55 protein-coding genes and 3 pseudogenes (2 of these 58 cut by a window edge) are annotated in these 57,671 nt (G+C 50.5%); 15 read left to right on the top strand and 43 right to left on the bottom strand.

From position 1 onward, the window contains the following. A protein-coding gene (locus ISX59_RS16235; protein ID WP_220576066.1) for a TonB-dependent receptor crosses the window boundary here: on the bottom strand, window positions 1–925 show its 5' portion. Its footprint begins 2,261 nt before the window's first position; 925 of the gene's 3,186 nt are visible here — the first part of the coding sequence; the start codon lies at window positions 923–925; the stop codon falls past the left edge of the window. A 466-nt stretch (window positions 926–1,391) separates the two neighbouring features. Between ISX59_RS16235 and ISX59_RS16230 the strand changes: the two genes are divergently transcribed. Next, window positions 1,392–1,652: a hypothetical protein gene (locus ISX59_RS16230; protein WP_220576065.1), complete on the top strand. Its 261-nt coding sequence runs from the start codon at window positions 1,392–1,394 to the stop codon at window positions 1,650–1,652. Window positions 1,653–1,706: 54 nt separating this feature from the next. On the opposite strand, the gene ISX59_RS16225 is transcribed toward ISX59_RS16230, so the two are convergent. After that, entirely contained in the window at window positions 1,707–4,328 is a 2,622-nt protein-coding gene (locus ISX59_RS16225; RefSeq protein WP_220576064.1) for a kelch repeat-containing protein, read from the bottom strand. A gap of 399 nt (window positions 4,329–4,727) precedes the next feature. After that, on the bottom strand, window positions 4,728–4,919 hold the full coding sequence (locus ISX59_RS16220; protein ID WP_014224645.1) for a hypothetical protein: 192 nt from the start codon (window positions 4,917–4,919) through the stop codon (window positions 4,728–4,730). A gap of 456 nt (window positions 4,920–5,375) precedes the next feature. On the opposite strand from ISX59_RS16220, the gene ISX59_RS16215 reads away from it, so the two are divergent. The 9 genes from ISX59_RS16215 to ISX59_RS16175 all read left to right on the top strand — a co-directional run bounded on the left by ISX59_RS16215 (window position 5,376) and on the right by ISX59_RS16175 (window position 9,023). Continuing rightward, window positions 5,376–5,591, top strand: coding sequence for a hypothetical protein (locus ISX59_RS16215; protein WP_007366490.1), 216 nt, complete (start codon window positions 5,376–5,378; stop codon window positions 5,589–5,591). A gap of 11 nt (window positions 5,592–5,602) precedes the next feature. Beyond that, window positions 5,603–5,824: a hypothetical protein gene (locus ISX59_RS16210; RefSeq protein WP_007366491.1), complete on the top strand. Its 222-nt coding sequence runs from the start codon at window positions 5,603–5,605 to the stop codon at window positions 5,822–5,824. A 13-nt stretch (window positions 5,825–5,837) separates the two neighbouring features. Next, a complete protein-coding gene (locus ISX59_RS16205; protein ID WP_007366492.1) occupies window positions 5,838–6,260 on the top strand; it encodes a PcfK-like family protein in 423 nt (140 codons plus the stop codon). 2 nt (window positions 6,261–6,262) lie between these two features. Beyond that, the gene (locus tag ISX59_RS16200; protein WP_014224642.1) at window positions 6,263–7,552 is read left to right on the top strand and encodes a PcfJ domain-containing protein; all 1,290 of its coding nucleotides are present in this window, start codon (window positions 6,263–6,265) and stop codon (window positions 7,550–7,552) included. 24 nt (window positions 7,553–7,576) lie between these two features. After that, a complete protein-coding gene (locus ISX59_RS16195) occupies window positions 7,577–7,834 on the top strand; it encodes a hypothetical protein (RefSeq protein WP_007366494.1) in 258 nt (85 codons plus the stop codon). 20 nt (window positions 7,835–7,854) lie between these two features. Beyond that, a complete protein-coding gene (locus ISX59_RS16190; RefSeq protein ID WP_007366495.1) occupies window positions 7,855–8,088 on the top strand; it encodes a DUF3873 domain-containing protein in 234 nt (77 codons plus the stop codon). Next, entirely contained in the window at window positions 8,085–8,330 is a 246-nt protein-coding gene (locus tag ISX59_RS16185) for a hypothetical protein (RefSeq protein ID WP_007366496.1), read from the top strand. Before ISX59_RS16190 ends, ISX59_RS16185 begins: the two co-directional genes overlap by 4 nt. A 45-nt stretch (window positions 8,331–8,375) precedes the next feature. Beyond that, the gene (locus tag ISX59_RS16180; RefSeq protein ID WP_007366497.1) at window positions 8,376–8,684 is read left to right on the top strand and encodes a hypothetical protein; all 309 of its coding nucleotides are present in this window, start codon (window positions 8,376–8,378) and stop codon (window positions 8,682–8,684) included. 117 nt (window positions 8,685–8,801) lie between these two features. Beyond that, complete coding sequence (locus ISX59_RS16175) at window positions 8,802–9,023, top strand: hypothetical protein (RefSeq protein ID WP_007366498.1); 222 nt, start codon at window positions 8,802–8,804, stop codon at window positions 9,021–9,023. A gap of 63 nt (window positions 9,024–9,086) precedes the next feature. On the opposite strand, the gene ISX59_RS16170 is transcribed toward ISX59_RS16175, so the two are convergent. From ISX59_RS16170 to ISX59_RS16115, 12 genes and pseudogenes are all read right to left on the bottom strand, one after another. Continuing rightward, entirely contained in the window at window positions 9,087–9,614 is a 528-nt protein-coding gene (locus ISX59_RS16170; protein WP_007366499.1) for a lysozyme, read from the bottom strand. Further along, window positions 9,611–10,114 (bottom strand): DUF3872 domain-containing protein, encoded by a 504-nt coding sequence (locus ISX59_RS16165; RefSeq protein ID WP_007366500.1) that lies wholly within the window; start codon window positions 10,112–10,114, stop codon window positions 9,611–9,613. Before ISX59_RS16165 ends, ISX59_RS16170 begins: the two co-directional genes overlap by 4 nt. A gap of 25 nt (window positions 10,115–10,139) precedes the next feature. Beyond that, the gene (locus tag ISX59_RS16160) at window positions 10,140–11,009 is read right to left on the bottom strand and encodes a toprim domain-containing protein (RefSeq protein WP_007366501.1); all 870 of its coding nucleotides are present in this window, start codon (window positions 11,007–11,009) and stop codon (window positions 10,140–10,142) included. Window positions 11,010–11,017: 8 nt separating this feature from the next. Continuing rightward, window positions 11,018–11,593 (bottom strand): conjugal transfer protein TraO, encoded by a 576-nt coding sequence (locus ISX59_RS16155; RefSeq protein WP_007366502.1) that lies wholly within the window; start codon window positions 11,591–11,593, stop codon window positions 11,018–11,020. A gap of 2 nt (window positions 11,594–11,595) precedes the next feature. Then, complete coding sequence (traN, locus tag ISX59_RS16150; protein ID WP_007366503.1) at window positions 11,596–12,582, bottom strand: conjugative transposon protein TraN; 987 nt, start codon at window positions 12,580–12,582, stop codon at window positions 11,596–11,598. A 55-nt stretch (window positions 12,583–12,637) separates the two neighbouring features. Then, a complete protein-coding gene (gene traM, locus ISX59_RS16145; protein ID WP_007366504.1) occupies window positions 12,638–13,987 on the bottom strand; it encodes a conjugative transposon protein TraM in 1,350 nt (449 codons plus the stop codon). Then, entirely contained in the window at window positions 13,968–14,276 is a 309-nt protein-coding gene (locus tag ISX59_RS16140) for a TraL conjugative transposon family protein (RefSeq protein ID WP_007366505.1), read from the bottom strand. Before ISX59_RS16140 ends, traM begins: the two co-directional genes overlap by 20 nt. A gap of 6 nt (window positions 14,277–14,282) precedes the next feature. Then, window positions 14,283–14,906 (bottom strand): conjugative transposon protein TraK, encoded by a 624-nt coding sequence (traK, locus tag ISX59_RS16135; protein ID WP_007366506.1) that lies wholly within the window; start codon window positions 14,904–14,906, stop codon window positions 14,283–14,285. A gap of 31 nt (window positions 14,907–14,937) precedes the next feature. Continuing rightward, on the bottom strand, window positions 14,938–15,942 hold the full coding sequence (gene traJ, locus ISX59_RS16130) for a conjugative transposon protein TraJ (protein ID WP_007366507.1): 1,005 nt from the start codon (window positions 15,940–15,942) through the stop codon (window positions 14,938–14,940). Window positions 15,943–15,945: 3 nt separating this feature from the next. After that, window positions 15,946–16,575, bottom strand: a complete 630-nt coding sequence (locus tag ISX59_RS16125; RefSeq protein ID WP_007366508.1) for a DUF4141 domain-containing protein — start codon at window positions 16,573–16,575, stop codon at window positions 15,946–15,948. Window positions 16,576–16,598: 23 nt separating this feature from the next. Next, window positions 16,599–16,979, bottom strand: a complete 381-nt coding sequence (locus ISX59_RS16120) for a DUF3876 domain-containing protein (RefSeq protein ID WP_007366509.1) — start codon at window positions 16,977–16,979, stop codon at window positions 16,599–16,601. 49 nt (window positions 16,980–17,028) lie between these two features. Further along, window positions 17,029–18,234 (bottom strand): annotated as a pseudogene (locus ISX59_RS16115) (TraG family conjugative transposon ATPase); the annotation flags it as partial. A 453-nt stretch (window positions 18,235–18,687) separates the two neighbouring features. Here ISX59_RS16115 and ISX59_RS16110 point away from each other — a divergent pair. Together ISX59_RS16110 and ISX59_RS16105 are read left to right on the top strand one after the other, a co-directional pair. Then, window positions 18,688–19,269 carry a Crp/Fnr family transcriptional regulator gene (locus tag ISX59_RS16110; RefSeq protein ID WP_007656457.1) on the top strand — a complete coding sequence of 194 codons (582 nt, stop codon included), beginning with the start codon at window positions 18,688–18,690 and terminating at the stop codon, window positions 19,267–19,269. Between the two features lie 154 nt (window positions 19,270–19,423). Continuing rightward, window positions 19,424–19,834, top strand: a complete 411-nt coding sequence (locus ISX59_RS16105) for a hypothetical protein (protein ID WP_007656455.1) — start codon at window positions 19,424–19,426, stop codon at window positions 19,832–19,834. A 794-nt stretch (window positions 19,835–20,628) separates the two neighbouring features. Here the strand turns inward: ISX59_RS16105 and ISX59_RS16100 are convergent. The 15 genes and pseudogenes from ISX59_RS16100 to ISX59_RS16035 all read right to left on the bottom strand — a co-directional run bounded on the left by ISX59_RS16100 (window position 20,629) and on the right by ISX59_RS16035 (window position 32,140). Then, window positions 20,629–21,348: a hypothetical protein gene (locus ISX59_RS16100; protein ID WP_007656452.1), complete on the bottom strand. Its 720-nt coding sequence runs from the start codon at window positions 21,346–21,348 to the stop codon at window positions 20,629–20,631. Between the two features lie 4 nt (window positions 21,349–21,352). Then, window positions 21,353–22,267 carry a relaxase/mobilization nuclease domain-containing protein gene (locus ISX59_RS16095; protein ID WP_007656451.1) on the bottom strand — a complete coding sequence of 305 codons (915 nt, stop codon included), beginning with the start codon at window positions 22,265–22,267 and terminating at the stop codon, window positions 21,353–21,355. Then, window positions 22,233–22,616, bottom strand: a complete 384-nt coding sequence (locus ISX59_RS16090; RefSeq protein WP_134988014.1) for a MobC family plasmid mobilization relaxosome protein — start codon at window positions 22,614–22,616, stop codon at window positions 22,233–22,235. Before ISX59_RS16090 ends, ISX59_RS16095 begins: the two co-directional genes overlap by 35 nt. 145 nt (window positions 22,617–22,761) lie before the next feature. After that, window positions 22,762–23,727: a toprim domain-containing protein gene (locus ISX59_RS16085; protein WP_007656447.1), complete on the bottom strand. Its 966-nt coding sequence runs from the start codon at window positions 23,725–23,727 to the stop codon at window positions 22,762–22,764. 162 nt (window positions 23,728–23,889) lie between these two features. Continuing rightward, on the bottom strand, window positions 23,890–24,963 hold the full coding sequence (locus ISX59_RS16080) for an AAA family ATPase (protein WP_007656440.1): 1,074 nt from the start codon (window positions 24,961–24,963) through the stop codon (window positions 23,890–23,892). Then, entirely contained in the window at window positions 24,953–25,306 is a 354-nt protein-coding gene (locus ISX59_RS16075) for a helix-turn-helix domain-containing protein (RefSeq protein WP_005856071.1), read from the bottom strand. The genes ISX59_RS16080 and ISX59_RS16075 overlap by 11 nt, the downstream gene beginning before the upstream one ends. A gap of 252 nt (window positions 25,307–25,558) precedes the next feature. Next, window positions 25,559–25,963, bottom strand: a complete 405-nt coding sequence (locus tag ISX59_RS16070) for a helix-turn-helix domain-containing protein (RefSeq protein WP_118421078.1) — start codon at window positions 25,961–25,963, stop codon at window positions 25,559–25,561. A 3-nt stretch (window positions 25,964–25,966) separates the two neighbouring features. After that, complete coding sequence (locus tag ISX59_RS16065) at window positions 25,967–27,196, bottom strand: site-specific integrase (protein ID WP_117678389.1); 1,230 nt, start codon at window positions 27,194–27,196, stop codon at window positions 25,967–25,969. Window positions 27,197–27,372: 176 nt separating this feature from the next. Beyond that, window positions 27,373–28,689 (bottom strand): annotated as a pseudogene (locus ISX59_RS16060) (TraG family conjugative transposon ATPase); the annotation flags it as partial. Continuing rightward, a complete protein-coding gene (locus ISX59_RS21275) occupies window positions 28,686–29,018 on the bottom strand; it encodes a DUF4133 domain-containing protein (protein WP_007366512.1) in 333 nt (110 codons plus the stop codon). The pseudogene ISX59_RS16060 and the gene ISX59_RS21275, both read right to left, overlap by 4 nt. Window positions 29,019–29,028: 10 nt before the next feature. After that, the gene (locus ISX59_RS16055) at window positions 29,029–29,340 is read right to left on the bottom strand and encodes a DUF4134 domain-containing protein (RefSeq protein WP_009016663.1); all 312 of its coding nucleotides are present in this window, start codon (window positions 29,338–29,340) and stop codon (window positions 29,029–29,031) included. Window positions 29,341–29,542: 202 nt separating this feature from the next. After that, a complete protein-coding gene (locus ISX59_RS16050; protein WP_007366514.1) occupies window positions 29,543–30,277 on the bottom strand; it encodes a hypothetical protein in 735 nt (244 codons plus the stop codon). 20 nt (window positions 30,278–30,297) lie between these two features. Then, window positions 30,298–30,645: a DUF3408 domain-containing protein gene (locus ISX59_RS16045; RefSeq protein WP_028899187.1), complete on the bottom strand. Its 348-nt coding sequence runs from the start codon at window positions 30,643–30,645 to the stop codon at window positions 30,298–30,300. A 2-nt stretch (window positions 30,646–30,647) separates the two neighbouring features. Then, window positions 30,648–31,088, bottom strand: a complete 441-nt coding sequence (locus ISX59_RS16040; protein WP_007366516.1) for a DUF3408 domain-containing protein — start codon at window positions 31,086–31,088, stop codon at window positions 30,648–30,650. Between the two features lie 2 nt (window positions 31,089–31,090). Beyond that, window positions 31,091–32,140: a ParA family protein gene (locus ISX59_RS16035; RefSeq protein ID WP_007366517.1), complete on the bottom strand. Its 1,050-nt coding sequence runs from the start codon at window positions 32,138–32,140 to the stop codon at window positions 31,091–31,093. 421 nt (window positions 32,141–32,561) lie between these two features. On the opposite strand from ISX59_RS16035, the gene mobA reads away from it, so the two are divergent. Genes mobA through mobC form a run of 3 tightly spaced genes read left to right on the top strand, consistent with a single transcriptional unit; the run spans window position 32,562 to window position 36,256 of the window. Next, window positions 32,562–32,990 carry a conjugal transfer protein MobA gene (gene mobA / locus ISX59_RS16030; RefSeq protein WP_005809224.1) on the top strand — a complete coding sequence of 143 codons (429 nt, stop codon included), beginning with the start codon at window positions 32,562–32,564 and terminating at the stop codon, window positions 32,988–32,990. Then, window positions 32,969–34,216: a conjugal transfer protein MobB gene (gene mobB / locus ISX59_RS16025; protein WP_032543188.1), complete on the top strand. Its 1,248-nt coding sequence runs from the start codon at window positions 32,969–32,971 to the stop codon at window positions 34,214–34,216. The genes mobA and mobB overlap by 22 nt, the downstream gene beginning before the upstream one ends. Window positions 34,217–34,246: 30 nt before the next feature. Beyond that, complete coding sequence (mobC, locus tag ISX59_RS16020; RefSeq protein WP_032543187.1) at window positions 34,247–36,256, top strand: conjugal transfer protein MobC; 2,010 nt, start codon at window positions 34,247–34,249, stop codon at window positions 36,254–36,256. A gap of 81 nt (window positions 36,257–36,337) precedes the next feature. Here the strand turns inward: mobC and ISX59_RS16015 are convergent, their stop codons facing one another. The 13 genes and pseudogenes from ISX59_RS16015 to ISX59_RS15955 form a co-directional block, all read right to left on the bottom strand. Further along, entirely contained in the window at window positions 36,338–36,943 is a 606-nt protein-coding gene (locus ISX59_RS16015) for an RteC domain-containing protein (RefSeq protein ID WP_032543186.1), read from the bottom strand. A gap of 238 nt (window positions 36,944–37,181) precedes the next feature. Next, window positions 37,182–37,604: a dihydrofolate reductase family protein gene (locus ISX59_RS16010; protein ID WP_004291474.1), complete on the bottom strand. Its 423-nt coding sequence runs from the start codon at window positions 37,602–37,604 to the stop codon at window positions 37,182–37,184. Between the two features lie 301 nt (window positions 37,605–37,905). Beyond that, on the bottom strand, window positions 37,906–38,157 hold the full coding sequence (locus ISX59_RS16005) for an efflux RND transporter periplasmic adaptor subunit (protein WP_005809234.1): 252 nt from the start codon (window positions 38,155–38,157) through the stop codon (window positions 37,906–37,908). Then, a complete protein-coding gene (locus ISX59_RS16000) occupies window positions 38,157–39,200 on the bottom strand; it encodes an ABC transporter permease (protein WP_005809236.1) in 1,044 nt (347 codons plus the stop codon). Before ISX59_RS16000 ends, ISX59_RS16005 begins: the two co-directional genes overlap by 1 nt. A gap of 2 nt (window positions 39,201–39,202) precedes the next feature. Beyond that, window positions 39,203–39,430: pseudogene (locus tag ISX59_RS15995) on the bottom strand (hypothetical protein); the annotation flags it as partial. A gap of 121 nt (window positions 39,431–39,551) precedes the next feature. Beyond that, on the bottom strand, window positions 39,552–40,910 hold the full coding sequence (locus ISX59_RS15990; protein WP_005809240.1) for an efflux transporter outer membrane subunit: 1,359 nt from the start codon (window positions 40,908–40,910) through the stop codon (window positions 39,552–39,554). Next, window positions 40,911–44,024 (bottom strand): efflux RND transporter permease subunit, encoded by a 3,114-nt coding sequence (locus tag ISX59_RS15985; RefSeq protein WP_220576063.1) that lies wholly within the window; start codon window positions 44,022–44,024, stop codon window positions 40,911–40,913. Beyond that, the gene (locus ISX59_RS15980) at window positions 44,021–45,142 is read right to left on the bottom strand and encodes an efflux RND transporter periplasmic adaptor subunit (RefSeq protein ID WP_005809248.1); all 1,122 of its coding nucleotides are present in this window, start codon (window positions 45,140–45,142) and stop codon (window positions 44,021–44,023) included. Before ISX59_RS15980 ends, ISX59_RS15985 begins: the two co-directional genes overlap by 4 nt. Continuing rightward, window positions 45,139–47,085, bottom strand: a complete 1,947-nt coding sequence (gene tet(Q), locus ISX59_RS15975) for a tetracycline resistance ribosomal protection protein Tet(Q) (protein WP_032595419.1) — start codon at window positions 47,083–47,085, stop codon at window positions 45,139–45,141. The genes ISX59_RS15980 and tet(Q) overlap by 4 nt, the downstream gene beginning before the upstream one ends. A 662-nt stretch (window positions 47,086–47,747) precedes the next feature. Beyond that, on the bottom strand, window positions 47,748–53,564 hold the full coding sequence (locus ISX59_RS15970; RefSeq protein ID WP_095231439.1) for an N-6 DNA methylase: 5,817 nt from the start codon (window positions 53,562–53,564) through the stop codon (window positions 47,748–47,750). Further along, on the bottom strand, window positions 53,554–54,006 hold the full coding sequence (locus tag ISX59_RS15965) for a DUF1896 domain-containing protein (protein ID WP_095231474.1): 453 nt from the start codon (window positions 54,004–54,006) through the stop codon (window positions 53,554–53,556). The genes ISX59_RS15970 and ISX59_RS15965 overlap by 11 nt, the downstream gene beginning before the upstream one ends. 164 nt (window positions 54,007–54,170) lie before the next feature. Further along, window positions 54,171–56,261: a type IA DNA topoisomerase gene (locus tag ISX59_RS15960; RefSeq protein ID WP_004371701.1), complete on the bottom strand. Its 2,091-nt coding sequence runs from the start codon at window positions 56,259–56,261 to the stop codon at window positions 54,171–54,173. Between the two features lie 60 nt (window positions 56,262–56,321). Next, a protein-coding gene (locus ISX59_RS15955; protein ID WP_004371700.1) for a DUF3945 domain-containing protein crosses the window boundary here: on the bottom strand, window positions 56,322–57,671 show its 3' portion. It continues 210 nt past the right edge of the window; the window shows 1,350 of its 1,560 coding nt (coding positions 211–1,560); its start codon lies beyond the right edge, outside the window; the stop codon is at window positions 56,322–56,324.

Below are 57,671 nucleotides of genomic sequence, written 5' to 3'. Positions count from 1 at the left end.
CATAGATATGATCCATGTAGTTCTTATCATAATAGTCGCCTCCGCCGGAGTTACGATTGGTCAGATTATGGAAATTGGCAAATGTCCACGAATCCATGTACTCCGGTTTGCGTGTGGGAGAATTGACCGACCAGTTGGACGAGAACGAGATCTTCGCTTTCTCGTCTTTACCCTTCTTGGTCGTAATCAGCACTACGCCATAGGCTGCCTGTGTTCCGTAGATAGAGGCGGAAGCCGCATCTTTCAATACCGAAACACTTTCCACATCGGCCGGGTTAATCATATTGGGATCCATCTGCACACCGTCGACCAACACCAAGGGGCCGGAAGAGTTGATGGAGGTAGTACCACGGACATTGAATCCGTATCCTTTGCCCGGTGCACCGTTATCGGCAGAAATATTCAGGTTACCGATCATACCCTGCAATCCCTGGCTGAGGTTCGTGATAGGACGGCTTTCGAGTGTCTCCGCCGAAACACTGGCTACGGCTCCGGTCAGATTCGCTTTCTTTTGCGTACCATAACCCACCACCACTACTTCGTCCAGTGTTTTGGTATCTTCTTTGAGGGTGATCTCCAGATGGGTCTTTCCGGTAACGGTTACGACCTGTGTTTCCATCCCGATAAAGGAGATTTCAAACTGTTCACCCTGATCTGCATCAATCGAGAAGTTACCTTCGATGTCGGTAATAGTTCCCCGACCGGGAGCACCTTTGATCTGCACAGAAGCTCCGGGCAGGGGGAAACCTGTGTCATCGAGAACACGGCCGGTTATTTTCTGTTTCTGTTGTGCTGCCTGCACCACTCCGGCAGGTTCTGCATTGTAGTTTTGAGAAGCAAGGCAAGGTTGAAGTCCCATACCCGAAAGAAGGACAAACATCCCCGAGGCCCTTACGGCTCTTTCTACTAATTTTCGTTTTCTCATAATAATAACAAGTTAAAATTAACATTAGGAATCAAGCAAGGCGTTGCTGACTCTTTTTATTTAAAGACGAAAGCAAATGTATCTCTATGGTCTTAAGAGAGGGATTAAATAAGGGTTAACGAAGCGATTAACCTCGTGTATTTCTTGTTAACCCCGCGCCACAGTGCTCCAGACACAGAATCCTCTAAGTTAAAATATGCACAAAGGTAGCATAAAGAGACACCAAGCTATCAGAAAGACAGTAAAAAGCCTTTTTCACTGACTGTATCCTTTACAGAAAAGGAGCAACCGGAAGAAACATGCAGGCAAAACCGGGCAAATGGAGGTGAAAAGCCGGGCTTTTTCTCCTCGATAGCCTTGATTGGGAGTGAAAAGAGCTGGGCTTTTCCGAAAAAGAAGTAAGCATTTGGTCGAAAAGAAGTAAGCATTCCCGGAAAATGCTTACTTCTTTTTCAAATATCTCTATATGTTTTGGCCGATAACATATATTGTTACGGAGACAGAGGGTCTGCGGGAACTATTTTACTTCTGGTTGGATGACCGGGAGAAGGCTTCACGAAGTATCGAAAGGACAGGTATTCCACCATTAAGTGGACAGGCGGTACGGGATGGCATCGCTTACGTTTCTCCACTGATTGAAAACAGGCAGAATTACTGCCGGAAAGATAAACAGACAAACGAAATGGCGGCGTTTTTTCCCCCCCGCCTTATCCAATGGCCGAAATAACGAAAACCGGGAGGCTTTCGTTAGCATTTTGACAAATTGGCAACGGGACAATACTTAAACTTTGATGTCGGCGAAAGCAATGCTGTATTCCTCGTTCATCATCCGCTTATAATCTTTTGTAAACGCGGCATAACGCCTGATGGCCTCCTCCGGGTTATTCTGTTTCCGAAGGGCGCAAACCGTGTAGGCAAGTGCCATATCCGACAAAGGATCGGCTATGAAAAGGATGTTACAAAGACGGATGACGATACTGAACCGGGCATCTTTGTAAGCAAGTTCCAGCTGTTCGGGCAGCAGAGAATGAATCAGAGATTCCACCTTTTGTTTATAATAATCGAAGAGATCGGATTCGACAGTAGATATGAACTTGCCCCGCAGAAGTATTTCCAACCATTCGGCACGGATGGCACCGGGACTCTCCTTCTTTTTCTTTTCGGGAGAAGTAAGAGCAATCAGACGGATATAATCGCAATAGAACTCTTCACCAAACACCAGGCAGAAGTATCCGTTGCGGAATACAAGCTCGATACCGTCTACATCCTGCAATATCTTTCTCAGATGATTCATGGCTACTCCCTTCAGGTTCTTCACGTTACTATCGGGTTTGTCCGGCCAGAATATCTTATTCATATCCGATGAAAGCACCCCTCTCTTCCCCACACTGTTCAACAGAATATATAAAAAGAGAACACGCAGCTTAGGACTGAGCATATAAGTTATATCACGCCCGGCATTGTCGAGTATGGTAAACATACCAAAAAGAAAAATCGCATTCTTATCGGGCGGCAATACAGCCGGCAACTCATCCCACTCAGAAGGTTCTTTTCCAAGTTCGGATTCCTCGATCTCGGGCAGCTCCATAACCGAAAGTTCCGGGGCACTCTGCCCTCTTTCGGGAAGAACCCCGGCAGATGTTTCCTCCGGGGATGCCGCATTCCGTTTCCGCCTGTAACGTATGATTCCCCATACACAGGCCATCAAGAGCAATACCCCGCCAACGATTCCCCCGGTCAGCCTGTTGTTCAGAGTGGTCCGCATCCGGCTGTAATATTCCACATCGGCCAGAGTCACCGGCGGAGCGGCCAGAGAATAGAGGCGGGTAGTCACCTGACCGTGCTTCTCGAACTCCTGAACAGAGCAGTAGAACTCGCCGAGTTCTTCATTGAAATAAAGATTGGCATTGGTGGCAATCTCTTCCGAAACAATGGGAATGCTGTCTCCCACCACTTCACACTCTCCGTCACGGACGGACAAACGGTACAGTTGCAAAGTGGAATTGGGCAGATATTCCGGATACCCCAACAGGAACAGGTATTTTTCATCGGCAGAGAGTATCATATTGCGGGGGACCACCCGGTTGACCGCCGGTGCTTTCACTTCCCAGAGTTTCCGTACCGAACGGGTGTCCATATCCACCCGGTAGAGATCGTACAGATAGTTGCGTCCCACATTCTGATCACCGGCTTCATTGCCCATGCCTCCATAAAGGTAAACCCGTTTGTAATCGCGGCTGACGGCCATACCGGAAAAATAGCGGGGAGTTACCCGGTCGCCTAAGAAAGTCAGTGTATCCCAGCGGCAAGTTTTCAGGTCGTATGCAAGAAACGTATTGCTATACCTGCGGCTTCCGTAACCGCCAAACAGAAAGAATTTCTTTTCGGCCGGATGAAAGAATCCGCTATGATGATGGAGTTGCTGACAAAGATAATCGGTACTGGCGGAACGCCACTCGTTGGTGGAAAGATCAAGTGCCGCCACCATGGCATCACCGTGCGAGTCGGCTACTTCGTAGGTATACAGTTCGCGGGAAGCCTCATCCAGGAAGTTCATACCCAGACGAAGCTGAACCGGCAAAGGATTCTTATAAGGCACCTGTGACAATTCGTGGGTATAGAGGTTGAACGTAGACAGAGAGTCCTGATTAAAGAAAAGAATCTCCTGATGTGTTTTGTCAAAGTTCAGACCGGAGGGTGTGGAAGAGTAATCCGTAAAAAGCTCTTTCCAATAGTAGGACTGATTGATAAGCCACATGGGGTTGGTAACCCGTCCCACAACATGTCCCCGGCTATCGTGTACATCTTCTCCGCTACTCTCGTTCAAAGGGAATATCATGATCTCTTCTCCGTCGGTAAGCGACAGGTTACGGATGGCATACGAAGCCACGTCCAGAATGTATTCACATTTACCGAAATAAATATGCGGAGAGAAGCCGCCTTTCTCCAATCCCAGATTAGAGATCTCTTTGCTTTGGTTGCCAACGGTTATCCGGGCCTGGTCTTTGTGTATGTCCAGCGCAATGGAGACGGGCAACCAACGATGGTCATAATCTTCTTTATTCAGTTCAAAAGTACAAAAGATACGTTTGCCGTCTTCGTTAAAAGAAAAAGAACAGCGGTCACCGGATTTATGAAGATAGGTGAAGCTATAGGTCTTTCCGGCATCCCGGTCTTCCAGATAAAGGATATAACCGGGACTCTCCACATTCCGTACCAGATAGTCAAAAGAGATGCAGAAGGTGTTGGTAAAGGTACGCTGATGTTCCTCGCGCAGGACAGAATAAGTGGCACGCTCACTGATCCGCTTCTCATTTCCATAGAAAAGAAGTCCCTGCGGGAAACAATCGGCTATACAAAGCCATATCATTCCGATAGCAAACAAACATCTCAACCTTCTCATATACTGTTCTTCGATAAATGCGTCATCCGTTCCATAGTGGCATGAAGTTACGAAAAGAGTGTAATTTATTGGAACTGAGCGTAGGTTAATTGCTCATGATAGTAATAGGTTACGATTTAGTTAGTTATCTACTGCATCATCCTTCTGCGCGTTGCGTAACCTTCAAAGAACTCTTCGTATGCAAAAGTAACAATAAAACGGGAGATTTTGAAATGAATCTCCCTAATTTTTTCTTCTCATACAAGTTTTTCCGTAAAAGCGGTTTTGTCCGTCGGCACACCATCGCCCAAAAGGATTTTGGTCGAACGTATGCCGACTACGCATAAGCGGAGAAAAGGGCTTTGCCTCACGCCTAAACAACAGTTTAGACTAATGATGCAAGGCCCATTTCTTTTGTGCTTATGCCAAAGAGGTGCTTTTACGGGTTTCTGACGATTTTTCTTTTTCCACTGTTCCTTTGAGCCGTAAGCGGAAAGCCGTGTCTGACCGCCCGATCCATAAATGGAACAAGCCGTCACACACGGCAGGCAAACCGGGAAGAATGATTTTATCCGTCCGACCGTACACGCTCGGCCAGACATATAAAATCATACTTCCTTGCCGGTGGTTTGCCCGGTTTCACGCCTCCGGCTATGTCCCTTTTCCTTTTGGCGTTTTCCCTTTTTTACGGATTTCTCTTTTGAAGTTTTCCTGTCCAATCTGCCTCCACTTCCGTTTACCTCCATTTTCGCGTCTTTCAGTGAGCCGCATCAGATAGTCATTTCCGTTCTGGGCGCAAAGGTAATTCCGGGATTGGACGGGAATGCAAGGTCAAGCCTCCTGTTTTCGGAAAAAATCTCCAGCCCTGCGGGTAGTATTTTTCCCGAAAAACCTTGCATTCCCTAATCCCTACCTTTTCAAGCACCCGAAACGAAAACGACCGATGCGACAGAAAGACGCATAAAAAAAATGTCGGATAAACGAGAGGCAGATAAGATAGTTTGAAACTCAACTCCCTCAGCTCTTGAATCCGCATTAAAAAACAAAAAAATCAAAAACAGCGAAGATATGACGGCAACGGCAAATTTCAGACAAATGGCGCAGTACATAGGGCTTGCGATATGCGGCTTGATGGTACGCACCGCCTTCGGGATGTTCGGCATCTTTTGGGGCATTATTAGAGAGATTGTAAACGGAGTGTTCCGAGTGGCGATAGGTGTAATCGTGGCTATCCTTTCCACTATTGCCTTCTTCGGCTTCATCCTTTGGTTATTCACCCTTTAACCCCTACTGACATGGCAAAGAGAAGCAGCAAAACGGCAGCGCAGCAGTGCAGATACTACGAGGTGGACAACATCTTCGTGTACATGGTGGAAACGTACATCAACGGCAACATATCCGTGTTCCGTGAACTCTACCGAGAACTGAACAAGGACGCACGGAGGGACTTTACAGACTTCCTTCTGAGCGAGGTAGAGCCGACCTATTGGAGAGAAATACTGAAACAGACAATCTAAAAAAGACAGCGATATGAAAGGAACAGAACATTTCAAGAGAACGATACAGATGTATCTGGAGCAGCGTGCAGCGGAAGATACGCTCTTTGCGAGGAACTACCGCAACCCTGCCAAGAACATAGACGATTGTGTCACCTACATTCTCAACTACGTGCAGCGGAGCGGTTGCAACGGCTTCACGGACGGGGAGATATTCGGGCAAGCCGTCCACTACTATGACGAGAACGAGATAGAGGTAGGCAAGCCCATTCAGTGCCAAGTGGCGGTGAACCACGTTGTGGAACTCACGGCAGAGGAAAAGGCGGAAGCACGGCAGAACGCAGTCCGCAGATACCAAGAGGAGGAACTCCGCAAGTTGCAGAACCGCAGCAAGCCGAGAACCGCCACCAAAGCGACCGCACAAGAAGTACAACAACCCAACCTATTCAATTTCTGATTATGAAACCGAGAACACCCATACAGCAGGAAGTCGCACGATTGAGCGAGCGACTGCCGAAATTGACCGCCACACAGAGGGCTTACGCTTTCCGCCATTGCTTCAAACATTACGCCATCAAGAGGGCGGACGGCACGAACATCTGCACCGAGTGCGGACATTCGTGGAGGAGTGAACACAACCTTGCGGACACCGTTTGCGGATGCACCTGCCCGCATTGCGGCATGGAGTTGGAAGCGTTGCGCACCCGAAAGAGCGTGTTCAGCGAGAACGAGTATTTCTGCATCATCACCACCTGCAAGCAGTACCAAGTGATACGCTTCTTCTTCGTCAAGTCCCAATACAAGGCAGGGCAGGCAGCCGGGTATTCCATTTATGAAGTGGTGCAAAGGTGGATTTCGCCCAAAGGCACAACCGTCACCATTGCCCGACTGCGTGGAATGTCCATACTTTACTACGACCTATGGGCGGAATACAGCGACATGGAGGTACGCAAGAACAACAAACTCCGTGCATACGATATAAACCCCGTCTGCACCTATCCCCGACAGCGTTTCATACCCGAACTGAAACGCAACGGCTTCAATGGCGAATACCACAACATACTGCCTTACGACCTTTTCACGGCTATCCTTTCCGACAGCCGAGCCGAAACGCTGTTGAAGGCAGGGCAATACCCCATGTTGCGCCACTATATCCGCAGTTCCTTTGACATAGAGAGGTATTGGGCATCCGTAAAGATATGTATCCGCAACGGCTACACCATTGCTGACGGCTCCATGTGGCGTGACACCATAGACCTCCTGCGGCATTTCGGCAAGGACACGAACAGCCCGAAGTACGTCTGTCCCTCCGACCTCAAAGCCGAACACGACAGACTTATGCACAAGCGCAACAAGGAGATAGAACGCAAGAAGTTGGAGGAACGCATCCGCCAAGCGAAGAAACACGAGAAGGCATACCGCAAACTCAAAGGCATATTCTTCGGCATCGCCTTCACGGACGGCACTTTGCAGGTGCGTGTGTTGGAGAGCGTTGCGGAGTTTGCAGCGGAAGGGACGGAACTGCACCATTGCGTGTTTTCCAACTCCTATTTCCTTGAAAAGAACTCTCTTATCCTATCCGCTACCATTGACGGCAAGCGCATAGAAACGGTGGAGGTTTCCTTGAAGACATTGGAAGTGGTGCAAAGTCGTGGCTTGCACAATTCCAATACCGAGTACCACGACCGCATTGTAAACCTTGTGAACAGCAACGTGAACCTTATCCGCCAGCGGATGGAAGCGGCATAGTATCAACCTATAATACCCAATAGTATGGAAGTAAAAATTGAAAGCATGGTTTGTCTGTGGGACGATAAAATCCCCACGATGTTCCTTGAATTTGTGAACCTCCTCACTCTTGCAACGAGTGAGGAGCAGTTAAGACGGAGTGTAAAGAACTTTGCCGAGAAGCACGGACTTGACAGGTTTTTCCTTTACGGCTTCGGTTCCCACCATTTCTACCTGCACCAACGCTACACGAGCGACCCCGAAATGGTGATGAAGAACAGAGTTTTGTCAGTACATTTTTAACCACCCTAAAATCAACGATTATGGCAACACGGATGACCATCAACGGAGTAAGCACCTGCACGGAAGCAGGTACGGAGAAATACGAGCGTTTCCAATTAGGTATCGGCAGACGCAAGCGGACACTTGTGCAGTACGACTACCGCCACCCCACAGACGGAGAGTTGTTCTCTTGTGTCAAACCCACATTGGACGAGTGCCGAGAAGCACGGGATGAGTGGCTCACGGCAAAGGAAGGAAAGGAGGACAGACGATGAACGCAGCCTATCAAACGCTGATAGTGAAGTTCAGTGAGCCTATCAAAGTATTGGACGGCATCTTTGACGATGCCGAAGCGTGGGGAGTTGATACCCTAAAAGGGTGGATAGACGACTACGAGAGCAGCAGGTTTACCGCCATCAACAGCCATACGGCAGTCATCACAAGCGAGTACAATATGGAGTGCCTGATGGAATGGTTGAAACGAAACACACCCATTGCCGAGATAACAGAATGTTAAACAAGTTGGCGGTGTCCGCACCGCCAACCTACAACCAAGAAAAGCATGATAGCGAAGACTATTTTACAGCAGATAGGCGGCAGACGCTTTGCCGCCATGACGGGAAGCAAGGACTTTATAGATATGGGTAACGGACTGCGCATGAGCCTTGCGAGGAACAAGACGAGTGCCAACCGCCTTGACATCATCTACGATGCCGGCTTAGACCTCTACAATATGCGTTTCTACCGCAGGACGTTCAGCAAAAAGACATTCGAGTGCAAGACGAAGGACATCGAAACACACGATGGCATATATTGCGATATGCTGGAAGAAATGTTCACGATGGTAACAGGACTCTACACCCATTTTTGAGTGGCGGCGGACAAAGCCGCCCTACTTTCTTTCGGTGAGCATGACGGCGGACAAAGAAAGTAGCAAAGAAACCGCTGTCCCAATCTACGATAGTATTCACAAAAACAAGTTTCAATCATGGAAGAAATCAGACAGAACGGAAAAATCATCCTGCACAGCGATGACGGAACAAGCATAAGGATGATTTTCAAAAACCTCACGGGCAGGATTTTTCAAGGTCAGGAATATGTGGAGTATATCCGGCATATCGCAATCGGGGAGATGGGATTTTCGCCCGGCATCATAGAGCATTGCAGGGACGGTGAAGTAATCGGCAAAGGAAAAATCCCGAATGTATGAAAAGCGGAAACTCCGATGAAGTTGCGGCTTCATCGGAGTTTCATTTGTCAGGCATTTGCCATGTTACGGAATGTACAGCAGCGCAAACTCCGCCTTTCTCCGTTTGAGCAGCATGGCGTGCCGTTTCCCCTTGTAGTTGCAGAAAGCGATATATTCCCGGTAAATGTTCCTGTCGCCCGCCTCCAATTTTCGGATCAGCGTGCTTTTGGGTATCTTCCCGCTCCCCAAAAGCCGGTATGGACCGACATTGTAGGCGAGCGTGGCAAGGAGCAGACTGTCACGCCCGAACTTACGGAACATGGCGCAGAACTTACGCAAGTCTTTCCGCAGGAGTGCGTCCGCCTGCCGCTTCGTCATGGTGCGTGCCGAATACCTTTCCCCCGGCTGCACCTGATGACCCCAGCCCACGTATGGGTGGTGTTTCTCCGAGTGCCAGCCTTCAAAATACTTCGTACAGCGAACCGCCCGCTCAAAAGGCGGCAGGCGGTAGATTGCCGCCTGCCTGTCCGTCCCCTTCCGACGGCTGTCCCGTGCGGACACGGAGCAGACCGCCAGCAGCGAACAGAGGATAGCCATGAATACACGCATCATCTTGGCAGAGGTTTGTAATTGCCTATGGGGATGACGGTCTGAATGTCGTCCTTCACGTTCCGGTTGTTGAAGTCAAATTCCAATTCGTAGGAATTTTTGAAATTGTCCTCCACCACCACGATGAAGTTGTGCGCCTCGTCGCCCTCAGCCGTATAGTACAGCCGGAACTTCTCGTTTTCGAGCAGGTAGCGGTCATTGGGCAGAAAAGTAATGCCGCCCGCCATTTTCAGCGTGCCTTCCCCTTCGAACTGGAAATACCGGATGGTGTAGAGCGTGTTGGCGTAATCGCCCGTCCTTTTCAGTTCACAGCGGATTTCCACCGTCTGCCCCTTTGTGACCTTGTTCGGTACGGGCATCGTTTCCACCGTGAACGGATAGGATTGCTGGATGTCCATGTCATCGTCACACGATGCGAGCGTGAGCGACACGGCGGCGAACAGGCAGAGTGCCAACGCCTTGAAGATGGATATTCTCTTGTTCTTGTTGTTCAGTATGTTCATTGTCCTTTGATTTTTAAGTTATTGTTCATTTCTTTTTTGCTGTCAGTTGCAGATACTCGTTCAAGTCCTTGCAACCGTCATAGAGTGCGGAACAGTTACAGACACGTCCGCCGTAGTGTCCTTTGAGGGCTTCCAGCGTCCTCCGCCCGGCTTCGTCACGGTCGAGGAAGCAGTCGATGCGCCCGTACCCGTCTAAGTGTTTTACCGCCTTACCCACGTTGGCGACGGAGTTCAGCACAAGGCTGTCGCCTGTTTCCAATCCAAGCGTGGCAGCGGAAAGGAAGTCCATAAATCCTTCAAATAAACTGCACACGCCAGTCGGAGAACTTTCCATTTTGACCAGCGACACATCCTTCGGCGGCACGCAACCCTTGAAATAACGGCTCCGGATTTCATAGCCGCCAACCACGTTCTGGAAACCGATTGCGAAATACCGTTTTCCACGCACGCCGTAGTTCAAGCGGCAGCAGTGACGGGATGCAACGGCATAAGGGATGCCCCGTTCCGCCAGATACTCTGTTAATGGTGAGCGGAGCAGTGGGACGGCTTCCACCCCCTCAAAGGCAGGTTCGGACGGTTCCGGCAGGTACAACGGCTTTTCCGATGCGACAAACGGCATACGGGCGGTTTCCGCTATGAATCTTGCCTGCGCCATGAAGTCACCGCTTCGGGCAAACTCCCCGGCAAGCGTGAAGATGTCACCGCCCTTGCCCAAACCGAAGTCGTACCAGAGCCGTTTCGCCACGTTCACACGGAAAGAGGGCGTGCGCTCACTGCGGTACGGCGCACGATACCAAAGTTCGTTTCCGCTCCTTCGGACAGGCTCATGCCCCAACCGCGCGAGAAAGTCCGCGAGGGATATTTGCCTCATGGTGTCTATATCCGTCCGTTCCATGCCGCGTGTCAGTTGATGACGAACTTGATGCCCACCCCGAATTGGGTATGGAACTTCTTCGTGTCGCCACCCCACAGGCAACGCTCCCGGAGGTTGGCGAGCAGGGCGATACGGTCAGCCACGTAAAACTCTACATCGAGCGTCAGCGCACCGCCGTAGATGAAGGCGTCCCGGTCGTGCAGTGTCGAACCGTCATGCAGCACTTTTTCGCCCCAATTCACCGATTCATACCCGGCGAGAGCCGAAGCCCCCGCATAGACGAACACGATTTTACGGGCATCGGAAAGTATCTTGAAATAGTAGCCGCCTTCCGCCGTGAACTGCGCCACAGGTATGGCGGTGTCCTTGTACGGGTTGTTTTTCAGGAGATACTCACCTCCGAACACCCATTTGTTCCCCTTCTTCGTGTAGGTGGAGAGAGCCGCCCCGAAACTGTACCCGCCGTCGTTGCCGCCGGGTTTGAAGCCGTCCGCCAGATTCGCCCTGACCTCGATGCCCTGCATCTTCGGCAGGCATCGCTGGGCGTGCGCCTGCCCCGTGAACAGGGCAAGCGACGCGATGATTATTGCGATGTACTTTCTCATGGTCAGCGCACTTGAAGTTCGTTGATGGTATTGGCGCGCACCAAGTCCTCGTTCTCGATCACGAAGGACTGGTGACGGCCGCCGTTCTTCTCGTTCAGCTCCACCACGAGGCACTTGCCGTCGGGTATGGTGAACTTCGCCATCGTGAAGACCGTGCGTTCGCTTTTTTTGCCCGGCACGAGCGTGGCGTAGTTCTGCGCGCGGAGCGGCAGGATGATACGCTCCTGCACGGCGGTACGCTTCGCCACCTTCTTGTCCACGATTTTCCATGTGATGTAGTCCACATCGAAAGGCACGTTGCTCTGGTTCTTGATTTCCGTGTGGAAATACAGAAGCCCGTTGTGCGTGTAGATGCCTTTCAGAAGGTACTGGATGCCGAAACGCTTGCAGCCGATATGCTTCACCTCACGTTTGTTCTGCTTGTGGATGGACTTCATGATAAGGCGCACCAGCATCGGACTTTCGCTGCCTAATTCTTTCAGGTAGATTTCCTGCGCGTTGTTCGGACGGTTCACCGCCTCGCCGTCATGGATGAAGTCGCACATCTCCACGTTGAGCAGCAGCGGTTCGGCGGCGTATTTCACGTTGAAGGTGTAGAAACTCCCGTCCTCCGTGATGACGGACATGTTGGTTTCGTTCGGGAAATTCCTCACGGTAGCCTTCACACGGATGACGTTCTCCGCTCCGTCGGCTTTGCCCGCAATCAGGTCGGGCGAGCCTAAATCGACATAGCGCACCTCCGCCGGGAAGATGACATGCACGGTCTTGTCGTAGGTCACTTCCAAGCCGTGCGGGGGAACCATGCGGTCAAAGCCCAGCTTTCTCGTCAGACCGTGATACAGGTCGCCGTCCGCCTCCTTCTGCGGATAGACCTCTTTTGTCAAGGTCAGTTCTTCACTTCCGTTGGTCGTTTCAACGGTTACGTTTTCCTGCGCGTTGGCAGTTGCGATGCCCATAGCGAGGGCAAACATCATGATTACTTTTCTCATTTTACTTTGAATTTAGTGGGTTGTTGTTATTGATTGGATTTCTTATGATTATACATCAGTTCTTCTCCTGATAGAGCATGACCCTGTACCCGGCTTTCAGATGCACTTTGACGGTGCGCATCTTCTTGGCAATGTACTGGCTCGTGCCTTGTATCAGCCCCTTGCCCAAGTCGGAGGCGAGCTGCGCCCCGGCATTGGTGGAGATGTTGATGCTACTGCCGAGCGAACCGCCCATGTTGGCGGCAACCTCCCTGACGGCGTTCATCTCCATCGAGTTGGGGATGAATATGCCGGGCTGCCCGTCCGTGTCATAGACCTCCAACTCCACCGGGATAACCGTACCGTCGTGTTCCAGCGAGGTGATTTCGATGCCGAGCCGTTCACCCTGAATCTTGGCTGCGCCGACCACCACCGCATTACGGGGGATGATCCGGTCTGCTACCGCCATCGGCTCCAACAGCCGCAACCTGACCGCCTGCCCGTCCGTCACGCTCTGCGCCCCATAGACGCATGCCGGTATGGTGTTCCTGTCCGGTACGGTTGTAACGCCCACCGCCGTGTTGAAACTGCGGTTGCGTTCCTGCGAGAAGGAAGCGACAAATTCGGCATTGCTCATGGGCTGTCCGAGCGAGGACACCACCTGATGCGTCACTTGCCTGACGGGTTTTGCCGTGTTCTTTCCGGTTTTCTGCACGGGGGACGGCTCTGCGGTCTGTCCCGCTGCCGCCTGCGTGCCGTTCTGACCGCCCATGTACTTCGCCGCCAGTTCGTAGGATTTTTCCATGAGTGCCACCTGCTCGTCCATCGTGGAGCTTCTCTCTTTTCCGCTTTCCAGTTCGGATTCGAGGGTGGCGATGCGTTCCAGCAGCTCGTCCATCTCCGCATTGTCGTTCTTCGGCTGCTCGTAGAAGTTGCCGAGCGTGGCATTGAGGTCACGGTAGGCGGCTGCCGAGGACTGGATGGTCTTCGGTGCTGGCTTCACCGCCTCTTCCGTTCCGCCGGGATTGGCAAGGTCGAAGTCGCTGTCCCCATCCGCTTCCACCGTTTCGCGGTCGAACAGGTCGCCCAACTGCTGCATGGCGCGGCTGCGGTTCTCCTGCCGTTCCTCCATTGCCCCCTGCTCGTAGGCTTTCGCCTTGTCACCGATAATCCGGCGGTTCTCCTTGTCCGCATCGGGCATCTCGATGTTGTAGCCGCTTGTTCCCGGCTCCTGCTCCTTGCCGGAGGACGGGGCGAATATCAGCCACATAGCCCCGATGAATACCAGCACCATAGCGGGAAGCACTATCATTTTCTGGCGTTTCAGCCGTTGGGCTTCGGTCAGCGGCTTGCGCTCCTTTTTCGGCTTGTCGTTGCCGGGAGCCGCCTTGTTTTCGTTCTTGGGTTCATTCTTCGTCTGTTCCATATAAATAAGGTATTACATTGTGATTGTTATCCGGCTTCACGGACAGTTCCACCTGTCCGGCATGGTCTATCTCCATCCGGCTGCCGTCATTCCTGCCGATGTCATAGACGGCTTTACCGAAGGTGTAGAGGGCAAGTGCGGCGAATGCGATGAGCATCGCCAGCACGATGCGCCTGCGTGTCTTCGGCGGCAAGCCGTCCAGATACCCTTTGAGCCGTTCCACCAGCATTTTCTTTTTGTCGTGGAGTTTCCAGTACGCACTCCACAGTGATTTCTTGATTTTCTTCATGTCCGTTTACCTTTTGATGGTTTGTAAATCTTTGTTCTCGATGATGGTGAATCCCTCGATGGTGAACCCGTTGGGGTTGTCGTCCGAACGGGACGAGTTCAAGAGGCGGCACGTGGTCACGAGGCTGCGCTCTGTGACGTTGCTCTGCCGGATGATTTTCTGCGTGGCGTAGGTCACGGTGCGGTAGGGATAGCCGTTGAAGTCGCACACCACGCTGTCCACCTTCAGCACTTGGTTGATGTTACCGGCGATGATGCGGTTGTAGTACCCCTTCTCGGCGAAGTCCGAATAGTAGTTGTACACGCTCTTGTCTGCCAGCAGCAACGCACGCTTCACGTTGTGTTCTATCGCGCTCTTTTCGGGCGAGAGCGTGAAGAACAGCTCGTGGAAGCGGCGCACATGCTCCCTCGCTTCCGCCGGACGGTTCTGCGAGAGGTCCTGCGAGAGTGCCAGCATCAGCGACTTGCCGTTGTCCAGCACATAGATCTTTTCCCGCTGCCGCTCCGCGAAGCGGTAGGAACTCCACACGCTCCATACCGTTATCACTGCGCACAGCGAGAGGAAGACGATACCGAACAGGCGTATCTGCCTGAACGATGATTCGATGTTTTTGAGTGACTTGAATTCCATTTTACTTTTTCCGTTTATAATTCCACATTGATTATTTCAGCAGTTTCCCGGCACGTCCGACCATGTTGCCTGCGGTAGCACCCGCCACGCTTCCCGCCATGCCTCCGGCGCGTCCCGCCATCTGGTTCACGTTGCGCCCGTAGCCGCCCATGCCCCCGGCTTGGATGATCCAGCCCGCCACCGTCGGAATGGTGAAGTAGCCGATGATGCCGATTATCATGAACACGATATACACCCCGTCGCTGGAATCCAGCGAGAAGTTGGGGTCGGTCTGCATGCGCTCGATGTCGCTCTGGAGCATCAACACCTGAATCTTGGCGAGTATGGTGCTGAATATGTCCGACACGGGCAGCCACAGATAGACCTGAATGTAGCGGCATATCCACTGCGTGAGCGTGCTTTGGAAGCCGTCCCACACCGATATGGCGAAGGCTATCGGACCGAGTATCGCCAGCACCACGAGGAAGAAGGTGCGGATGGTGTCTATCACGAGGGCGGCGGCTTGGAACATCAGTTCCAGTATCTCGCGGAAGAAGTCGCGGATGCCCTTCTTCATCTTGTACATCCCCCGGTCGATATACATCCCCGCCATCGTCACCATGTCGGAGGGCGACCAGCCCAATTCCTCCAGTTGCTTGTCAAACTCCTCGTTGGACACGAGGTAGGCGGTTTCGGGGTTGCGCACCATCGCCTCGTATTCCAGCCTGTCCTTCTGCTCCCGGTACTTGTTCATGTCCAAAGTCTGCGTTTCGAGCAGTTTCGCCGTACCCTGCACGACGGGCGAGAGGACGCTGTTTATCGTGCCAAGCACCACCGTAGGGAAGAACATGATGCACAGACCGACGGCAAAGGGACGGAGCATCGGGAAGACGTCTATCGGTTCGGCTCTCGCCAACGACTGCCATACCCGGTAGGCGACATAGAAGAGCGCGCCCAGCCCGGCGATGCCTTTCGCCACGCCCGCCATGTCGGCGCACAGCGGCATCATCTGCTCGTAGAGCGAGCGGAGAATCTGGTGAAGGTTGTCGAACTCCATAGGCTACCAGTATCTTTCGTTCATGCTCCCGTACAGCCCCATGATGCGGTCAAGGTCGTTTTTCTTCTTCGCACGCAGGTAGCTCACGCTGATATTCTTGTTGGTGTAGTAGCTCACGAGGTTGCGGTAACGCTTCATCTTGGAGTGGCAGCGTTCCACCACGTCCATGCGCTCCTTGTCCGTCATGGAGAGCGTGGTGATGTTCACCACGTTCTTCAACTCCGTAAGCACGTCATTGGATTCCTCCAGCAGCTTCGTGTACCCGAAGGCGATGGCTCCGAGTTCCTCCACCGTGAAGTTGTCGTCGCGCAGCATCTTCTGGAAGCTGGTCACGTAGATGTCCGTGATGTCGCCTACCATCAGTATGGTCTGCTGCACCTTGCGGGCGTCCTTGACCAGATTGTTCACGGATTTGAGGGCGTCGTAATACTTCTTGCCCTGCTCGTAGATTTTCACCGTTTCCTGAAAGTTATTCACCATGTTCGTGGCGGTCTTCGAGGTGTGGATGATGTTCTTCGAGGCATTGATGATGCCCTGCGCCAGATTGCCCGGATCGCTCACGACCCATTGGGCGGAAGCCCTGCCCGCGAGAAGCAGGCACAGGCAGATGACGAATGTTATTCTTGTTCTCATGTTTCTTTGGATTTTAGCGGTTCTTATTTTCCTGCCGGAGTTTCCGGCTGCGGCTTCACACGCACGTAGTCCCCGTTCGGTGAGAAGGTCAGCACGTCGGTGGCTTCGTTATACGCCACGTCGATGCGGAAGCCGGTGTTCATGAACAGGTTGCCGTTCTCCTCCTGCAAGAGGTAGGTTTCCGGTTTCAGCCTGCGGCGGATGCCGCTCCGTTTGAATACCGTCACCTTGTAGGCTTCGCCCTCCTTGTAGATAAGCACGTCGGGCTTGCCCTCCACGCTTTCCCAATTCCCGCACAGCAGGTCGCGGCGGTTCTCCGCCACGTCGCAGGATTGCAGCACCATGACCGCCAATCCGATCAGACACTTGCTGACTTGCAGCATCTTCATTCTTGATATGCTCATACGCTTTTCTTTTTTCGTTGATAAATCTGTTTTACCGATTATTGATTACTTACTGCTTGTTTCTCCGTCTTTCGGCAAGCTGTCGGATGGCGGCTTCGATGTCGCCGCCCAATTGCTCCGCCAGACGGTACACCTCCACCTTTTCCGTTTCCTCGGTGGTGTACGCCAGATACTCTTCCGCGCTCACCTCGGTGGCATAGACCGCCGACTGCGTGCCGCCCAAGCCTATCCACACCTCCTTGTAGAGCCGTGAGGGGTTGTTCGCCATGTTGATGGAGAGTATCTGCGACTTCTCCTTCTCCGTCAGTCCGAGCAACGCCTGAATCTGGTCGAACTTGTTCATGTACTTGCGCTGGTCAAGCAGGATTTTACAGTCCGAGTTGTTGATGATGCTCTCCTTGACGACGGGCGAGGAAATGATGTCGTCCACCTCCTGCGTCACCACGATTGCCTCACCGAAGTATTTGCGCACCGTCTTGTACATATAGCGCAGGTAATCAGCCATGTTCGCCGACGAGAGAGCCTTCCAAGCCTCTTCCACGATAAGCTGCTTTCTCACACCTTTCAGACGCCGCATCTTGTTGATGAAGGCTTCCATGATGATGATGGTCACTACCGGGAACAGTTCGCGGTTGTCCTTGATGGAATCGATCTCGAAGACGATGAACCGTTTGCCCAGCAGGTCGATGTTCTCCGCCGAGTTGAGCAGGAAGTCGTAGCGTCCGCCCCGGTAATACTGCCGCATGGTGGTGAGCATGTTGTCGATGTTGAAGTCCTCCTTCTCCACCTTGATGTCGCGTTCCGCCAGTTCCCTGCGGTAGTCGTCGCGCATGTACTCGTAGAAGGTGTTGAACGAGGGGACGATGCTCCGGTCAGCCCTGATGCGCTCGATGTAGGCACTCACGGCACTGCCCAATTCCCCGCTTTCGGTTTTCGTCACCTTGTCGTCCTCCGACTTCCAGAGCGTCAGCAGCAGCGTCTTTATGCTGTCCTTTTTCTCCACGTCGAACACGTAGTCGTCGGTATAGAACGGGTTGAAGCTGATGGGCTTCTCCTCCGTGTAGGTAAAATACACGCCGTCCGTGCCGCCCGTCTTGCGCCGTATCATCTCGCATAGCCCTTGATAGGAGTTTCCCGTGTCCACCAATACCACATGCGCGCCCTGCTCGTAGTATTGCCGCACGAGGTGGTTCATGAAGAACGACTTGCCACTGCCCGAAGGACCTAATACGAACTTGTTACGGTTCGTGGTGATTAATCCGTACCAACATTTATTTATTTAATACTGAATATCAGTTAATTATAGTATAAAACACATCAATATTAATATTTTTAAAGCATACAATTTGCATACAAATAGAGTGATTATAAGAAAACAGAAAAGGATATTTGTTGTTAAGGGGTAAATGTGGTAGGAGATGTTTTTATATCTGTTTTCTCTCGTTTTTCAGTGAAAAATAGACATGATACTGGCAAAAAGAGAAAGAAACTCTGTTTTTCTTTTTTCGCCAGCATATATAATTTGCTGTCTAAATAAGTTTAGTTCGTTTTGGATATACAGACAAAGAAACGTACTAAACCTTTGAACTTAAAAATATAACAAACATGTTATGTTACATACTTTTTTGAATATTTAAACAATGTAGTTAAGTACTATCAAGCATATTTCAGGCATTTTTTATACATTTGCACCAATGACAAGTAAATGATGACTGAATTTAATTCATATATGAGCAATATAGACATAGATTTTTTTAAAGAATTGTGTCTAAAACATGGAGAGTTACGACATTATAAAAAGAATGAGTTTATTCTCCATGAAGATGATGCATGTTCTTTCTTCGGGTTTATCTTGTCAGGTGTAGTCAAATACAGTTGTACCAACCGGACAGAAAACAAGCCGTATAATGTCGGTTTTTCCTTTCCAAATGAATTTATAGGCGATTACCCCACTTGCTTATATGGCATGAAATCAGAATTGAATATACAGGCAATAATCCCGTGCGAGATTTACATCTGTTCTTCTGCATTCTTACAGCAAAAATTCGAGGAGAACAAAGAAAGCCAACGGATAGCCCGTATCGCAGCCGAACAGATGTTTTTCCAATCATATTCACGTTATTTGGATTTATTCAGATTCACACCGGAAGAGCGTTACCTCCAACTTTTAAAAAAATGCCCTGCAATCCTTCAAATGGTATCACTAAAAGAAATAGCATCCTACCTTAAAATTACACCCGTACACATGAGCCGAATCAGACGCAAGCAAAGTCTTGACAACAAAAAATAAACATAGGTTTAGAAATTTACATTCATAACAATATTCCAAGAGTATCTTAATCTGCCAAAGGATTCTTTTTTTTATCTTTGTCTTATCTTTGGTTGGTTCAACGAAGAAACAAAATAAAGATTGAATGAGTTAAACAAAAAATAAAAAAGAGAATATGAAAACAAAAGAAATTCTTGGAATACTTATGCTATTCCTCTGTACATTCTGTTTTATAAACTGCGATGATGATAATGAACAGACAAATGAATTAACCCCCGAAGCACTTTATCAGACTTCATGGCGTGGAACAGGGCATTGTGAGGCTTGGACAGTACAAAATATGGGGGTCGGTATGCAATTTGTAGATACTCAGAAAGGGAAAGTAAATTGGGAAGGTTACGATGAAATTGATATTACTTATACAATAGAAGGGAAATATATCACATTTAATAGCAATGCTTTATATTTGGGTGGAGCCCCTTGGATTATCAAAAGCTATACCCAAAAACATATAACCATTATACAGAATGAAATTAGTCCAGATAAAGAGAAAGTAGCTACGATTGAATTAGAGAAAATAGATTAAACTGAATCATGGAACATTAAGTTGCATAAATGTATGCTATAACAGAACAAAGAGAACCGTGAGATTCGCAAATTGAACAAAGAAAGGATGAAAGAACATATAAATACCTTGTAAACAAAGGGGAAAATGCAGATTCATCTAATATTCCTTTATGTGCTATTATTGAGCTGGTCTATGGGCTGAAATACAAGGAAAAGAGATTCACCTTGTTCTCTTACATAGGATTGGTTATTGGGATAGGATGACAATTTATATGCTACTGCTAATAAGGTCAATGTAAATCAAAGTAATATGAAACTGAAGTATATATTGAATGCTATACTATTTGTTTTGGCATTATCTTTTTTGTCTATGTGTATATTTAAGACTACAGAGTTAAGTTTAAAATGTATGCAATTTGCTGTATCTATCTCTTGTATAGGAGCAATGTTTTCTACAAAAAGCAATAGATACATATTTGCATCTATTGCTTTAATCATTATAGGAATATCTTTTTTACTTTAGATGTCCATAATAACGATAATGATTTGATTGTTGCTAATGTCTTTATAATAGTATCTGTCAAGCATATTTACTTTAGCAAACGCCTCCCCCTCAGGTGCAGTTCCTATTCACTATTAAATCATTGCCTAATCATCATCCAAACAATCCAGCGGATTGGGGATTTTTGCTTTTCAAATTAGACTATCCACAAATATAGAAAAAGTGCAGTACACCACGAAGATGCACTGCACTTTTCTCCACATATTGTGCGGGCTTTAACATTTACAGTTTGTATCCTTTGTTTTCCCAGTTTATGGCTTACCCAGTCGGTTGGCTTCCTTTTTCAACCGCTCGGCTTGTTCATTGAGCAGCCTTGCACGTTCCAACGCTTCCGCCTGCTTCCTGCTGCGGAATTCAAAATCCGTCACCGAATCAGTCAGGTTTTGGATGAAAGCGTTATCCCGTTCCCTACTAAAATTCGTTTCCAGCAAATCAAGGCAGCCCCCGTCCGCTTCCCCTTTCATCAGAATGTAGCGGTATTTCATATCGTTGTCCTGCAACTGCTGCATTCGTCCAGCCAAACGGACATTCAGGAACAAAGAAACGAAACAGACAACCAGCCCTGCCAAAAAAACAAAAAGTTTCGGATGTAACAAACCGCTTATCCTCCGGGACAACGATGCAGGTTCGGTTTCCGCTTTTTCAGTTGTGCGCTCCTTACGGTAAGAATCCAACGCATCCAGCATTTCTTTCAGACAACGGTAGGTAGCCGTTACAAATTTCCTCACTTCTCCGATGGATTGCTGCTGCTCCTGTTCCGCATTCCTTATGTCGGCAAGTTGGCTTTGGATAGCCTGCAATTCCTTTTCGGGAACAGCCGGGCTACTGTGGAGTTCCGATAATGCCTGCTCGATTGCTCCCAACCGTTCGAGAGTTTCCTCCCGGCTGGCTGGCGTTACCTGTGCTTCCTGCTTCCCTTTCAGTTCCGTAACCATAGAGAGAAGCCCCTCTAAAATCAAATAGTCTTCCATGTCTTTACAGTTTAAGTCGTTTTTTCTTCTTCTTTCTCAAATTAAAATTAGGTTCTTCATCCACTGGGGGAGAAGAAGCGGAAAACAGACCGAGCGAACCAGTTATCAACGGACTGTCAGCCTTGCCCGGTACAGGTGCTTGTTCCCGAACGGGCGCGAAAGTTATTTGCCGTTGGCTTCCGGCAACATTCATTCCTGCATACCCGAAACATTTGTCCAGTTTGGAAAAACTGAAACTCCGGTCTATCTCCGAACCCTTGAACGTGTATTCACCTTTGGAAAAGGATATGCCCTGTATCTCGTCGGTCTGTCCCTTTCGTTTGAACCGGACGGTAATACCCTTTTCTGCTAACCGCTCCTGTAACTGCTGCCAGTTACGGGATTTGCCGATTTCGTTCTTCACAGCCGTGTAAATCTCGTATTTCGACTTGTCCGGCTCTTTCAGTCGGTGCTGCTTTACCTGTTCTTTTCCACCAGCGAAATAAAGCCCGTGTTTGGCTTTCAGCTTCTTGCATACCTGTTCGTTACGGTACATATCGTTCCTGTCCGAAATGGTCTTGCCGTTATTGTCTATGCGGTTGAACACGATATGCACGTGCGGATGTTCCCGGTCTTGATGACGCACGATGATATACTGCGTATTGGTGATTTTCATTTCACGCATATACTCCTGCGCAAGCTGTACCATCTTCCCGTCTGTCAATTTGGGCGCATCCACTGTCGAATAACTTAACGCAATATGTCCGACAGGCTTCTTCAAATCGGGATTCATCCCGGTCTGCATACAGAAGCTGCGGATTATATCACCCCGGCTTTCAGTCAGAACCCCGTCCGCATGAAGCAAAACCGCCTGCTCCTTGCCGAGCACATAGTTCACACAGCCCTTAAAACCGCTTCCCTTTTTTATTTTTCCAATCATCCGACAAATGGTTTATGATTCCAATAATCCTGTTTTTGAGCTTCACCAGTTCCACCGCCACCAGTGCGAAACCTCCGGCATTCGCCCGGTGCGCCAACTGGTTGATGTTGTTGGCTTCCCCTGCCAGTTTGCGGATGGTGTCCGCATCCTGCCTGTTCAGCCGGGGTATGACCTCTGCCGAAACAACCGCCTGCCTTACATACTCACTGACACGCAACCCGGCTTCCCCGGCTCGCTTCCTGATGGCGTAATACTGCAACTCGGTCAGTTTCGTACTGACAACCCGTTGCTGCTTCTCTATCCGTTTCTTTGCCGGACGTCCCCCCGGCTTATCCTTTATATTCGTCATGGTTTTTTACGTTTGAATGGTGTCTTAAAAATTGCGACCAACGGGAGAAATTTTCTTTGCGGTGAGCAAAGCAAGGTAGTTTCGGTTTACCGAAACATAACCTTGCTCTCCAAATAAACCGCCAGCCGTTGATAGTCCTGCCGGATTAAATGCCCCTGCCTCTCTTTTGTCTTGGGGCGGCACGTTGTCCGGTTTCCTGCTTCGTTTCCTGCACTTGGCTGGCTTCGTTTTTCTGTTCCTGCTTCCTGCCGCACAGGTAATCGTTCAAGTCCGAATATCCCCTGTAATTGTGTGAGAAGTCACGTACACGGTAGGAGTATTCCAACTCGATATCCCGTGTCGCTTCATATCCAGCCTTGTCATTGTCAAGCATACAGTGGATGCGTTCATACAGGGACATCACGTCAAGGGCTTTCGACACATTGGCGGTAGAGTTAAGAATGACATAATCCTGCCTGTCAAGGTCGGGCATGGTCGGACAGTTCCTCATGCGGAGCGTAAGGAAAGAGAGGTAGTCCATGAAACCCTCGAACACCAGACATTTCTCTCTCGGCTCTCCCTGCTGCCGTATATGGGTGATGTCTTTCGGGGCGATGCAGCCTTTGAAAAAAGAGTTGCGCACCTCATAACCTCCTGTCATGTTCGGGAAACCGATAGCGAAGAACGGTCTGCCGTTATTGGTAAAATGGAGTTCCTTACATTCTCTTTTTGCCAGTTCGATATTGATACCCCGTCCCTGCAAGTAACGGAGCAATGCCGGATGGGTAAGGTCACGGACTTCCAAATGCTGGAAACTCGGTTCTTTCCTACGCTGGGGAAAAGAAAAACTGACCGGACGGATGTGCGGTGTCTGTTCCGCTATCCGGTTTAAAAGGTATGGCAAGCTGTCTGAACAATAGAGTTCCTTTGCCAGTGCGATGAGGTTGCCGCCCTTGCCTGCGCCAAAGTCATACCAAAGGTTGCGGTCAGTGTTCACCTTGAAAGACGGTTCGTGTTCCTCCCTTAACGGTGATTTGTACCATAAACCGTTACCCTGCTGTTTGACAGGAGAGTAACCTAAACTGTGCAGATAGTCTGCGATGGGTATTTGTTTCACATCTTCGATGTTCATAACATTTTCTTTTTGGGGATAAAAAAATAGTTGAAAAGTGCACCAGTCCTGTTTAGTCCGTTATATATACACCCGTACCATACTAAACCTGCCTGTTCCGATATTGGGAAATAGTAAGTCCGTTCCTCTTGTATATACACCCGGACTAAACCAAACTGACTTTTAATAATGGAAATCGGGATTATAGCGGTAGCCCTTGCCCTCTTTCACAATCATGCGCTTGTTCACAAGAAACTTGTTAAGCGACACAAGAACATTGCGTCCACGCTCGTAACCGATACTCGCATAACCCTGTTTCAATGCCGCTATGACATTGGAATAGCCTTGTACCACCTGCTTGCCGAAACCGTTCTCCAACGCTTCCCGATGTTGCTGTTCAGTCAGTTCCGTAAGCGAAAAGTTCCTGTCCTGCTTAGGTTGTTGGAATACATAATCATCCACGATTTCGGGTAAAGCGTTGTCATTGATACGGAATGCGAACGGGTCAAATTCCCGGTCACGTATGTGCATCGCCTTTACCTCGCTTATGTTGCCGTCCTGCTGGCTTTTCGTGATTTGCAGGACGGTTTCAGCCTTGTTGTTCAGTTCCGTACCGATATGCCCCCTTGTGTTGTCATCCCCCTTGTTCAAATGCAGCACGGTGTGGATATGCAGGTTATACCCACTTGACCAGCGCATCAAAAGGTTGATTAGGTCGGTTGATTCGCTGGGGCTGTTGATGTCGTACATCAAGTCACGGATTCCGTCAATGATGAGCAACCCCACATCGGGCATATTTTCAAGCATATAGCCGATAATCTGTTTCCGCTTGTCGGGGGTCTGCTCTCTTAGCACGATGAAAACAAAATCGTCCCTGTCCTTGTCGGTAGGCAGTCCGGCAAGTCGCAAAATACGCTCCATGACCTTATGGCAATGGTATTTGCTCTGCTCGGTATCTACATAGAGGATTTTCCGTTTGTTCGGTGGCAGGTATGCCGAATACTTCAGTACCTCGTCATTCTTCAACGCTGCCGCAACAATGGCGGAAATATTGAATGTCTTTTTGCTCTTGGCTTTGCCTGTGGATGCGCTGAAATTACCCAGCGTGCCAATGGTAGAGCCGTTCACCCAGAGTATTTCGGGCGGCACTTCGTAAGTGTCCGTCACCTTTAAATGAATGGTTTTCCAAAGGGCTGCGAAATCCTCTTTCTGCATGGTAACACCCTGCCCGGCTTCTTCTTTCCTCTTATTTTCCATAGTTACGGATTTTCCGGTTTGCGCTCTTGGCGATGGCGAGTGCCGCCTCGTCCTTGTCGTTCACCCTTTTTGCAAGGTTTTCCGCCCACGTGAGAAGCTCTTTCCGTGAGAAAAGCAATTTGTTCCCGTATTTGCGGAACGGCACTTCCTTTTTTGCGGTCAGCTTGTAGAGCCGTGCCTTTGAAATCAGAAAACCGTGTCGTTCCAGCACCTCTACCGCCACATCGGGCGTGAGGTTGTCGGGTTCGTTCCTCGGCTGGGTGAATCCTGCCAATGACTGGGAAACGGTTTCGCTCACGATAGCCCGGAGTTCTTCGGGCGTTGTCAGAATAATGTTCGTCATATTTTCTTCCTTTTTTAGTTATTACTTGGCTACCGTCATAGCCGTTGCAACCGGTTGATGCCGCAAAGGAAGAATAAAAGAAACCGATTATTCAATTACTAATCACTTGACACAGACCGGACAACTTGGGACAATGCAGGACATCCGGCAAGATTGGAGCGGGATAAAAAAAGGGACAAACGATGTATTGGTGATTTTGTCCTTCCAACACACCGTTTGTCCTATGTATGTTAAGTGATTATGCGAATGCCGCTATTTCACATCCTTTAACCTTTCAAGTTGGGAAACGACTTCTTTTATTACGAAATATTTGTTTCCCGACAGCCCTATGTTCGAACGGGATATGAAACCGAGTTCCTCCCACCGGGCTACGGTCTGCCTGCTCACGCCCGCCATTTTCGCCAATGTCTTTTGGTCTATCAGTTCCCTGCCCTCGAATACGGGGTACTTGTATTTACGGGTGGCATGGCTGAACCTTATTTTCTCTATCGCCTTGTCCACGTCTTTAACAGTAGGGGGAATATATGATTTCACTTGCAGTACGGCTTCTTCTATTTCGTAGCCTGCGTATTCGGGATTCTGCGCCAGTTCCCCGTAAATGGCACTGAAACATTCAAGGTGTCTAATCTTCACCGTCTTGGTTTTCTTGTTCGGCATGGCTCAATCGAATTTGGTTAATAACTGCGCATTCCTTATCCGCTCCTCCTGCTCGAAACTGGCGAGGTAGTTCTCCGTGATGGCAAGGCTTGAATGCCCCAAACTCTCGGATATGTAAGCGATGTTCGTTCCGCTGCGTTTTAAGACAGTCGCATAGGAATGCCGGGCGGAATAGGTCGTGAAACGTGGGACACCGACAGCTTGGGCTATTTTAGCCAAAGCGATGTTGCAACGGTGCGTTACCCGTCTGACAATATTGGAAATGACAAATTCGTCCTCCGTTTCTCTGGCGTACTTGAACAGGAAAGTATCGGGTTTCCCATCGTCAGGGTTTCCCCACCGTTTTATAATATCCCGCATTTCGGGAGTGAGTACCGCCCTTATTTCCCGTATATGGTTGGACGTGTGCGATGTCTTGGAGCGTACAAAGCAGATTTCACCGTCCACGATGTTCCCATACCGCAAGAAAAGCATATCCCTGAAATTGATACCGTTGCACAGGTAGGAGAAAAACCAAAAATCCCGGTACTTCTCAACGGTCTTGCTGCCCTTGTATGTCACGACTTTTTTTATCTGTTCCATCGTCAAGGCTAACTTTCGGCTGTTGCCGCTCGGAATCTCGTACTTCCCCCTGCCGAACGGGTATTGGGCTTCTCTTAAAATCCCGTTGCGTCTTGCGTCATTCACCACGCATTTAAGGGCTTTCATATAGAAATTTATGGTGGTGACGGTCTTGCCCTCGTTCCGCAGGAACTTGTCAAGGCGTGACAGCCAGTCCGCAGAAACCGCAGAGAACGGCACGCTGCCGCCTGCGAACCGTTCTATGCTTTTCAACGTGCTGCGGTAGTTATAATAGGAATTTACCTGCCCGTTGAGTTTGAATGCGTCTATTTTCCCCTGTATGGCTGTGTTAAGGGTTGTACCCGTACACCTGCCCAACCTCATGCTGAGCGCATCGAAACAGAAGTCCCCACGTTCCGCAAGGGCTTCCACTTGGCTTTTTATGATGGAGAAACTGTTTTCCACGCTTGCCCGTATCTCAATCAGTCTGCGGCTCTTGCTTTCGGCAAGGATTTCCCAGTCCTCTTTGGACAATTCCTTTCCGGTGGAATAATATTTCTGCTTGCGGTTGTGTATCACTTGTATCTTGACAGGGAACAGACCGCTTTTCTTCGCCCTACGTGCATCCAGTACCGATAGTACGGATATTCCATCTTTTGAATACTTGAACATAGGCTGCCTTGTTTATTGTTATACGTCTATTTTGTACATACGATTTGCATACAAAAATAGAGATTATCGGAAAAAACAGCAAATCAAAAGCCAAATCATTTCCCTAATAATCTCTAAATATCAGTTATTTATATACAAACTCAAACAATATAAAAATGGTAAAAATATAGGGTATTATTACGGTTGGTGGTGATGCCCCGCTTCATCGGCAGGTCACTGATGTCGAGGTGCAGCGGTTTTCCCGTGAGCCTGTCCACCATCTTGATGCCGAAGGGCGAGAGCGAGCTGCGGTAGTTGGTTTCCTCCGTGAAGAGGCACACCGCCTGTTCGATGAAGGTGTGGAAACTCTCTTCCGCCGGAAAGTCCGCCGCGTTGCCGGGCATAGCCGCCCAATAAAGTGTCGGGCAGTCGATGGTGTTGTGGCGCGGCACGCACTCCATGCTTGCCAGCTGGCTGCCCACGTCGTTCTTTATGTGCTTCAGCTCTTCCGCGTCGTCGCTCCACGCCATGACGTTGAAGTGCGCCCGCACCGAGGTCAGCCCGTAGGAGTGCGCCTCGTTCAGGTAGCGGTCTATCCACTCGCGGTTGATGCTGTTGCTCCGGCTGTATCGGGATAACGACTGCATATTCCTTGCGGACTTCTCGAATTTTTGAAGGTTCTCCTCGCTGTTGTCGATAATCACGTACTGGTTGTAAATGTGGTTGCAGGAGAGCAGCAGCCCCACCGGGGAGGCGAAGGAGAGGCGGCAGTCCGAGCGGTCGGTGGAGAGTTTCTCATACCGTGTGTCGGTAGCCACCGTGCCGGGAAGGTCTTCCGCGTCGGACAGGGTGTGCAGGCACAGGCGATTGTCGCCGATGCGCATCTCCCGTGCCGAGAGGTCTATGTCCTGTAACGTGGCGTCGCCTTCGGGCATGAGCGAGAAGTAACGCTCTATCAGTCCGGCTTTGCCGTCTGTCCCCACGATCTCGTCGGTGGAGAGGCGGCGCAGCCTGACAAAGCCGCTGTCGTTGATGATGCGCTCGAACTGTTCCGCAGCCTCCATGAACTTCGCGGCTGTTTCCTTGTCCAGTTCCTTCGGGATGATATGCCCCCGGCACAGCGTGCTGAAATTGCTCTGCATCCGGTTACGCTCCTTCGTCGTCTTGGTCAGGTAGAGGTAGCACGTGTGCTTCAGGTACGGTCGCTCGTTGAAGTGCCGCTCGAAAGAGCGGCTCAAAAAACTCATGTCGTCCTTGTGAAGTTCCGGCGTGTACTTCTCCTTGATGAACCAGTCCTGCTTGTGGACGACGGAGAAGTCCGGCAGCACCTTGATCGCCTTGCACCAGCAGCCGTGTATAGCCTCGTACTCCGCACCCGTCACGGTATAAAGCTCCGGCAGTTCCACCTCGAAAGCCACCGTGATGTCGGCGTCTTTGGAGATGATGCAACCTTGCTCCACCGCCAATAGCGGGAACTTGTTTTCCAGTGTTGTCATTTTGGATGTATTCCTCATGTCGTTTCTTCCTTTCGTTTCCGTTTGAATAATCGGGTGATCCGCCGCCGGTTGATAAGGTATCGGGGATGGCTCCTTGTTGCCCCTAATTTCATCAGTCCGTGTTCGCCGTACCGGGCGTTCAGCGCGAAGGTCTGCCATACGAGGATGGAAGACGATGCCACGCCGAAGCCGATACATACCCACTGGTCGATGCCGACCATGTAGAGGATGACGAACAGGACGAAGAGAGCCAGCAGACCTCCGCAGAAGATGAAGAGGTACTGAGCCTTCAAACCCTTGAACTCTACCGGACGGCCGATACCCTTGTTTATCGGGTATTCAGCCATACATTGTTTATTAAAGGAAGAATGAGCGCAGGATGGTGGCGGCGACAATCAGGAAGATGCACGCCCCGAACCACGAGGCGGCAGTCTTGGATGTGTCGGGATCGCCGGACGAGAATTTCCCATACACTTTCACGCCCCCGATAAGCCCGACTACCGCGCCGATGGCGTAGATGAGTTTCGTGCCGGGGTCGAAGTACGAACTCACCATAGAGGTGGCTTCGTTGATGCCCGCGATGCCGTTTCCCTGCGCGAAGGCGGAGGCGGTTGCGGCAACCAGAAGTGCCGCAGAGAGGATAAGTTTCTGTCTGTTGTTCTTGTTCATAAACTGTTCTTGTTTTGTGCCGTCCAAAGGGTGGATGGTCCTTTGTCGGGCGGTTGATACTCGATTACTTTACTTTGGTTTAGTGGGTTGCCCGTTTGTTTCTACGGACTTGGGTGTGTCCGTTGCGAATTGGCTGTACCTTGTACCGCCGTGCGCGTGGGTGATGCCGTCTTACGTTTTCATTCTCATTCTTTTTTAGTCGTTATACATAGTTGCGGATGTCGAAGTTCTCAATACTGTCCGGGACGACAAAATCCTTTTTCGGTTTATTCTTCTTCAGCCGGATTTCGATAAGTCCCTTGATGCGGATGCTCATTTCAGACGAGCCGGTCATCAGCTTCTCGTACAGCTCCGTCCCTTCCATGTCGGTGAAGACCTTTGCCGCCCGCTCCCGTTCCGTCGTTGTCGCTTCCGGGTTCTTGGCGGTTCTGACCGCATCGTCTATCTCGTCGAAACTGCTTCCCGATGCCCTCGGCGCGTCGGGCGTTTCTTCCTCCGGCTCGTCCTCCCCGAACTCCAGTTCCGAAGGCGTGAGGCTCGTGAAGGTTTCGTCGAGTTTATCCTCCGGGACTTGTGCGGGACGGGACACGGTTTCCGTGTTTCCGTCGTCAAAAGTAGTCTCTTCCTCCGTCAGCTCAATGCCTTTTTCCGAAGTGGCGGCTTCTTGCGTCGGTATGGCAGCGGTTGTCCGGGGCGATGCCATCCTGAAACGGCTCTTGCCGATGATGTCCGGGGTGTCTGCGGGCGGTGTGTCCCTTACCGTTTCGGGCTTTGCCGCCGTGCCGCCCAACGACCGCCACACTCCGGCTATGCTTCTTAGGAAGCGGACAAGTCTGGTTTCCATGATCCTGTCATAAAGGAGCAGGAACAGGAACCACAGGTTGCAGCCGACCGATACGGTCAGCAGAATATCAGTCATGCTTATTGTTTCACTCATGCACGTTCTCTTTTTGAGGGTTAAAATACTGCGTCGTAATTCTGGGCGTAAAGGCTCTTTATCGCCTCCTCGCACTGGTTGAAGTGGTGCGTAAGCACATGGTCGATGTAGGCGGACAGCGACAATTTGTCATGCCCGATCACACGGGTGATGCGCATGATGCGGTCGTGGTACTCCGGACGCACATACGCCATCTTTCCCTCGCGTGCCTTCACTTCGGCTTCACGGATGAACAGCCGTTCATAGTCCTTTTCACCGCATTTGCCGCCTAACGGCACGGGGGATAGGATTTCCACACTCGCCTGCACTTGGGCAAGCATACCGCCGCCGTCATGCTGCGGACTTCTGTTTTTCTGGTTCTTTTCCATATTCAAATCAAGTCTTCACGTTGTTTCTTGTACAGTTCGTTTATTTTCTCCTTGTGCTGTTCCAGATGTTGGCGCAGCACGGTGTCCACGTAGCCGCCTACCGAGATTTCACGCCCGGCGATGTCGTTCACGATTTTGAGAATCTTGCTGTGGACATCGCGGCTGATATAGACGCACTGGCGCGTCTTTATCTCGTTGCGGCGGAGGAACAGCCCGGAATAGTCGTCCTCCTGCCGTTTGCGGCGGACAGTGTCCCTCTGCGGTTTTTCCTTTGCCGTGTATTGCGCGGGCGGCGGTTCCGTTTCAGGGACGCTTTTTTCTTCGGGAGCAGGCGCGGGCGGCTCCTGCGCGTGGTACAGGGTCCCGTCCTGCCTGCGTCTGCCGATGGAGGCTATCAACAGTTCCTCGTCAATGCCTTCGGTGTTCACTTTCCTGCTGCCCATGATTATTGAGGTCTGATGATACGGCTTATCTCTTCCGAGAACTCACGGATGCCGCTCCCTTTCAGCAGGGACGCATCCATCGGGAAGATGGTCGAGCGGAACACGCTCTTGCGCTCTTCCGAGAGGTCGCGCCGGAACTTCTTGCTGTCGGGCAGGCGGGTGGACAGCACCGGCAGCCCCATCTCGGCGATCACATCCTCATACAGGTCGTAAAGCCCGTTCTTCTCCCTGCCGTCCACCATCGTCCAGAACAGGTACAGCCCTTTTGTTTTCGCCTGTCCCGTCGTCATGAGGTTGTCACGGAACATCACAGCGAATTGCAGGGTGCTTTCCACGACAAAACGGTCGGCACTCATGGGCGCGAAGATGTAGTCCATCTGCGAGAGGGTCTTGACCACGCCGTTGCTTTTCAGGGTTCCCGGCATGTCGAAAAACACGATGTCGGGTTTCACCTCTTCTTCGGCAAGCATCCTTTCGGCATCATCGAGGGCGTTAAGGGCGTCGCTTGCGATGACCGGGTAGGCGTTCTTCCTTATCTTGCGGAAGTGGTCACACGCGAGTGCCTTGAAATAGAGGCTCCCGCCGATAAGTCCCGTTTCACGTTCACGCAACCCGTGTATGCTGTGCTGCGGGGTGTCGCAGTCTATGACTGCGACATTGTGTCCTTTCACGTTGTGGAGGTAGTTGGCGGCAAGTGCCGTGACGGTGGATTTGCCGATACCCCCTTTCTGTGTTGCGAATGCAACGAATGTTTCATTACTCATGGTTCTGTTGGTTTTAATGGTTGATGAATTGTTTTCCTGCTCCGATACGGAATCGGTGACATGTATATCCGCGTCCGCGAATCTCTGACTGTCCGGTTCGTCACGTATCCGCTTCAACGGTGGGGCAGGGATTCGGATAACTGATGAATGACGACATTGCGTCATGAAGTCATTGAATCCGTGAATCACCGCGTCATTGTAAAACCGGGTATCCGAAGGTTCGGGTATCCGGTCAGGCAAATAGCCGCCGAAGCGGTTTGCCGGGTATTTGAAAGCCTCATTTTTCATATCTTCAAATCGTTCGTTTCTTGAATCATGCTGCAAATAAACAAGGATATTTTTGAACCTGTATCACTTCCCCGACAAGTGGCGGCATGTTGCGCCGGTTGGCACTGATTGTCCGGGTCAAGCCTCTGTCCGATACCGCTTTAAGGGCGTAACTTTGCACCCGAACGGCAGGGTTCGCCGCAGGTGGCGCAGCCCGGAGTTTGAAAGGCATTCCCCCAATCCGGCCCCGACGGATTTTTATGTTCGCCTGAACATAGCAAGGTATGTTTTCAGCCGCTCAAAATATTTTGAGCAGCCACGAAAACGCCTTGCCCTTGCAGGGGGGCGGGCTTACCCTCCGAAGTCGGGAAGCCTCTCAAACCTGCGGTGCTGTGCCTCGAAGCGGCGGCTTATGCCGTCAAACCGCTAAATCCAAAGTAATATGAGTGAAAAAAGAAGAAACAAAGGCGGGAGAAATCCCAAACTCGATCCGGCGGTGTTCCGCTACACCGTCCGTTTCAGCGAGGAGGAACACAACCGTTTCCTCTCCATGTTCGAGAAGTCGGGCGTTTACGCCAAGTCGGTCTTCCTGAAAGCGCACTTCTTCGGGCAGCCGTTCAAAGTGCTGAAAGTGGACAAGACGCTGGTGGATTACTACACCAAACTGTCCGATTTTCATGCGCAGTTCCGCGCGATAGGCACGAACTACAACCAAGTCGTGAAGGAACTGAGGCTGCATTTTTCCGAGAAAAAGGCGATGGCGTTGCTCTACAAGCTGGAGCAACAGACCGTCGAACTCGTGAAACTGAGCCGCCGGATTGTGGAACTTTCAAGAGAGATGCAGGAAAAATGGTCGCAAAAATCAGTGTAGGAAACTCGTTGTACGGCGCACTTGCCTACAACGGGGAAAAGATCAACGAGGCGAAAGGGCGGCTTCTGACAACCAACCGCATCTACAATGACGGTTCGGGGACGGTGGATATCCACCGGGCTATGGAGGACTTTCTCGCTCTGATGCCCGTGCGGTCGAAGGTGAAGAAACCGGTGGTGCATATCTCGCTCAATCCGCATCCCGACGATATTTTGACGGACACAGAACTTCAGGACATCGCACGGGAGTATCTGGAGAAGATGGGGTTCGGCAACCAGCCGTATCTCGTTTTCAAGCATGAGGACATCGACCGCCACCATCTGCATATTGTGACGGTCAGGGTGGACGAGGAAGGCAGGAGCATAGACACCCGGAATAACTTTTACCGGAGCAAGCAGATAACACGCGAACTGGAACGGAAATACGGGCTGCACGACGCGGAACGCAAGAACCGCCGTCTTGATACGCCGCTGCGCAAAGTGGACGCTTCTGCGGGCGACGTGAAGAAGCAGGCGGGGAATCTGATTAGAGAACTGAACCGCAGATACAAGTTTCAGACGATGGGCGAATACCGCGCCCTTCTTTCCTTATATAATATGACGGTGGAGGAAGCGCATGGCAATGTGCGCGGACGTGAGTATCACGGGCTGGTCTATTCCGTCACGGACGATAAGGGTAACAAGGTCGGTAATCCTTTCAAGTCCTCACTGTTCGGGAAGTCCGTCGGCTATGAAGCCGTACAGAAGAAGTTTGCCCGTTCCAAGCAGGAGATTAAGGACAGGAAACTTGCTGACATGACGAAACGCACCGTCTTTTCCGTGCTGGAAGGCACGTATGACAAGGAGAAGTTTGTTGCCACGCTCAAAAGGAAGGGCATCGACACCGTGCTACGCTACACGGAGGAAGGGCGCATCTATGGAGCCACGTTCATCGACCACCGCACGGGCTGCGTGTTAAACGGCTCACGCATGGGCAAGGAACTTTCTGCCAACGCCTTGCAGGAACACTTCACGCTGCCTTATGCCGGACAGCCGCCGATTCCGCTCTCCGTTCCGGTGGAGGAACTGGAGAACAGGCAAGGATATTCCGGAGGGGAATACGAAAGCCATTCCAGCGGCATGAACCTGTTTGCCCCCGAAGGTCCGGCAGTGGACGCTGAAGAGGAAGCCTTCATCCGGGCGATGAAGCGCAAAAAGAAGAAAAAACGCAAGGGCTTGGGTATGTAATCAGAGTATCAACAATTAAAAAATCAATGTATGTCACAACAAGAAGACGATTTGAGGGCATTGGCGAAAATCATGGATTTTCTGCGTGCCGTGAGTATCATTTTAGTGGTCATGAACGTGTACTGGTTCTGCTACGAAGCCATCCGGCTGTGGGGCGTGAACATCGGCGTGGTGGACAAAATCCTTCTGAACTTCGACCGCACGGCGGGGCTGTTCCATTCCATTCTCTACACGAAGCTGTTTTCCGTCCTTTTGCTTGCCTTGTCCTGTCTGGGTACGAAGGGTGTCAAGGGTGAGAAAATCACTTGGGGGAGAATCTGGACAGCATTTGCCGTCGGGTTCGTGCTGTTTTTCCTGAACTGGTGGTTGCTGCCCCTGCCGCTGCCGCTTGAAGCGGTGACGGGACTGTATGTCCTTACCATTGGAACGGGCTATGTCTGCCTGTTGATGGGTGGTCTGTGGATGAGCCGCCTGTTGAAGCACAACCTCATGGACGATGTATTCAACAACGAGAACGAGAGTTTCATGCAGGAAACACGGCTCATAGAAAGTGAGTATTCGGTCAATCTGCCGACACGTTTCTATTACAGGAAACGCTGGAACAACGGTTGGATCAATGTAGTTAATCCCTTCCGTGCGTCCATCGTGTTGGGTACGCCGGGCAGCGGCAAGTCCTATGCCGTGGTAAACAATTTTATCAAGCAACAGATTGAAAAGGGCTTTAGTCAATACATCTACGATTTCAAGTATCCCGACCTATCTACTATTGCCTACAACCATTTGCTGAACCACCCGGACGGCTACAAGGTAAAGCCGAAGTTCTATGTGATCAACTTCGACGACCCGCGACGCTCTCATCGGTGCAATCCCATTCACCCGGATTTCATGGAGGATATTACAGACGCTTACGAGAGTGCGTACACGATTATGCTCAATCTCAATAAAACGTGGGTGCAGAAGCAGGGTGACTTCTTCGTGGAATCACCTATTATCTTGTTTGCCAGTATTATATGGTATCTCAAAATCTATAAGGGTGGTAAGTATTGCACGTTTCCCCATGCCATTGAGTTCCTGAACCGCCGTTACGAGGATATTTTCCCGATTCTTTCTTCATATCCCGAACTTGAAAACTACCTCTCACCATTCATGGATGCTTGGCTCGGTGGGGCGGCTGAGCAGCTTCAAGGGCAGATAGCATCGGCGAAAATTCCGCTCTCGCGCATGATTTCCCCGCAACTCTATTGGGTAATGTCGGACAGCGAGTTTACGCTGGATATCAACAATCCCGAAGAGCCGAAAATCCTGTGCGTGGGTAACAATCCCGACCGTCAGAATATTTATGGTGCGGCTCTCGGTCTGTATAACTCCCGTATCGTAAAGCTCATCAACAAGAAGGGGATGCTGAAGTCGTCGGTCATTATAGATGAACTACCGACGATATATTTCAAGGGGCTGGACAACCTTATTGCCACCGCACGAAGCAACAAGGTTGCCGTGTGTCTGGGCTTTCAGGATTTCAGCCAGTTGGTGCGCGACTATGGCGATAAGGAAGCTAAAGTCGTGATGAACACCGTCGGTAATATCTTCTCCGGGCAGGTGGTGGGTGAAACCGCCAAGACGCTATCCGAACGCTTCGGAAAGGTCTTGCAGAAACGGCAGTCCATTTCCATCAACCGGCAGGACGTTTCCACCTCTATCAATACGCAGATGGACGCGCTTATCCCGCCCAGCAAGATTTCCGGCTTGACGCAGGGAATGTTTGTCGGTTCTGTGTCCGATAACTTCAACGAGCGCATTGAACAGAAGATTTTTCACTGCGAGATTGTCGTGGATGCAGAGAAGGTGAAACGCGAGGAAAAAGCCTACAAGAAGATACCCGTCATTACCGACTTCACGGACGAGGATGGCAACGACCACATGAAGGAAACGGTGCAGGCGAATTACAGGCGCATCAAGGAGGAAGTCAAGCAGATTGTTCAGGAGGAACTGGAGCGGATTGCCAACGACGACAATCTGAAACACCTGTTACAGCAGAAATAACCGGGCTGACGTGAGGCAATGAAAGCGGGCGGAACAAAGTATCAAACTTGCTCCGCCCGTTATTCTTTAGGGATTCTTAGTCTATCTTCTCATACGCTCCATCTCTTCGTCACGGAGCATCTTCTCGTTCAGTTTTTCCTGCATTTTGTCAAGGAAGTAGGTGCGGCTTTCGTTCTTCCGGCGTTTGATATCAGTGTAGAAGCGGTAGCAGTCTTTAGAATCAACCCCGAATATCTTATAGAGAAGTGGGGCGAGCTGTTTGAGCGGCATATTGCCGTTGTTGATGCAGCCCATCACGTCTATGCCGTAGATAAGTTCCACGAGGTCGATGGCATTGCCCGTCCATTGAAGAAGGCTGGCGGTGGTTTCTGTTGCGTTGTTGGCGGATATTAGTGGTGGCACTTGGGGCGTGGCAAGGAATTTCTGCATCTTTCTTACGAAAGACAGAGCCTTGCTGACGTAGGCGGCAATCTCTCTTTTTTCTTCTGACAGATTACGTACGGGATGGTGCTGCAACTCGATTTCGATGTAGGCAAGCGCGATGACGGTAAGGTTCATGTCCATGCCGCCGTTGCACAGTTCGATCACTTGGGTGGCGAAAGCCGTGTATGCCGTTTCCATATTGCAGTCGCCGGCTTCGTTTATCAGGCGGAAAAAGTCGGTTTCCGCCAGCAAGAAATAATTCATGGTTCTGTCAATTTTGAAAATTACACTTTGTTTTCTGCGTGCGCACATGAATATAATTGGCAAAAAACGCGGCAGAAAATAAAAAATCCAACACTCAATTTTACAAAGTGCTGGATTTCAGAGGTATAAAATTCAGTATTTTTTCACAAGGACAAATTATCTCCGACTTAAATTGTTTGTAATCGGAACATTTATTCTATTCCTGAAAATAGAAATGTATGCTTGCCGCACATTTTGGCTATCTTGCTTTTTTATCAAGGATATAGATAATGCGACATACACCGTTGGGATAGCTTTTCAAAGAGGAAAGCGTCCAGTGTTGCTCTGGCAGAGCCGACTTAAAAAAATGTCGTCCGCTTCCGGATATGAAAGGAACGGTGTATAGTATGATTTCATCCACAGCGTGCATCCGCAGCAGTCCGTTTATATAGTCTGCCGTGTCCGGTGTGGCTTCCGCGAGGTAACGGATGTTTGTGCAGTCTTTTCTCCATTCGTGCAGCATTGAAATGGAATAGTCCGGTGTCACACGGTAAAAGGCTTTCTTCCTGATTTCATCAAGACCGCAACGGTCAAGGCACAAATCCTGATGTGCTTTATCATATAACTCTGAAGAAAGACATCCGTCCATCGTCAGTACGGCGAGAATCTGAACTTTACCCATAATCGTTTCCTTTCGTTAGGCAAGGGTAAAAAAGTAGCGTGCAATTCACACTACCTTCAAGCGATGGCTCTGGTAAAGCCTTTACGGAGAGTACGTGAATGCACGCTATGCGTAAGCATAGCATAAGCATCACGCAATCGTCTCCGTAGTTCCAATTTACCAGATTTTCGCTTGAAACGCCTTGCGGTCTTATCCTATATGTTGGCGGCGAAAAGCTCCTGCCAATCGCCGTTTTTCTCAAATGTTATGCAAAGATAGCCAAATTCAGTGAATTACGGGCTATGATTGCTTGAATTTATATTTAATCTCCTATGCGCACTTTATCTCCTATCGAAACATTAATCTTGTCCAGGACTCCCGATATCTGCGATTTTATTTCGATCTCCTTCATCGGAAAAACATTGCCGGATATGTTTATTTCCTCTTTGATCTCGCGATATTGTGGTTGTGTAGTTTCGTAAATTGCCTTTGTACCTCTTAGCGAAGAACGAAAAGCAACAAATGCCAGTGTGGCGGAAAAGATGCAAATTAATATAATCTTAAATGTCTTCATTATCCTATATTTTCGTTTCTAATGGCGTCAATGGGTTGTATAACAGATGCTTTCATAGCCGGAAATGCTCCGGCAATGACACCGGACAAAATCAAGATAACCAAAGCGAGAACAGCTACATTTATATCTATTTCTGCATGCTTTATCATTGTCGCGTGACGGGCGCTTTCGAGCAACCAATTTATAATCTCAAGAATAGCTGCACCTGATATCAATCCGATGATACCGGAGATTACAGTTATGATGACAGATTCCGTCAGCATTAACACAAGAATGGATTTAGGAGTTGCTCCTACAGCCTTACGGATGCCTATTTCGCTACTCCTTTCTTTGATCACGACAAACATGATGTTGCTTACTCCAACAATACCACTTATCAGAAAACAAATTCCTACGATCCAGATAAACATTTTCAATCCATCAAAGAGTCCCTCAAAAGCAGATGTTTGTGTCTCAAAATTGATTATCTGTAAGGCTTGCTTATCAGAATAAGCAAATTGGTATTTATTAGCGATGAAGGCTCTCAGCTCATTCTCAAATCGCTTGGAATCAACTTCTTTGTTCAGATATAAACAGAAAGCGCGCAATGGAGTCTTATTGTCAATACAGTTTATGTAACTTGAGAAGGGCACATATACCGAATTGATTTCCGAAGCGCTGAAAATATCATCATTCTTTAGTACGCCTATCACCTTAAAATCAATACCGGCAATGTTGATCGACTTACCCAACGCTTTTTGATTATTAAATAAGGTCGTACTGACATTTTCGCCGATAATGGTAACATTACGGGTATTCTCGTCATCTCCTTTATTAAAATATCGTCCATCTTCGTTGATTTTAAGTATCTTAATTCCCATATAGTTTTCATTGATTCCTATAATCTTAAAAAGTCCGCTTTTAGCTTTATTCATCACTTGCGAATAAGGTCCTGTTATTTCAGGCGAAATAGCTTTTATCCCCGGGAACTGTTTCTTTATGCGGTTAAGAAAATGCAAATCGAAATGCAATTGTTCCCCTTCTCTGATATTCTTATACTTCACCCAGAATCCTCATCATTCCATACCATGACGGATTCACCATAAGTTACTAACGTGGTCACATAGCGGTGTGTGGTATTGATATTGTGCTGGGTTTGAAAAATAGCGATTGATTCATTCTCTATTTTCTGTACACGACTACGCTCGTGCAGAACAATAGCGACCATGCTGCCAATGATCGCCATTAAAAGAAAGTATCCTATAAATATTTTATGCTGCAAAAGTATTTTCATTGGCTTGATATTTTACAATCCAAATATTGCTTTCGTACAATATCTACATGCGGCAGAATCACGAAAAATATCCGAGATGAATAACACTAATAATAATTTCAAATTTTTCTATTTATTGCAGTTACATTCCTCCTCCCAACACATGATAAAGTTTGATTACACTTTGTATGCGTTCAAAACGAGTTTGTAGCTGTTGCACTTCCGCTTCGAGAAGAGACTGTTGGGCGGTCAACACTTCCAGATAGGTGGCATTGGAATGACGCATAAGCGATTCTGTCTTTCGCACAGCATCGCATAATGTTTCAACCTGTCGAGCATTGATTTCAATTTGCGATTTTGCCGTCTGCCATGCAGTCAGAGCATCGTTCACTTCTTTTCCAGCGTTCAGCAATGATTGCCGGAACAACAGTTTGGCTTCTTCCTGACGGCTTTTGGCTATCTTCAAGTTGGCGATGTTTGTGCCCCGGTTGAATAAGGGCTGTGTCAGGGAACCGATGGCATTGAGCAACCATTGTCCGGGATTTACGATTACGCCACCGCCGTTATTAGTCCATCCAAGAGTCCCCGAGAGGGTAATATTGGGATAGAAGGCGGCACGAGCCGCATTGGTGGCGTAGAACGCCTGCGCCAGTTCCATTTCAGCCTGACGCACGTCGGGACGGTTGGAAAGCAGTTGCAAAGGGACTCCAATCGAGACAGTATCGGGGAAAGCAGCCTCGGCCAGATTACTTCGTCCAATCGAGTGTGACGGCATGGCAAGTATCGCAGACAGGGCATTTTCTGTTTCGGAAATACTCTTGCGTATGGATAACAGGGATGCTTCGAGTCGCATCACGTTCGCCTTTGCCTGCAATACGCCGGCTTCGTTTGATTTCCCCACTTTTTTCAACGCTTCAAGAGTACGTACGGTAGTCCGCCAGTTCTCCAAAGTCCGGTTACTTATTGCCATTTGTGCGTCAAGCATGGCAAGGGTGTAGTAACTGTCTGCAATAGTGGCGACAAGCTGTGTCTGTACGGCCTGCCGGTAGGCACGGCTTCCTTGTAACGCGGCGGCTGCACCACGCTTTGCCGCCGTAAGTTTGCCGAAGATGTCCAGTTCCCAGCTTGCCGACGCTCCCACATTATATGTCTTTGCCGTTGCTCCGTCATGTTTATTGGCATTACCTTCGGCAGTCAGTCCCAGTGATGGAAGATATGATAGTCTGGCAGTCATCAGGACGGCTTCTGTCGCTTCCACGCGTAACCGTGCCACATTGAGGTCTGTGTTCCGTTCAAGTCCGGTTTCAATCAAGGACTGGAGTTTCGGGTCGGTAAACATTTCCCGCCACGACAGGGACGCGATGGTCGTTGTATCAATGTCCGCCGGTACGTCCCGATACAGATTCTCCGTTGAGAGGTCAGGACGATGATACCGGCTGTATGTGCCACAACCGGCAAACATCCATCCTGACAATATGATATATATTACTGTCTTCTTCATTTAATTATGCTTAACACGTTCTTGAATATATTGGAATACAATAAACAATGACGGCACAAGGAACAACAGAGCCAAAGTACCGACAATCATTCCACCGATTACACCTGTGGCAAGCGAACGGCTGCCGTTGGCACCCACTCCGTGCGCCATCATCAGCGGGACAAGACCGAACACCATGGACAGCACAGTCATCAATATAGGGCGCAGGCGGACTTTTGCCGCACTGTATGCTGCCTGTGCCAGCGTCATGCCTTCCGACCGCCGCTTGCCGGCGTATTCGGTAAGCAGGATGGCGGTCTTGGCAAGCAGGCCGATAATCATGATTAATCCGGTCTGCATGTAGATGTTGTTCTCCAGACCGAAGAGCCACGCAAACAGGAAACTGCCCATTAGTCCGCAAGGCACCGACAACAGAACCGCGAAGGGTATGAACACGCTCTCATACAAGGCGCACAGAATCAGATAGACCAGAACCATGCAGAGCAGGAATATAAGCGTGGCATTGTTGGTCGTCTTGCTTTCCTCACGCGAAATGCCGCCAAACTCGTATGTGTAATTTGACGGAAGCACTTCACGTGCCGTCTCGCCGATGGCTTCGAGCACCTGCCCTGAACTGTAACCCTGCGCCGGCGACCCGCTAATCGAGATGGCGTTGAACAGGTTGAAACGGGTGAGGTCTGACGGGCCGTTGGTCTTGGTCAGGCGCACGAACCGGCTCAAAGGCGACATGCCGCCATCGGAGGCGCGCACATACATGTGGTGCAGGGATTCCGCATTCACACGATATTCCGCCGGAGCCTGCATGGTCACATGGTAGAGCTTGGAGAACCGGTTAAAGTCGGAAACATATTGTCCGGTATAATAGCCCGACAATGTGGAAAGCACATCTGCGGGCGACACACCCGACTGCTCACATTTGGCGGCATCGATATCCACCCAGTATTGCGGATAGTCCGTGGCAAAGGAGGAATAGACTTCGCCGATTTCGGGTCGTTGCGACAAGGCTTCGACAAACTTGTCCGCCTCTTCCTTGAAAGCGGCGATGTTTCCGCCCGCCTTGTCCTGCAAATAAAGCTCGAAACCGTTTCCCATGCCGTACCCGGCAATCATCGGAGGCGACATGGCGAACACCGTGGCATCGGGAATATCTGAAGTGGCGGCATAAATCTTTCCGATGACATCATTCACCGACTGCCCCTCTCCCTTACGATCCTCCCAGTCTTTGAGTATCACGAAATACATCGCCTGCGAGGGACCGGAACCGCTGAAAGAGAAACCGGCTACCGCACCGCTGTATTCAATCTCGCCGATGCTGTCGAGACGGCTGTTGATACGCTCCATCACCTTACTTGTCTGAGCCATGGATGTGCCGGGCTTCGTGTTCATGCTCACCATGACCGTCCCGGTGTCCTCTTCGGGAATAAGTCCCGTCTTTGTGACATTGACCAGCAGCACCAGCAACCCGAAAGAAATGCCTATGATGCTCCACAACAGCCATCGGCGATGGATAATGAACATCACTCCACGTACATAGCGTCGGCTCAGACTGTCGAAGACGGCATTGAACGCTTTACGGAAACGGGCTGCAAAATTGTTCTTAGTGTTGCCCTGCTCATCGATATAGGGTTTCAGCAGCAGCGCGCAAAGTGCCGGTGAGAGTGTGAAGGCATTGACTGCCGAGATTCCCACGGCAACAGCCATCGTGATACCGAACTGCGTGTAGAACGCTCCCGAAGTCCCGCCCATCATGGCTACGGGGAAAAACACTGCCATAAAGATTATGGTAGAGGTCAGGATAGCCGACGAAACGCCTTTCATGGCATCATCAGCCGCGAGAACTGCTGATTGATAGCCCTCATCGAACTTCGCCTGCACCGCTTCCACCACCACAATGGCATCATCGACCACGGTTCCGATGGCAAGCACAAGCGCGAACAGGGTGAGCAGGTTGATGGAGAATCCAATCATGGACATCACGGCAAATGTGCCGATGATGGAAACGAAGATGGATATGGTAGGGATAAGCGTTGACTTGATGTCCTGCAAGAACACATACACCACCACGATGACCAGAAGTATCGCTTCCAATAAGGTGCGGAGGACAGAGTGGATGGAGGCATACAGGAACTTGTTGGTATCGGTAAGCACCACGAATTCCGTCCCTTCGGGCAAGTCCCGGCTAAGGTCGTCAAGCACTTCGTGAATCTCCTTGATGGTGCTTGATGCATTGGACCCGGCTTTCTGGTTGATGAGCATCATAGCTGCCGGATGCCCGTTCACCTCGGAGGAATAGTTGTAGTATTCATCGCCCAGTTCCACATCGGCAACCTCTTTCAACCGAAGCACATTGCCGCCCGGCAGTGACTTGACGACCAGCTCACCGAACTCTTCCGCTCCGGACAAGCGTCCGCGGTATTTCATCGTGTATTCATTGGCGGTAGGATGATTGGCACCGAAGGAGCCGGTGGCGGCCTCGATGTTCTGTCGTGCAAGTACGGCAGAGATGTCATCGGGGATAAGCCCGTATTGCGCCATCTTGTCGGGACGCAGCCAAAGTCGCATGCTGTAGTTGGAACCGAACAACTGTGCCTTTCCCACGCCGCTGATACGTTTCAGCCTCGGCTCGACATTGATTTTCACGTAATTGCTCAGGAAGGTCTGGTCGAAGCGGTCATCGGGCGAATAGAGCGCGAAAGTCATCAGTTCGGCATTCTGCTGCTTTTCAGTGGTGACACCGGTCTTGGTGGCTTCCGCCGGAAGTTGGCTCAGTGCGCCGTTCACGCGGTTCTGCACGTTTACCGCCGCCATGTCCGCGTTGGTTCCCTGTTTGAAATAGATGTTGATGGAAGCATCTCCCGTATTCGATGCCGTGGAAGTCATATAGGTCATGTCTTCCACTCCGTTGATGGCTTCTTCCAGAGGGGTTATCACTGCCTTCTGCACGGTTTCAGCGTTTGCTCCCGGATAAGTTGCGAATACGTTGATGGTCGGAGGTGCGATGTCGGGGTATTGTTCCACCGGCAAGGAAAACATGGAAATCATGCCCAACAGTACAATCACCACCGAGATAACGCCCGAAAACACCGGGCGGTCTATAAAAAATCGCAGGTTCATTTCGTTTCGTTTTTAGGGGTTATGCTCATGCCTTCTCTCACCAGTCCCACGCCTTCGGCGACAATGGTGTCACCGACCGAAAGACCTTCTTTTACGATAAACCGGTTGCCGTCGTTCAGGCGGTCCACCGTGAGATAGGCGGCTTCCGCCTGTCCGTTTTTCAGACGGTAAGCGATAATCTTGTCCTGCAGTTCCACGGTGGCGGTCATGGGAATGGTTACGGCCTCCGTTTTCGGGTTTTGAAGGATGACATTGCCGATGCTGCCACTCAACAGTTCGCGGTCGGGATTGGGGAACAGGGCTTTGATTTGTACCGTTCCGGTAACAGGATCCACCACGCCGCTTACGGTTTCAATACGTCCTTTCGCCTTGTACAGGCTGCCGTCGTTGAGTTGCAGGCCCACTTCCGGCGTCCCGGCTATCATGCTGTCAATCGAGCCATAGCGAGCCGAATATCGCCGTAGCATATTCTCCGAAATGGAGAAATAGGCATACATCTCCGCATTGTCGGACACGACCGTGAAAGGCTGTGCCATATTGGGACCGACAAGCGCACCGATGCGATAGGGCAATGTGCCTACTACTCCGTTGCTCGGGCTTTTGATTTCCGTATAGGAGAGATTGTTGCGTGCATCCGATTCTTGTGCCTTTGCCTGTTCGAGTTCAGCACACGCCACTGCCAGTTGGTTCCGGGCGAGAGAAAGCTCGTAGTCGGATATGACCTTCTCGTCAAACAATGCCTGCTTGCCCCGCAGCTCGATTCTTGCCGTTTCCACTTTTGCCTGTGCCGCGCTGACATTGGCCTGCGCCGTGCGTAATGCCGCCCGATAGGGCACTTGGTCAATTACAGCCAATACTTGACCGGTCTTCACCCGTTCACCCTCTTTCACTTTCAGACGGATAATGCGCCCGGATATTTGCGGCAGGATGTCCACATCCTGCCGTCCGCGTATGGCGGCGGAATAGGACTCGGAGATTTCCACCGGACTTGCCGCGACCTTTATGACCCGATAACTCTGCACCGCATCCTGCTTGCCGTCCGCCTGCCTGCATCCGGTCGGCAGGAACAGCATGAGAGCAAATGCGGCGAAATTCGTGATAATGAATTGCTTGTTCATATTTTCTTCTTGTTTTGTATTAATTCATAAATTGATTTTTGGAACATGAATAAAAGTTTATCTTTTTCGTTCATGCGGATATTATCAGAATAACCGTCTTTTGTTATTTGATACCCACATGGCTTAACCATAAAAATGCCTAAGCCCTTAGTGTACGAACTTACTTCTGAGGCATAGTCTTTACTTGTATTTAATGGAACTTTCCCTTTAATATGACACCACTCATTATTACAACTGATGTCTTCAATCTCAGACATCAGTTTTTGCAAATCTGTAATAGCTTTGGAACTCGCTACTTGGGGTATCTGCAACTCAAAACAGAGCATCGGTTCGAGAATGTCCACACCTGACTGTTGCAAAGCCAGCCTGAAGACATAAGGGGTCAGCTGTCTGAAATCAGCAGGTGTACTTACCGGGCTATAATACTCGGCTTGAGTAAAAGTTACTTTCAGATCTGTCACTTCCCATCCATGTAAACCAGATTGGCAAGACATACGAATCCCTTCAAAAACGGCATTTTGAAAAGAATGGTTCAGATAACCATAGGAGATGTCACTTTCGATTTGCAACCCTGCCCCTAACGGTAAGGGTTCAAGAGTCAGCCCTATTGTGGCCCAGTAAGGGTTGGGTGGTACTTCGATCTGAATAATCTTATTGACCTTTTTTATAGGTCGTTCTTTGTAGATAGTCTTGATCTCATCAAAATGGACCTTTACGGAAAATCGTTCTTCCAGCAATGTCTGTATGATTTCCTTTTGGGTCAAACCATATAACGAGATTTCCAATTCATCACTATATGAGTTTATGGAAAAGGACAAAGACGGGTCTTCAATCCACAATGTATTCAGAGCGGATATCACCTTGCTTCTCTCTTCGGGCTTATTTGGCCGGACGGAGGATTTGAGAGCGGGATGCTGATGAGATAATCCTTGAATCAAACAAGGTTTAGCACCTAAATAATCTCCGATTCGAAAATCTTCTATATCTTCTACAATCGCGATATCATTGGCACCCACTTCATCAACATTTATCTCTCTGCCCTGATAAATAGTCTTTAGATTTTTAATCTTGATGAATTTTTCCGAATCGTTGATTCTTACAATGTCTCGAAGTCTCAGACTTCCGTCAATTATTTTTAGAAAACTTCTTTTATGTCCTTTGGGGTCATGCTCTATCTTATAGAGATAAGCTGAAAGTCTGTTTGAGACTGATTCTGGAGGAAGTATAAAAGAAGAGATGGCGTCCAACAACTCATTGATACCGATATTGAACATTGCTGATCCATGTAGTACCGGATAGACTTTGGCTTTTGCCACAAGATCGATTATCGTATTCCAATAATCAGCCGGTGAAATTTCGCTATCCGCCAAATATCGTTCTAATATATTGTCGTCATGGTTGCATACAAATTCTTTGTATTCTTCCTTTATATATGTTTGGGAGCAAATCGGATAAACCAATCCATCGACAACAGTTTGCATAAACAGGACATCTTGAGACAGATTTGTTTTTATATCCAGATACAAACGCTCTAAATTCACACCGTCACGGTCAATTTTATTGATAAATATAATTGTCGGGATTTGCAGTTTTTGTAAAGTATTGAACAGCAACTTTGTTTGCGCTTGTATGCCTTCCTTTGCGGATAAGATGAGGACTGCTCCATCAAGCATTTTGAATGTCCGCTCCACTTCCGCAATAAAATCCATGTGTCCCGGAGTGTCAATGATATTGCATTTCACTCCATTCCAGATAATAGATGTCGTAGAAGCCCGAACAGTAATTCCTCTACGTTTCTCTATATCCATAGAGTCTGTTATGGTGTCACCATTATCCACACGGCCGCACTTTTCCGTTGCTCCACTGGCAAACAGCAGATTCTCGGTTACGGAAGTTTTTCCTGCATCAATGTGAGCAAGAATTCCTAAATTTATAATATTCATTTGGATTAAGCAATAATATACTACAATAGATGCATTGTCGAAACGCACCTTTTAATACCTCCTCGTAGCATGTGAGAACTACAGGATTACTAACTCGTATTAATATGTATATTATTACTGCCGCATAACGATTGCAAAATTACACAAAAAAAATATATCTAACAAAAGTGGGAGGATTTTTTAACTTTTTTTACCATAGACATTTTATTAGGGAAGCGTAGGTTCAACTGGTAAGTACAAATAAGTAGAAATGTTTGAACAACAACGTTTTAGGAAGTTGAAAAAAATCAAGTTTCTCTCTCGGTATAACGTTTATTTTGGCCAATATCTTCTTTAGTTTGGCATTTGAGTATTTCCCATTCGTGTTCTATTTAGCTCCTTATTATGAGTATGTAGCAAGTTGCTTATCAAATTCAGCCTCTTTGAGGGTCAAATATGGTTTTGCAAATGGTGACTGACAAGACATAAACAAGGTCAGCAGGATTTTTTACATAAATGGACATGAATGTATATAACCTAAAATAAGAATAAATTTTAATAAGGGCTGCCCAAAAAGAAAAAAAATGCAGTTGCCATCCTACAGATACTTGCAGAAAGGATAAAATTTACTTTTAGACCTTTTGGGATAGCCCTTATTAATACTTCAGATAAAATTCCTTAGGTTATATTTTCAATCCTTTGGACCGGGTTTCCTCCTTGGCATACAGTCCCGGACGCCCGATTATGACATGGTTGGCAACGATACTATCCGCCGGACTGCGTATCTGCGGCGGTGCATTTTCGGGATATTGCGCCTGCCTGTTCCTCACATCTTCCGCTTCCGGCTTGAGCTGTTGCCCTTCATTCTCCTTTTCTGCGACTTCGGGCGTGGGTGGCGCAAGCTCCAGCTGAATTTTTCGGTCAAGGGCGGCAAGTTCGGACTTCAACTGCTTCAGCTCGTCCTCCTTCTTCCACACCTTACCCGCTATCTCCTGTAACTGCGGTATCTCCATCTCCAGCACCTCGTTCTTCGCCTTGTACTGGTCGATGATGGAGGGTATCCTCTCCATCGCGTTGAGGAAGTTGCGGGCGGCGGCCAACGGGTCAGCCATCGCCAGATGCCCGTTGTTGTAGGTGTACTTGTAGTTCCCCTCGACCACGAAGCGGTTGTCGGTGAACTCCAATCCCTCTTTGAGTATCCTTTCGCTCACCACCTTTATCGGAAAACCGTAAAGTTCACCGACCTGCGTGTACAACCCTCCGGTCGTGGCATTCTTGGCTATCTCCTGCAAACGCTTTCCGATGACCTTCTCATCGGCGGAATCCACTCCGTCCACCTTTATTATATTAAGGCGGTTGCCCTCCTTGTCGGTCTGCACCACCGACAGGAAGCGGTTCCAGTCCTCCGTCATGGCATCTATGAAAGCCGTGTTGTTGCGCAACTCGCCGGTCTTTGACTCCAGCTTGAACTCCGAATCACGCTTGCCCTTGTTGAACGACTTGCGTTCCCCTTCGAGCGATGCGATCCGCTTTTCCAGTTTCGCCTTGTCCAACAGGTCGGTATTGCCGGAGAGCAACGCCATGTATTCCGAGAAATTCATGCCCGATTTTTCGTCCATTGCCCCCTCGTCGATGGTACGCGCACCCATCGCACCGCTTTTGAGCTGGCTTATGAAAGTCTGCTTGCAGTGCAGGAGGTTGAACTTGTAGCTGTCCAGTGACTTCTCCACCGCGTAGATGATTACATCCACGTTGTTCCCGGCGAAATGTTTGGCAATCTCATTACCTGCCCTAACTCCGCGTCCGTCACGCTGTTGCAAGTCGGACGGTCGCCACGGCGTATCGAGATGATGAATTGCCACACACCGTTTCTGTGCGTTCACACCCGTTCCGAGCATGGAGGTGGAGCCGAACAGCACACGCACCGTCCCGGCGTTCATGGCATCTATCACCGCCTTCCGAGCCTTGTCGGTCTTGCACTCCTGAATGAAGCGCACCTCGCTTGGCGGTATGCCGTAGTCCTCCGTCAGTTTGCGCTTGATTTCCGAATAGACGTTCCACCCATCGCCCGGCTGGTAAGTCCCCAAGTCAGAGAAAACGAACTGCGTGCCTTTCTGCGCGTCGTATTTTTGATAATACTCCGCGATTATTTTGGCACAGTGGCTCGCCTTGTTGTCGGGGTGGTCTTCGTAATGCGGGTCTATCATGCGCATGTCGAGTGCCATCTTCCGGGCATAGTCCGTGGCGATAAGCATCTTCGCCTTTTCCTCCGTTTCCGAAAGCGGCAGTCTGCCCAACAGGGTGGCGTCGCCCGTCTTGGCGAATTGCATCAGCTTCTGTATGAAGTCCTCCTGCTCCGGCGTGGGCGGTATGTGGTGCAGTATCTCGTTTTTGTTGGGACGGTCCACGCCCACATCCTCCGCCGTGCGGTAGTCCGTGATTTCATTATAGAAGGCGGCAAGCTCCGGCACTTTGATGAAGTAGCGGAAACGCTCCTTCTGCACCACGTTGTTCGTCACGTTGAACTCAAAATCCGTTGTCTTCTTGGCAAATATCGCCGACCACGCATCAAAACATCGAATGTCCTGCCGTTCCAGCTCCTTCGGGCGCAGGTACTTGAACAGCAGGTACAGCTCAGTCAGCGAGTTGCTGATAGTCGTGCCGGAGAGGAAGGTCGCCCCCAAGTCCTTGCCCGTGCGCTCCTGTATGGTGCGGATAGCAAAGAGCATGTTCAGTGCCTTCTGGCTTCCCTCGCTGTTCCCCAATCCCGCCACACGGTCGTGGCGCGTGTTGAAAGTCAGATTCTTGAACTGGTGCGATTCATCAATGAAAATGTGGTCGATGCCCATCTGCTTGAAGTCCACCACGTCGTCCGTGCGTGACTTTATGGCGTGTTCCACCTTCTCCAATTTCGCTTCAAGGTTATGCTTGCGCTTCTCCAGACCTTTCAGCATCGCCCGCGATACGTTCTTTCCCTGCTGGCGCAGCACTTCGAGGTTTTCCTCCACCGTGTCAAGCTCCGCTTGCAGGATGCGCTGCTGCAACTCCGGCGACTGCGGTATCTTGCCGAACTGGTCGTGCGACATAATGACACAATCGTAGTCGTTGTTCTTGATGTTGTTGAAGAAACGCACGCGGTTGGCGGTCGAAAAGTCTTTCTCCGAAGCGTACAGAATCCTCGCGTTGGGATATGCCGCTTGATAGGTGGCGGCAATCTCCGCAACATTGGCTTTCAGCCCGATAATCATCGGCTTGTGCGCCAAGTTCAGACGCTTCATTTCATGCGCGGCGATGCACATTATCAGCGTCTTGCCGGTTCCAACCTCGTGGTCACAAATTCCGCCGCCGTTCTGTTTCAGCATCCAGACGCAATCCATCTGCGAGGGATAGACGCTCCTGATGCCCCGGCTTGCCAGCCCTTTCAGATTGAGGTCGGGAAAAGTCTGATGCGAGCCGTCATACTTCGGGCGCACGAAACAGTTGAACTTGCGGTTATACATCGTCGTCAGCCGCTCCTTGAACTGTGGCGACTGCTCTTCGAGCCATTCGGAGAAGCCGTTTCGTATCTCGTCAATCTTGGCGTTGGCGAGTTGTATTCCCTCGCTGTCGCGCATCTTGATGTCGTTGCCATGCTCGTCCTTGCCGATGGACTTCATCATGTCAGGGCAGGTGTTGTGCAGGGCGTGTTTTAGGAGGTGCATACCGTCATAGTTCCGGTAATACCCCTTCACCAGAAACTCGTCCGTGATTTTCATGGTGCGGTAGCCGCACACCACCGAAAACTCGTCCATGCTTGCGGAATAGGCGATTTTCACCTCCGTGTCGAACAGCCGGCTCATGTAGGCGGCATAGACACCCGTCGGAATCCAGCGTTCCCCGAAATTGAAGTCCAGATCCTCGAAGGCGATGCGCTGCGGCTCGGCATCTTTCAGAGCCTCCAACGCCTGCTTCACCTCCGGCATACGCTCATTTTCGGGATTGTCACCCATCCATGCCTCTATGCGTTCCGCTTTCTCTATGACATTTCCGGCGATGAAACGGTCTTTGATTTCGTAACCGGTCACGAGCGGATTGTAGTAGATGCGCCCTTGCAGGGCAGTGAGCAAATCCTCCGCCGTGCTGTCGGTTATCTCCCGCATATAGTCGAGATTGACCGTACCATATTTGTTGAGCGACGCAGACAGGGCTTCTTCGGGAGAGCCTACGTTGGCATGGCTCTCCACCGCGAAGGAAACAGGATGCTCGAAGATGTCCGCCTTGACGAACTTTCCGTTTTCCATCCGTTCCAGCGAAAGGATGTCGCGCCCGCCCGCATCCATCATCACTAACTTCACGTTCTGCTTGGCGTTGAGGTTGCCGTAGCGCATGACAAACTCATCGTAACAGGTATTCAGATGCTCTCGCCACGGAACATTTGCCTCGCGCCGGAGCGATTCATAACGGTACAGACGCTCGTAGGCGTCACGCAGCGACACATACAACAACGCCTTTTCCTTCTGGTATCCTTTCAGGTCGAGCGGCTGGAATGTCGCCCCGTATGGCGTGATGTCTTTCAGGTAGCCGATGTTATGACGCCCCCGGTCAGCCACCAGCGACCCTTCGCGCAGGTGCATCTCCGGCGTGCGGTGGTAGGCACGCGGAGAAAGGTCCACGACTTCCTCCTTCGGCTTTTCCGCTTCGATGTCGGGGAAAAGGAAAGTCCCCACCGCTTCCGATGGGGTATCTGTAACGGCAGGTGCGGCGACTGCCTCCGGCTGTGTTTCCTCCTGTCGTGGCTGCTCACGGGAAGTTTCCGGCACGGCTTTCACTTCCGTCTTTTCCGCCACTTGTTTCTCGTTATGCTGCCTTGCCAGTTCCCGAAGTTCTTTCCTACGCTCCGGCGTCAAACCCATCATCATTTCATAGAAACCGTTGATGGGAGGATTGGTATCCCAGTCCAGTGTGGCATAGATGTCGTCCGGGTCGGCAGGCTTGGCGGTGTTCTCCGCTTTCACCTCCTTATTCTCCATTGCGGGTTTTGCAGTTGGAGCTGTCGGTGTAACCGTGACTTTCGGTTTGGGCGGAGTGGACTTTGCCGTAACTGCCTTTTTCACCGTCTTTTTCTTTTTGGAGGTTTTCGGTTGGCTGACCTCTTCCGTCATCCCCCAGAGGTCAAGCAGGGTGAGCTGCACGCCTGCGGAATATTGCGGGCGCGGTTCTATCTCCGGCTTTTCATCTGCGGGTTGCGGCTTTTCTGTCGGAGTTTCCACCGTCTGCGCCGAGGATACTGTTTCCAATTTTATGGCAGGACGCTCTACTTTATTTTGAACGGCAACTTTTTCTTCCGTTCCTGCCTGCCGGATTGAACCCGAATACAAGCGCATGGCAAGCCTGTAATGGAAATCCTCGTCGAGCATACGGCGCAAATCCCCGGCGATGCCTGCTGCCTTGCCCTCGTGCAGATAAACCATAGCGGGCTTCCCGTAGGGGTCTGTGTCAAGTTTCGCCATCGTATGCACGATGCGTTCCGGGTGGTGGATGAAATAGGCGTTGTCGGTCAGGGCGGTTTTCGTGTCCGTCTGTATCACGGTCATCAGCCGCTCGTCCTGCGACATTTCCTTCTTGCTGAGGTTCTTTTGCAGGACAATCAGGTCACTGCCCACCTCCGTGCCCGCGTTGTCCGTGAACAGGTTGTTGGGCAGGCGTATCGCGGATACCAGATTGGCCTGACTGAACAGCTCGTTACGCACGGAGGTCTTGGTGCTATTCAATACCCCTTGCGAGGTGATGAACGCCACGATACCGCCGTCACGCACGGCATCCAGTCCTTTGAGAAAGAAATAGTTGTGGATGGTTTTCTGGGCGGAGCGTCTGCCGAAAGAGTCGCTCCGCTGAAACTCCGCGTCGAACACGGCAATGTCACCGAACGGAATGTTGGACACCGCCAAGTCGAAATAATTGTTGAACGGTCTTTCGATTTTCTCAAAACCGCAGGTGCGCATTTTCTGGTCGGGATAGAGATGCCTCAAGATTGTACCCGTGAGCAGATCCTTCTCGAAAGCCATCACATCCGCATTGGGGCTGTGCCGCAGCATGGAATCCACGAACACGCCGACACCTGCCGACGGTTCGAGCATACGGGCGGGGCGGACGCTGTAATCTGCCAGCACGTCCGCGATGGTGTCGGTTATCTCTTTGGGGGTGTAGAAAGCGGTCAGCACGGACGCTTTCAGCGAATCCACAAACCGCTTGTACTCTGTTTCGTCCTTGCTGTTCTCACGGATAAGCCTGTGCAGCTCCACCGTCGGGGCGAACAGTTCGAGGTCGGATTTCGCCCACCGGACGGCATCCGTCAGTTCCTTTGCAGGGTTGAGGATACATTTCAGACCGCCGAAACCGCAGTACCTTTGAAGTATGGCACGCTCTTCGGTTGTCGCTGTCCTATTTTCCCTGTCAAGGATGAATGCCGTCCGTATCGCCTCGATGTTGTCCCGCAGTTTCTGTTTGCGGTTAAACGCCATATTCGTCTAAGTAAAGGACGGTTGCTCCCGTCAGCTCCGTGTAGAGCAGGTCGTAATCGGAAGACAGGGCGAAGTTGTCGTCCGAAAGGTCATAGACGGAGAACACGTTGCCGACAAGCGGCAGGAGTTTATGGATAAAGGCTTCTTGTTTCTCTTCCGGCACTTCGTTGGCAAACTCGTTCTCCACGACTTCGTGGAGCATGGCGTACCGGGAATAGTGCAACCCGCGCAGCAGTGTTTCCATCGCCAGTTCCTGCGCACCGTCGGTGGGATAGCCTTCAATCCGCGCCTTTTCATACGTTTCGGCGGCACGATCGGCGCGTTCCCGTATGAAAGCGGTGTCGGTAGCCTGTTCAAACTTGTTCGTGCGGAGGTAGTCCATCAGGTACAGACCGTAATAGGAAAAGTCGGACTGCCCTTCGTTGTTCTTCTTGTTGTTCATTACTTTGGAGTTTAGTGGATTGATATTTAACGGGATAATCGGTTGGAAAAAAGGAAGAAAAAGGCACTCGGTATCCCTCCGAGTGCCGCCACTAAATCCAAAGTATGAGTGTAATCCGGTATCGAAGAACAATTCATTACTCTGAACAAGTGGCAAAGTTAATACTATTTCTTCCGTCCTGAAAATTTCTTGCCCTTTTTAGCCTCCGGGAACACGAACGTCGTGTTATATTCCCCGTCAAAGGCGACGACGGCATCGAAGCTCTTGCCCTGTTTGCTCTTGAAGCCTTTGAGCAGCTGGGTATGCCCTTCGGTGAGCAGGTCTTTGATTTCATCGTCGGACAGGGTGCGTCCCGCTTTCAGCCGGAACACGGGAAGCCCGCACTCCGTGTTGTCGCAGCGTACCACCTTGCCGTAGAACCGCATCCTGCCCGTGCCGCACTTGGGACACGCGCAACCGGAATCGCGGCTGCCGAAGAGTTTGTCGCATGAGAGCAGTTCGGAGGTAATCTCCCGCGTGTACGCCTCTATCTTTTTGCGGAAGGTATCGGCGGACAGCTCCCCACGCTCGATGCGTGCCAGTTCCTTCTCCCATTCGCCTGTCATGGCGACATCGGCGATGCGCATCGTCTTCACCACGGAATTGAGTGCAAGCCCCTTTTCGGTGGGGACAAGCAATTTCTTGCAGCGTTCCATGTAACCGCGCTTGAAGAGCGTTTCGATGATGGAGGCGCGTGTGGCGGGAGTACCGATGCCGCAGTCCTTCATCGCCTGCCGCAGTGCGTCATCCTCGATTTCCTTGCCCGCCGTTTCCATTGCGGACAGCAGGGTGGCTTCGGTATGTAGCGGCTTGGGCTTAGTCTTCCCTTCTGTGATGGAAGAGGCTTTCAGTGTCAGCGTGTCGCCTTCCTGCCAGCCGGGAATGGTGGTTTCCTCCTTGTTTTCCTCGCCATAGACAGCACGCCATCCGGCTTGCCTGATGACGCTGCCTTTCACGGTAAACTCCACTCCGGCACATTCCGCCATGACAGCGGTCACGTCCTTGACGCATTTTTCAGAGAATGCCTCGACCATGCGCCCGGCAATCATCTGATAGATGGTATTGTCCTCTTTGGAGAGGAAGAGCGGTTTCTCACCCGTGACGAGTAGGGCATGGTGGTCTGTCACCTTGCCGCCGTCTACGCTGCGGCGTGTCGGGATGGCTTTTGCCCGCACCTTGTCTTTCCATTCGTGCTGTGTGCCGATGAAAGCGAGCAGTTTGGGAATTTCGGCAAACACGTCTTCGGGGATGTAGCGGCTACCCGTTCTCGGATAGGTTATCAGCTTCTTCTCGTAGAGCTTCTGCGCGATTTCAAGCGTCTGCTCCGCCGTGAAGCCGTGCTTGGCGTTGGCTTCTTTCTGAAGCGTGGTCAGGTCGTACAGCAACGGGGTATCCTCCGTTTTCTCCTTGCGCTCGGCTTTCGTTACCGTTGCGAAGCCTGCCGCCTTTACCTTATTATATAGCTCCGTTGCCGGTTCTTTCGACTTCCATTTTTCAGAGGATGAGAATTTCACGACCTTGCCGTCGCAACCGTCCGTTGCGATATGGAGTTGCCAGAAGGCTTCGGGCGTGAAGCGGCGGTTCTCCCAGTAGCGTTCACATACCATAGCCAACGTTGGTGTCTGCACCCGCCCCACGGAGTATGTGCCGTGTCCGGCGGCGATGGAGAGAGCCTGCGTGCCGTTGATGCCCACGAGCCAGTCGGATTCGCTTCGCGCTTTGGCGGCGAGGTATAGGTTGTCATACTTGCCGCCGTCTTCGAGGTTGCGCAATCCCTCGCGGATAGCCTTGTCGGTGAGCGAGCTTATCCACAGGCGCACGAAAGGAGTGGTACTGCCCGTGTAGTGGTAGAGGTAGCGGAAGATAAGTTCACCCTCGCGTCCGGCATCGGTTGCCACGATGATTTGGTCGCTGGTGCCGAACAGCCTTTTGATTGTTTTTATCTGCGACACCACGCCGCTATCGGGCTTGTAGCCTTTCTCCGTCCTGACCTGACGGGGGACGAGCGTGAAGGTGTCGGGGATAATCGGGAGGTTGTCACGGACGAAACCGCGCACGCCGTAGCCATCGGGCATGGCGAGCTGGACAAGGTGTCCGAATGCCCATGTCACGGCATAGCCGCCTCCCTCGAAATATCCTTCCTCTCTCTTTGTCGCGCCCACGATGCGGGCGATTTCACGTGCCACGGAGGGCTTTTCTGCAATGATTGTCTTCATGTCTTCTTCTTTTTTGTTGATACTTTGGATTTTATTTTGGATTCAGTGGCGGACATCGGTCTATACTTTCATGCCCTTGCCCGTTTTCTTCTGCGGCTTGTCCTGCTGCTGTTGCTGGCGGGCGTCCTTCGGAGTGGTCTGACCTTTCTGCAAAGGCTCTTTCAGGTTCTTTGTCGCCTCGTTGGTCTTGCCCTCGTTGTTCACCGCCACCTGCGTGCGGCTCTCGTTGGACGGGGCGACCTGCTGCCCGATGTCGGGATTTGTTTCGTAGCGGTACGGGCGACCCTTCTCCGGGTTGAACTTGATATACATCGTGGCATGGAAGCCCTGCTTGTCGGTCACGTTCTCCAGTTTCACGGCTTTGCCCGCCACATAGTCGGCTTTCTGCTGTTCGGTGAAGTTCACGTCGCTCCATTTGCTGATGGGGCGGATGCTGCCGTCCTCGTTCGTCCACGTGTTGCGGCGTTGCTCCTTCTTGGTCTGTGTGGCATTTTCCCCGCCTTGCGCCTGACTTTTCGACGTGTCGCCTTTGGTTTCCTGCGTCTGTACGGTACGGGGCGACCTTCCGGTTCCCGGCACGAACTCCACGCCGCGCTGCTCCACGTTCACTTGCAGAGTGGTGACGAACTTCCTGCCGTCGTTGCGCTCGATGAGCTTGTCGCGCACGGGCAGTCCGGCGCGGAGCATATCCTGCTCCTGCTTGGTGATTTCCGTCTTGCCGATGCGCTCCGGGATGCGTACCTTGCTCGCCGGAATGTCCGTGATCTCATTCGTCTTGCGGTCGATGCTGATGTAGGAGGGGATAATCTCGCCCGTTTCCTTCTCCACGATGTCCACGACCCTGCCGAGGTTGCCCGTCTCGCGCAGGTTCTTCCGGTCGTCGTCGGAGAATTTGTGTTCCTTGTATTCATCCAGTTTCTGCTCCTTGCGGATGAAGTGCGGCACGAGGCTGATGTTTCCCTCGCCGTCCTTCTTGAAGGAAAGGCGGGCGTCCAGCTCGAATGCTTCGCCGCCGAAGGTGGGCTTGACCTTCACCAAGTCGGACTTGCCGTAGTGGAGCATCTTCGTAAGGTCGCCGGACTTTTCAAGGTCGTCACGCTTCACGCCCCATCTGTCCTCCAGCTCCTGCCAGTTGATTTTGCTCTCGTCGATGGGCTGGTAGCCCCGTTTGCCCTGCGTCTGTTCGGGATCTTCCTGTTGTTCTTTTTGTTGCTCCATGTTTTCCTGTTTTTGAGGTTCTTGTTTTTCGGTTGCCAGTTCTTCCTGCACCTTTTTCTCGTAGTCGGAGGTGTCCACCTTGTGAGGGGCAAGCAGCTCCTTGTTCGCTTCGGGGTCTTTCAGCAGTTGCTTCATCACCTCCAAGAGATTTTCGGCTTGGTCTGCCGCGATGCGGTAAAAACCGAAGCGGCT

The sequence above is a fragment of the Bacteroides sp. FSHCM14E1 genome, from assembly GCF_019633785.1.
GTDB lineage: Bacteria > Bacteroidota > Bacteroidia > Bacteroidales > Bacteroidaceae > Bacteroides > Bacteroides hominis.
The sequence above is the reverse complement of the archived record's forward strand: the minus strand, read 5'-3'. Positions and strand labels throughout refer to the sequence as shown.

Coding starts and splice junctions, on each gene's coding strand:
- ISX59_RS16045 (WP_028899187.1), bottom strand. CDS start 30,645: ATGGAAAAGAACCAGAAAAACAGAAGTCCGCAGCATGACGGCGGCGGT.
- ISX59_RS16205 (WP_007366492.1), top strand. CDS start 5,838: ATGAAAGGAACAGAACATTTCAAGAGAACGATACAGATGTATCTGGAG.
- ISX59_RS15965 (WP_095231474.1), bottom strand. CDS start 54,006: ATGAACAACAAGAAGAACAACGAAGGGCAGTCCGACTTTTCCTATTAC.
- ISX59_RS16065 (WP_117678389.1), bottom strand. CDS start 27,196: ATGTTCAAGTATTCAAAAGATGGAATATCCGTACTATCGGTACTGGAT.
- ISX59_RS15960 (WP_004371701.1), bottom strand. CDS start 56,261: ATGAAGACAATCATTGCAGAAAAGCCCTCCGTGGCACGTGAAATCGCC.
- ISX59_RS16110 (WP_007656457.1), top strand. CDS start 18,688: ATGACTGAATTTAATTCATATATGAGCAATATAGACATAGATTTTTTT.
- traN (WP_007366503.1), bottom strand. CDS start 12,582: ATGAGAAAAGTAATCATGATGTTTGCCCTCGCTATGGGCATCGCAACT.
- mobA (WP_005809224.1), top strand. CDS start 32,562: ATGAGTGAAAAAAGAAGAAACAAAGGCGGGAGAAATCCCAAACTCGAT.
- ISX59_RS16140 (WP_007366505.1), bottom strand. CDS start 14,276: ATGAAGAAAATCAAGAAATCACTGTGGAGTGCGTACTGGAAACTCCAC.
- ISX59_RS15990 (WP_005809240.1), bottom strand. CDS start 40,910: ATGAAGAAGACAGTAATATATATCATATTGTCAGGATGGATGTTTGCC.
- ISX59_RS16210 (WP_007366491.1), top strand. CDS start 5,603: ATGGCAAAGAGAAGCAGCAAAACGGCAGCGCAGCAGTGCAGATACTAC.
- ISX59_RS16005 (WP_005809234.1), bottom strand. CDS start 38,157: ATGAAGACATTTAAGATTATATTAATTTGCATCTTTTCCGCCACACTG.
- ISX59_RS15980 (WP_005809248.1), bottom strand. CDS start 45,142: ATGAACAAGCAATTCATTATCACGAATTTCGCCGCATTTGCTCTCATG.
- ISX59_RS16120 (WP_007366509.1), bottom strand. CDS start 16,979: ATGAGCATATCAAGAATGAAGATGCTGCAAGTCAGCAAGTGTCTGATC.
- ISX59_RS16010 (WP_004291474.1), bottom strand. CDS start 37,604: ATGGGTAAAGTTCAGATTCTCGCCGTACTGACGATGGACGGATGTCTT.
- ISX59_RS16200 (WP_014224642.1), top strand. CDS start 6,263: ATGAAACCGAGAACACCCATACAGCAGGAAGTCGCACGATTGAGCGAG.
- traK (WP_007366506.1), bottom strand. CDS start 14,906: ATGGAATTCAAGTCACTCAAAAACATCGAATCATCGTTCAGGCAGATA.
- mobC (WP_032543187.1), top strand. CDS start 34,247: ATGTCACAACAAGAAGACGATTTGAGGGCATTGGCGAAAATCATGGAT.
- ISX59_RS16195 (WP_007366494.1), top strand. CDS start 7,577: ATGGAAGTAAAAATTGAAAGCATGGTTTGTCTGTGGGACGATAAAATC.
- ISX59_RS16190 (WP_007366495.1), top strand. CDS start 7,855: ATGGCAACACGGATGACCATCAACGGAGTAAGCACCTGCACGGAAGCA.
- ISX59_RS16225 (WP_220576064.1), bottom strand. CDS start 4,328: ATGAGAAGGTTGAGATGTTTGTTTGCTATCGGAATGATATGGCTTTGT.
- ISX59_RS16185 (WP_007366496.1), top strand. CDS start 8,085: ATGAACGCAGCCTATCAAACGCTGATAGTGAAGTTCAGTGAGCCTATC.
- ISX59_RS16105 (WP_007656455.1), top strand. CDS start 19,424: ATGAAAACAAAAGAAATTCTTGGAATACTTATGCTATTCCTCTGTACA.
- ISX59_RS16050 (WP_007366514.1), bottom strand. CDS start 30,277: ATGAGTGAAACAATAAGCATGACTGATATTCTGCTGACCGTATCGGTC.
- ISX59_RS16070 (WP_118421078.1), bottom strand. CDS start 25,963: ATGCCGAACAAGAAAACCAAGACGGTGAAGATTAGACACCTTGAATGT.
- ISX59_RS16170 (WP_007366499.1), bottom strand. CDS start 9,614: ATGATGCGTGTATTCATGGCTATCCTCTGTTCGCTGCTGGCGGTCTGC.
- ISX59_RS16095 (WP_007656451.1), bottom strand. CDS start 22,267: ATGATTGGAAAAATAAAAAAGGGAAGCGGTTTTAAGGGCTGTGTGAAC.
- ISX59_RS16085 (WP_007656447.1), bottom strand. CDS start 23,727: ATGAACATCGAAGATGTGAAACAAATACCCATCGCAGACTATCTGCAC.
- ISX59_RS16015 (WP_032543186.1), bottom strand. CDS start 36,943: ATGAATTATTTCTTGCTGGCGGAAACCGACTTTTTCCGCCTGATAAAC.
- ISX59_RS16125 (WP_007366508.1), bottom strand. CDS start 16,575: ATGAGAACAAGAATAACATTCGTCATCTGCCTGTGCCTGCTTCTCGCG.
- ISX59_RS16090 (WP_134988014.1), bottom strand. CDS start 22,616: ATGACGAATATAAAGGATAAGCCGGGGGGACGTCCGGCAAAGAAACGG.
- mobB (WP_032543188.1), top strand. CDS start 32,969: ATGGTCGCAAAAATCAGTGTAGGAAACTCGTTGTACGGCGCACTTGCC.
- ISX59_RS15985 (WP_220576063.1), bottom strand. CDS start 44,024: ATGAACCTGCGATTTTTTATAGACCGCCCGGTGTTTTCGGGCGTTATC.
- ISX59_RS16155 (WP_007366502.1), bottom strand. CDS start 11,593: ATGAGAAAGTACATCGCAATAATCATCGCGTCGCTTGCCCTGTTCACG.
- ISX59_RS16100 (WP_007656452.1), bottom strand. CDS start 21,348: ATGGAAGACTATTTGATTTTAGAGGGGCTTCTCTCTATGGTTACGGAA.
- traM (WP_007366504.1), bottom strand. CDS start 13,987: ATGGAACAGACGAAGAATGAACCCAAGAACGAAAACAAGGCGGCTCCC.
- traJ (WP_007366507.1), bottom strand. CDS start 15,942: ATGGAGTTCGACAACCTTCACCAGATTCTCCGCTCGCTCTACGAGCAG.
- ISX59_RS16035 (WP_007366517.1), bottom strand. CDS start 32,140: ATGAAAAATGAGGCTTTCAAATACCCGGCAAACCGCTTCGGCGGCTAT.
- ISX59_RS16165 (WP_007366500.1), bottom strand. CDS start 10,114: ATGAACATACTGAACAACAAGAACAAGAGAATATCCATCTTCAAGGCG.
- ISX59_RS16080 (WP_007656440.1), bottom strand. CDS start 24,963: ATGGAAAATAAGAGGAAAGAAGAAGCCGGGCAGGGTGTTACCATGCAG.
- ISX59_RS16215 (WP_007366490.1), top strand. CDS start 5,376: ATGACGGCAACGGCAAATTTCAGACAAATGGCGCAGTACATAGGGCTT.
- ISX59_RS16175 (WP_007366498.1), top strand. CDS start 8,802: ATGGAAGAAATCAGACAGAACGGAAAAATCATCCTGCACAGCGATGAC.
- ISX59_RS16055 (WP_009016663.1), bottom strand. CDS start 29,340: ATGAACAAGAACAACAGACAGAAACTTATCCTCTCTGCGGCACTTCTG.
- ISX59_RS21275 (WP_007366512.1), bottom strand. CDS start 29,018: ATGGCTGAATACCCGATAAACAAGGGTATCGGCCGTCCGGTAGAGTTC.
- ISX59_RS16180 (WP_007366497.1), top strand. CDS start 8,376: ATGATAGCGAAGACTATTTTACAGCAGATAGGCGGCAGACGCTTTGCC.
- ISX59_RS16040 (WP_007366516.1), bottom strand. CDS start 31,088: ATGGGCAGCAGGAAAGTGAACACCGAAGGCATTGACGAGGAACTGTTG.
- ISX59_RS16230 (WP_220576065.1), top strand. CDS start 1,392: ATGTTTTGGCCGATAACATATATTGTTACGGAGACAGAGGGTCTGCGG.
- ISX59_RS16075 (WP_005856071.1), bottom strand. CDS start 25,306: ATGACGAACATTATTCTGACAACGCCCGAAGAACTCCGGGCTATCGTG.
- ISX59_RS16160 (WP_007366501.1), bottom strand. CDS start 11,009: ATGGAACGGACGGATATAGACACCATGAGGCAAATATCCCTCGCGGAC.
- ISX59_RS16220 (WP_014224645.1), bottom strand. CDS start 4,919: ATGATTTTATATGTCTGGCCGAGCGTGTACGGTCGGACGGATAAAATC.
- ISX59_RS15970 (WP_095231439.1), bottom strand. CDS start 53,564: ATGGCGTTTAACCGCAAACAGAAACTGCGGGACAACATCGAGGCGATA.